The organism is Rhizobium sp. N621, assembly GCF_001664325.1.
Lineage (GTDB): Bacteria > Pseudomonadota > Alphaproteobacteria > Rhizobiales > Rhizobiaceae > Rhizobium > Rhizobium esperanzae.
On sequence record NZ_CP013497.1, the window covers coordinates 345499 to 403169 of the forward strand.

The 57671-nt window shown below is 57.5% G+C and carries 44 protein-coding genes and 15 pseudogenes (2 of these 59 only partly in view); 24 read left to right on the top strand and 35 right to left on the bottom strand.

Annotated elements, in window-relative coordinates; all coding sequences use genetic code 11:
* Window positions 1–387, bottom strand: the 5' portion of a protein-coding gene (locus AMK00_RS24190; protein WP_064812006.1) for a cytochrome P450. 894 nt of this gene lie to the left of the window's left edge; the window shows 387 of its 1281 coding nt (coding positions 1–387); it begins with the start codon at window positions 385–387; its stop codon lies beyond the left edge, outside the window.
* A gap of 68 nt (window positions 388–455) precedes the next feature.
* Window positions 456–635, bottom strand: a complete 180-nt coding sequence (locus tag AMK00_RS24195; protein ID WP_008536508.1) for a cytochrome P450 — start codon at window positions 633–635, stop codon at window positions 456–458.
* A gap of 1225 nt (window positions 636–1860) precedes the next feature.
* Between AMK00_RS24195 and AMK00_RS24205 the strand changes: the two are divergent.
* The 6 genes and pseudogenes from AMK00_RS24205 to AMK00_RS33280 form a co-directional block, all read left to right on the top strand.
* Window positions 1861–3048 (top strand): annotated as a pseudogene (locus AMK00_RS24205) (IS3 family transposase).
* Between the two features lie 1423 nt (window positions 3049–4471).
* Complete coding sequence (locus AMK00_RS24210; RefSeq protein WP_064812007.1) at window positions 4472–4909, top strand: DUF3846 domain-containing protein; 438 nt, start codon at window positions 4472–4474, stop codon at window positions 4907–4909.
* Window positions 4910–5426: 517 nt separating this feature from the next.
* Window positions 5427–6137: a nitrogen fixation protein NifQ gene (locus AMK00_RS24220; RefSeq protein WP_009996802.1), complete on the top strand. Its 711-nt coding sequence runs from the start codon at window positions 5427–5429 to the stop codon at window positions 6135–6137.
* An 885-nt stretch (window positions 6138–7022) separates the two neighbouring features.
* Window positions 7023–7916, top strand: coding sequence for a nitrogenase iron protein (gene nifH, locus AMK00_RS24225; protein WP_040111861.1), 894 nt, complete (start codon window positions 7023–7025; stop codon window positions 7914–7916).
* Between the two features lie 107 nt (window positions 7917–8023).
* Window positions 8024–8221, top strand: a pseudogene (locus AMK00_RS24230) (nitrogenase); the annotation flags it as partial.
* Window positions 8222–8261: 40 nt separating this feature from the next.
* A pseudogene (locus AMK00_RS33280) lies at window positions 8262–8525 on the top strand (coproporphyrinogen III oxidase); the annotation flags it as partial.
* A gap of 11 nt (window positions 8526–8536) precedes the next feature.
* Here AMK00_RS33280 and AMK00_RS24235 read toward each other — a convergent pair.
* A pseudogene (locus AMK00_RS24235) lies at window positions 8537–9129 on the bottom strand (IS5 family transposase); the annotation flags it as partial.
* Between AMK00_RS24235 and AMK00_RS24245 the strand changes: the two are divergent.
* On the top strand, window positions 9019–10263 hold the full coding sequence (locus AMK00_RS24245; RefSeq protein ID WP_237350515.1) for a radical SAM protein: 1245 nt from the start codon (window positions 9019–9021) through the stop codon (window positions 10261–10263). The pseudogene AMK00_RS24235 and the gene AMK00_RS24245 sit on opposite strands and share 111 nt — an antisense overlap.
* Window positions 10264–10736: 473 nt before the next feature.
* Window positions 10737–11686: pseudogene (locus tag AMK00_RS24250) on the top strand (IS481 family transposase).
* 132 nt (window positions 11687–11818) lie between these two features.
* Here AMK00_RS24250 and AMK00_RS24255 read toward each other — a convergent pair.
* The gene (locus AMK00_RS24255) at window positions 11819–12358 is read right to left on the bottom strand and encodes a hypothetical protein (RefSeq protein ID WP_040111865.1); all 540 of its coding nucleotides are present in this window, start codon (window positions 12356–12358) and stop codon (window positions 11819–11821) included.
* A gap of 129 nt (window positions 12359–12487) precedes the next feature.
* A complete protein-coding gene (locus AMK00_RS24260) occupies window positions 12488–13162 on the bottom strand; it encodes a transcriptional regulator (RefSeq protein WP_040111950.1) in 675 nt (224 codons plus the stop codon).
* A gap of 1257 nt (window positions 13163–14419) precedes the next feature.
* Between AMK00_RS24260 and AMK00_RS31425 the strand changes: the two are divergent.
* From AMK00_RS31425 to nodD1, 6 genes and pseudogenes are all read left to right on the top strand, one after another.
* Window positions 14420–14969: pseudogene (locus AMK00_RS31425) on the top strand (carbamoyltransferase C-terminal domain-containing protein); the annotation flags it as partial.
* 401 nt (window positions 14970–15370) lie between these two features.
* Entirely contained in the window at window positions 15371–15817 is a 447-nt protein-coding gene (locus AMK00_RS24265) for an FkbM family methyltransferase (RefSeq protein ID WP_269465932.1), read from the top strand.
* A gap of 75 nt (window positions 15818–15892) precedes the next feature.
* A pseudogene (locus AMK00_RS24270) lies at window positions 15893–16181 on the top strand (transposase); the annotation flags it as partial.
* Window positions 16168–16712: pseudogene (gene istB / locus AMK00_RS24275) on the top strand (IS21-like element helper ATPase IstB); the annotation flags it as partial. The pseudogenes AMK00_RS24270 and istB, both read left to right, overlap by 14 nt.
* Window positions 16713–17252: 540 nt before the next feature.
* Entirely contained in the window at window positions 17253–17585 is a 333-nt protein-coding gene (nolE, locus tag AMK00_RS24280) for a nodulation protein NolE (RefSeq protein WP_009988764.1), read from the top strand.
* Window positions 17586–17751: 166 nt separating this feature from the next.
* The gene (gene nodD1, locus AMK00_RS24285; RefSeq protein WP_040111866.1) at window positions 17752–18696 is read left to right on the top strand and encodes a transcriptional regulator NodD1; all 945 of its coding nucleotides are present in this window, start codon (window positions 17752–17754) and stop codon (window positions 18694–18696) included.
* 349 nt (window positions 18697–19045) lie between these two features.
* Here the strand turns inward: nodD1 and AMK00_RS24290 are convergent, their stop codons facing one another.
* From AMK00_RS24290 to AMK00_RS24325, 7 genes and pseudogenes are all read right to left on the bottom strand, one after another.
* Entirely contained in the window at window positions 19046–19462 is a 417-nt protein-coding gene (locus tag AMK00_RS24290) for a cupin domain-containing protein (RefSeq protein ID WP_064812008.1), read from the bottom strand.
* Window positions 19463–19666: 204 nt separating this feature from the next.
* Window positions 19667–20455: an ABC transporter permease gene (locus AMK00_RS24295; RefSeq protein ID WP_009998866.1), complete on the bottom strand. Its 789-nt coding sequence runs from the start codon at window positions 20453–20455 to the stop codon at window positions 19667–19669.
* 3 nt (window positions 20456–20458) lie between these two features.
* Window positions 20459–21409 (bottom strand): nodulation factor ABC transporter ATP-binding protein NodI, encoded by a 951-nt coding sequence (gene nodI, locus AMK00_RS24300; protein WP_080515691.1) that lies wholly within the window; start codon window positions 21407–21409, stop codon window positions 20459–20461.
* Between the two features lie 325 nt (window positions 21410–21734).
* Complete coding sequence (nodS, locus tag AMK00_RS24305; RefSeq protein ID WP_064812009.1) at window positions 21735–22352, bottom strand: nodulation methyltransferase NodS; 618 nt, start codon at window positions 22350–22352, stop codon at window positions 21735–21737.
* A 15-nt stretch (window positions 22353–22367) separates the two neighbouring features.
* Window positions 22368–23699 carry a chitooligosaccharide synthase NodC gene (gene nodC, locus AMK00_RS24310; RefSeq protein ID WP_064812010.1) on the bottom strand — a complete coding sequence of 444 codons (1332 nt, stop codon included), beginning with the start codon at window positions 23697–23699 and terminating at the stop codon, window positions 22368–22370.
* 7 nt (window positions 23700–23706) lie between these two features.
* Window positions 23707–24366 (bottom strand): chitooligosaccharide deacetylase NodB, encoded by a 660-nt coding sequence (gene nodB / locus AMK00_RS24315; RefSeq protein WP_040111870.1) that lies wholly within the window; start codon window positions 24364–24366, stop codon window positions 23707–23709.
* Window positions 24367–25171: 805 nt separating this feature from the next.
* Window positions 25172–25707, bottom strand: a pseudogene (locus tag AMK00_RS24325) (IS5 family transposase); the annotation flags it as partial.
* 446 nt (window positions 25708–26153) lie between these two features.
* Between AMK00_RS24325 and AMK00_RS31430 the strand changes: the two are divergent.
* Both AMK00_RS31430 and AMK00_RS33755 read left to right on the top strand, forming a co-directional pair.
* A pseudogene (locus AMK00_RS31430) lies at window positions 26154–26809 on the top strand (nodulation protein NodZ); the annotation flags it as partial.
* A gap of 154 nt (window positions 26810–26963) precedes the next feature.
* Window positions 26964–27125 carry a nodulation protein NodZ gene (locus AMK00_RS33755; RefSeq protein ID WP_406869907.1) on the top strand — a complete coding sequence of 54 codons (162 nt, stop codon included), beginning with the start codon at window positions 26964–26966 and terminating at the stop codon, window positions 27123–27125.
* Between the two features lie 140 nt (window positions 27126–27265).
* On the opposite strand, the pseudogene AMK00_RS31435 reads toward AMK00_RS33755, so the two are convergent.
* A pseudogene (locus AMK00_RS31435) lies at window positions 27266–28210 on the bottom strand (IS630 family transposase).
* Between the two features lie 118 nt (window positions 28211–28328).
* Here AMK00_RS31435 and AMK00_RS24345 point away from each other — a divergent pair.
* Window positions 28329–28646 carry a hypothetical protein gene (locus AMK00_RS24345; protein ID WP_018247218.1) on the top strand — a complete coding sequence of 106 codons (318 nt, stop codon included), beginning with the start codon at window positions 28329–28331 and terminating at the stop codon, window positions 28644–28646.
* Between the two features lie 214 nt (window positions 28647–28860).
* Window positions 28861–29064, top strand: coding sequence for a hypothetical protein (locus tag AMK00_RS24350; RefSeq protein ID WP_004674430.1), 204 nt, complete (start codon window positions 28861–28863; stop codon window positions 29062–29064).
* A 274-nt stretch (window positions 29065–29338) separates the two neighbouring features.
* Here the strand turns inward: AMK00_RS24350 and AMK00_RS24355 are convergent, their stop codons facing one another.
* The 10 genes from AMK00_RS24355 to ccoN form a co-directional block, all read right to left on the bottom strand.
* Entirely contained in the window at window positions 29339–30004 is a 666-nt protein-coding gene (locus AMK00_RS24355) for a Crp/Fnr family transcriptional regulator (protein ID WP_004674428.1), read from the bottom strand.
* 31 nt (window positions 30005–30035) lie between these two features.
* Entirely contained in the window at window positions 30036–30194 is a 159-nt protein-coding gene (ccoS, locus tag AMK00_RS24360) for a cbb3-type cytochrome oxidase assembly protein CcoS (RefSeq protein WP_004674425.1), read from the bottom strand.
* Entirely contained in the window at window positions 30191–32473 is a 2283-nt protein-coding gene (locus AMK00_RS24365; protein WP_064812011.1) for a cation-translocating P-type ATPase, read from the bottom strand. The genes ccoS and AMK00_RS24365 overlap by 4 nt, the downstream gene beginning before the upstream one ends.
* Window positions 32470–32955 (bottom strand): FixH family protein, encoded by a 486-nt coding sequence (locus tag AMK00_RS24370; protein ID WP_004674419.1) that lies wholly within the window; start codon window positions 32953–32955, stop codon window positions 32470–32472. The genes AMK00_RS24365 and AMK00_RS24370 overlap by 4 nt, the downstream gene beginning before the upstream one ends.
* The gene (ccoG, locus tag AMK00_RS24375) at window positions 32952–34526 is read right to left on the bottom strand and encodes a cytochrome c oxidase accessory protein CcoG (protein ID WP_004674417.1); all 1575 of its coding nucleotides are present in this window, start codon (window positions 34524–34526) and stop codon (window positions 32952–32954) included. Before ccoG ends, AMK00_RS24370 begins: the two co-directional genes overlap by 4 nt.
* Before the next feature lie 167 nt (window positions 34527–34693).
* Complete coding sequence (locus AMK00_RS24380; RefSeq protein ID WP_004674416.1) at window positions 34694–34879, bottom strand: hypothetical protein; 186 nt, start codon at window positions 34877–34879, stop codon at window positions 34694–34696.
* 11 nt (window positions 34880–34890) lie between these two features.
* Window positions 34891–35754 carry a cytochrome-c oxidase, cbb3-type subunit III gene (gene ccoP / locus AMK00_RS24385; protein WP_004674413.1) on the bottom strand — a complete coding sequence of 288 codons (864 nt, stop codon included), beginning with the start codon at window positions 35752–35754 and terminating at the stop codon, window positions 34891–34893.
* 1 nt (window position 35755) lies between these two features.
* A complete protein-coding gene (locus tag AMK00_RS24390; RefSeq protein WP_004674411.1) occupies window positions 35756–35908 on the bottom strand; it encodes a cbb3-type cytochrome c oxidase subunit 3 in 153 nt (50 codons plus the stop codon).
* An 8-nt stretch (window positions 35909–35916) separates the two neighbouring features.
* Window positions 35917–36651, bottom strand: a complete 735-nt coding sequence (ccoO, locus tag AMK00_RS24395) for a cytochrome-c oxidase, cbb3-type subunit II (protein ID WP_004674404.1) — start codon at window positions 36649–36651, stop codon at window positions 35917–35919.
* A gap of 8 nt (window positions 36652–36659) precedes the next feature.
* Entirely contained in the window at window positions 36660–38282 is a 1623-nt protein-coding gene (gene ccoN, locus AMK00_RS24400) for a cytochrome-c oxidase, cbb3-type subunit I (protein WP_004674403.1), read from the bottom strand.
* A gap of 241 nt (window positions 38283–38523) precedes the next feature.
* On the opposite strand from ccoN, the pseudogene AMK00_RS32725 reads away from it, so the two are divergent.
* Window positions 38524–39241 (top strand): annotated as a pseudogene (locus tag AMK00_RS32725) (cyclic nucleotide-binding domain-containing protein); the annotation flags it as partial.
* Between the two features lie 306 nt (window positions 39242–39547).
* Window positions 39548–39991 (top strand): pseudoazurin, encoded by a 444-nt coding sequence (locus tag AMK00_RS24410; RefSeq protein ID WP_004674399.1) that lies wholly within the window; start codon window positions 39548–39550, stop codon window positions 39989–39991.
* A 965-nt stretch (window positions 39992–40956) separates the two neighbouring features.
* On the opposite strand, the gene hemN is transcribed toward AMK00_RS24410, so the two are convergent.
* Window positions 40957–42309 (bottom strand): oxygen-independent coproporphyrinogen III oxidase, encoded by a 1353-nt coding sequence (hemN, locus tag AMK00_RS24415; protein WP_008536465.1) that lies wholly within the window; start codon window positions 42307–42309, stop codon window positions 40957–40959.
* 478 nt (window positions 42310–42787) lie between these two features.
* On the opposite strand from hemN, the gene AMK00_RS24420 reads away from it, so the two are divergent.
* Window positions 42788–43018, top strand: coding sequence for an NAD(P) transhydrogenase subunit alpha (locus AMK00_RS24420; protein ID WP_225880318.1), 231 nt, complete (start codon window positions 42788–42790; stop codon window positions 43016–43018).
* A gap of 13 nt (window positions 43019–43031) precedes the next feature.
* Here AMK00_RS24420 and AMK00_RS24425 read toward each other — a convergent pair whose 3' ends face one another.
* The 9 genes and pseudogenes from AMK00_RS24425 to AMK00_RS31465 all read right to left on the bottom strand — a co-directional run bounded on the left by AMK00_RS24425 (window position 43032) and on the right by AMK00_RS31465 (window position 51149).
* Window positions 43032–43487, bottom strand: coding sequence for a phasin (locus AMK00_RS24425; protein WP_010024976.1), 456 nt, complete (start codon window positions 43485–43487; stop codon window positions 43032–43034).
* An 874-nt stretch (window positions 43488–44361) separates the two neighbouring features.
* Window positions 44362–44679 (bottom strand): ferredoxin III, nif-specific, encoded by a 318-nt coding sequence (fdxB, locus tag AMK00_RS24430; protein ID WP_004677870.1) that lies wholly within the window; start codon window positions 44677–44679, stop codon window positions 44362–44364.
* The gene (locus tag AMK00_RS24435) at window positions 44676–44879 is read right to left on the bottom strand and encodes a CCE_0567 family metalloprotein (protein WP_009991124.1); all 204 of its coding nucleotides are present in this window, start codon (window positions 44877–44879) and stop codon (window positions 44676–44678) included. Before AMK00_RS24435 ends, fdxB begins: the two co-directional genes overlap by 4 nt.
* A gap of 24 nt (window positions 44880–44903) precedes the next feature.
* Complete coding sequence (locus AMK00_RS24440) at window positions 44904–45392, bottom strand: NifX-associated nitrogen fixation protein (protein WP_012489584.1); 489 nt, start codon at window positions 45390–45392, stop codon at window positions 44904–44906.
* A gap of 18 nt (window positions 45393–45410) precedes the next feature.
* Window positions 45411–45728 (bottom strand): annotated as a pseudogene (locus AMK00_RS24445) (nitrogenase component 1); the annotation flags it as partial.
* Between the two features lie 58 nt (window positions 45729–45786).
* Window positions 45787–47328 (bottom strand): nitrogenase molybdenum-iron protein subunit beta, encoded by a 1542-nt coding sequence (gene nifK / locus AMK00_RS24450; protein ID WP_012489545.1) that lies wholly within the window; start codon window positions 47326–47328, stop codon window positions 45787–45789.
* A gap of 123 nt (window positions 47329–47451) precedes the next feature.
* On the bottom strand, window positions 47452–48954 hold the full coding sequence (gene nifD, locus AMK00_RS24455; RefSeq protein WP_010023084.1) for a nitrogenase molybdenum-iron protein alpha chain: 1503 nt from the start codon (window positions 48952–48954) through the stop codon (window positions 47452–47454).
* Window positions 48955–49061: 107 nt separating this feature from the next.
* Window positions 49062–49955 (bottom strand): nitrogenase iron protein, encoded by an 894-nt coding sequence (gene nifH / locus AMK00_RS24460; protein WP_004675840.1) that lies wholly within the window; start codon window positions 49953–49955, stop codon window positions 49062–49064.
* 250 nt (window positions 49956–50205) lie between these two features.
* Window positions 50206–51149, bottom strand: a pseudogene (locus tag AMK00_RS31465) (IS630 family transposase).
* A 231-nt stretch (window positions 51150–51380) separates the two neighbouring features.
* Here AMK00_RS31465 and AMK00_RS32730 point away from each other — a divergent pair.
* Window positions 51381–51839: pseudogene (locus tag AMK00_RS32730) on the top strand (GDP-mannose 4,6-dehydratase).
* Window positions 51840–52249: 410 nt separating this feature from the next.
* Here the strand turns inward: AMK00_RS32730 and nodA are convergent.
* On the bottom strand, window positions 52250–52837 hold the full coding sequence (gene nodA / locus AMK00_RS24480) for a nodulation N-acyltransferase NodA (protein ID WP_004679687.1): 588 nt from the start codon (window positions 52835–52837) through the stop codon (window positions 52250–52252).
* A gap of 934 nt (window positions 52838–53771) precedes the next feature.
* On the opposite strand from nodA, the gene AMK00_RS24485 reads away from it, so the two are divergent.
* Window positions 53772–54686 carry a hypothetical protein gene (locus tag AMK00_RS24485; RefSeq protein WP_010034735.1) on the top strand — a complete coding sequence of 305 codons (915 nt, stop codon included), beginning with the start codon at window positions 53772–53774 and terminating at the stop codon, window positions 54684–54686.
* Window positions 54687–54987: 301 nt separating this feature from the next.
* Here AMK00_RS24485 and AMK00_RS24490 read toward each other — a convergent pair.
* A protein-coding gene (locus AMK00_RS24490; RefSeq protein ID WP_085994809.1) for an IS3-like element ISRel21 family transposase occupies window positions 54988–56090 on the bottom strand; the annotation gives its coding sequence in 2 pieces (ribosomal slippage) (window positions 54988–55829 and window positions 55829–56090; 1104 coding nt in all).
* Window positions 56091–56854: 764 nt separating this feature from the next.
* Between AMK00_RS24490 and AMK00_RS24500 the strand changes: the two genes are divergently transcribed.
* Window positions 56855–57671 carry the 5' portion of a lysine N(6)-hydroxylase/L-ornithine N(5)-oxygenase family protein gene (locus AMK00_RS24500; protein ID WP_010009012.1) on the top strand. 470 nt of this gene lie beyond the right edge of the window, so only the first 817 of its 1287 coding nucleotides appear in the window; it begins with the start codon at window positions 56855–56857; the stop codon falls past the right edge of the window.

Here is a 57671-nt window from a genome sequence, read left to right on the forward strand (position 1 = left end):
CTGAACCGCCAGCGTATCGAACAACTGCACGGTGATCGCCTCGACCTGCTGCGTAAGCAGCTTCACCCTGCTGTTGCTGAAGGCCGGCGCCACGATCGTGCGTAACCGAGCATGCTCGTCCCCTTCGTGCGAGACCAGCCATCCCGGCGAACCGAGAATGACCGAATCGGGGGTGAAATCCGCCGGAGGCATTCCCGCGGGCAGGAATGCCGCGTCAGACAGCACCGCCTTGGCCTCGTCATAGCCTGTCACCCACCAGCATTCGTGCCCGGACGGAAGGCGCACGCGGTGGATCGGACCTTTGGCGCGTAGCGCTAACATCTCGGGCGAGGGCTCGATGTGATCGACCCGCCACATCGGCAGCGTCGGCAAGGATTGTTCGGACATGGTGACGCTTCACTCTTTAAGCCCGGAAGGGGCGGAAGATGATGGGCAGACTGCGGGCAGCAAATGAGTTAAGGCAACGTGTAGACCACGCCCTCTGCGGCGATTGCCAGCGCCAGATCCTCCGGCCGCACGAACGGCGGGGGGAAGACACTTCCCAATTCCAGGCGCGCCAGCGCAGCGCCCAGGCACAGATGCGGCCCCTGGCCGAGCGGCAGGTGCGGGTTTTGCAGCCGGTTGAAATCGAACATGTCGGTATCGCCATAGGTCGGCCGACCGTAGGAATTGGCGCAGCAGGTTCGACCGCACCCGCCCACCGACCCGTCCGCAAACAGAACTTCCAGTCCAGTCCCACACCCCCGGCTTCCCGCCTGGCTCAAGGTCTGCCGCTTTGGCTGTACCGCTCGCGACGTGGGCGATTGTTGTGGGTCGCAAACGAAGAACTCTAGATCGCATCTAACACTCCTCACATTTTCCCGGCACACACAACCGAGCCACTATCATTGCCCAGCAAACCATCGGAACTCACGAGACGCGAACAGCGATGCGCCGCCCGAAGGCCATCGCGCTGCGATTGGCGACATACCGTGACCAGAGCAAATCGCGTGCCGAAGTGAATTCGTGGGTTCAGCAGGCATTTCGTAGCAGCGCGTAGTGTCAAGCTCCCGCCATTCAGTCTCAATGCCGACAACCGCGGAGTACATGTCTGACAAAAGACTGCTCTAACGCCGGTCTGCGTCCGATAGTCGGCGACCTGCATGGGATGCCCTCGCGGCGGGCTTTCGTGCAACAATCCGCGCCATCTTCGACGTCGAAGTTGCCCCGCGAGTTTTCGTCCGATGGGCGGGAACGTCGTCGACTGCGCCGAGGCCGCCGCGTTAAAAGCGCCGGCTCTGGGCAAATCAGACTGGACCCGCCTCGACCCTCCGGTAGTAAAGTTTGCGGAGCTTATTTCCGCCAAATGCAAGTTCTGAGCTTGTAGTCATCTCGTTGACGTTGTTCTTAATGTTTCCACCCCCGCGCTTACCGAGACGGTCGAGCTTCTCGATCGGCGTAGGTCGAAAAGGCAACGGGAAACGCTCAAATTTCGAAGCATGTTCTCTTCCGGAAACATGTCATCTAATCAGGAGCGGCGGTCGGCAACAGTCGCCTGAGTCGGAGGTGCTTTCTAAACCAGACGATGCCCAATCAAGAAGCCTCCTGCCGAAGATGAAGCAATCGGGAGACCAATGCAGCATCTCATGGACCGCCGCACCGTGGTGAAGAAAGCGGTCCTCGGTTGCTGGAGGTTGTTGAGTAGTTCCATGACATCGAATTGAGCTTTAGCCTGATGAATTGGGTCAATACCTACACCGCTAACTAAGGGGTGCGCCGTTTACGCCTTAGGTCAAGCTGGGGGACGTTGGACTGCTCTGACCTGCCCCTGCGAATTTCCTCCAGAATTGATTAGAGTCCGGCCCATCAAAGGACGGACGCATGAAGAAGCAGAGATTTACGGAAGGCAGATTATTGCGGTGCTGAAGGAGCAGGAGGCGGGCGCAAAGGTGGCCGACCTCTGCCGCAAGCACGGAATTTCAGAAGCAACGTTTTATAATTGGAAAGCCAAATACGGCGGTATGGAAGTCTCCGAGGCGAAACGGCTGAAGGCGCTTGAGGACGAGAACGCGAGACTGAAGAAGCTGCTCGCCGAGCAGATGTTGGACGCAGCAGCACTCCGCGAGCTTCTTTCAAAAAATGGTAGGGCCTGTCGCCAAGCGTGACGCCGTCACGCATCTGAAGACCGTCATGGGTCTTTCGGAACGGCGGGCCTGCCAGATCATATCCGCCGACTGCAAGACGATCCGCTATCAGTCGAACCGACCGCCGGAAACCGAGTTGCGAGCGAAGCTGCGCGACCTCGCCAATGAGCGGCGGCGTTTCGGCTACCGGCGGCTGTTCGTCCTGCTTCGGCGGGAGGGAGAACCGTCCGGGGTCAATCGCATCTATCGCCTTTATCGCGAGGAGGGTCTCTCTGTCCGCAAGCGCAACGCCAGACGCCGTGCTGTCGGCACGCGTGCTCCGATTCCGGTCGAAGCTAAGGCCAATGCCCGATGGTCGCTAGACTTCGTGCACGACCAGTTCGCTTGCGGAAGGAGGTTTCGCGTGCTCAACATCGTCGATGACGTGACGCACGAATGCCTGGCGGCGATCCCGGACACCTCGATCTCCGGTCGTCGTGTCGCTCGCGAACTGACGACCCTGATCGAACGACGCGGCAAGCCGGGGATGATCGTCTCCGACAACGGCACTGAACTCACCTCGAATGCGATCCTCGCGTGGTCGAAGGATCACAAAGTCGACTGGCACTACATCGCGCCGGGAAAGCCGATGCAGAACGGCTATGCCGAGAGCTTCAATGGTCGGATGCGCGACGAACTGCTCAACGAAAGCCTGTTCTTTGGCCTCAATCATGCCCGAAGCGCCATTGCCGAATGGGCGGACGATCACAATAATTTCCGGCCGCACTAATCGCTCGGATATCAGACCCCGGAAGATTATGCCGGGACCATCGCCGCAACCGGCTCCAACGCTGCGCAAGATGAAGGCTTCGCGTTTCCGCCGGTTGCTCACACCGCGCCACTTGACGTATTCAAAACCGCCGAGGCTCTAATCGCCGCCGGATGAAAATTCAGTGGCAGGTCAGCTCAGTTTCATCGCGATCATGTTTTTGTGGCTGGTTTGCCTGCCGAGTTCCTGAATGTATCGACCTGTCGCTCTCGCGCGTGGGCCGGAAGGACATAAATAGCAGGCTCAAGAAATAAACGACCTGAAGGAAAACCGAAGCCGCTAGTGTTACGGCGAACGCTTTGAAGATGGAAAGCGACGCGGCGTAGGCCGAAACAGCGCTGGTGCACGTGACCAGTAGCAGGATGCAAAAAAAAGTTCTAAAGGGCAAGGTCTTGCTCCCGTTCGTTCGTCCAATACTTGAACTGCGTCGACGCTGACGTTTCGCCCGATTCGTCCACGCTATGAACGTGCATGACTTCGCCGTGAGTGCCATAGGTTGCCAAAAGTTGGGTCAGCGCGAATACGCCAAAGTGACGACTTCTTCTTTCGCGGCTTCCGACTCGGCAAATCCTGTTCGCCAGACTCCGAAGGCCGCCGCCATAGCGAGCAACAAGGCGGCGCCAGTATCTCTCCGGGATACGCAATAAAATCTGCCGCTTCCTATCTATTGCATTTTTGTACGTTCTCCGCTGAGGTCGCGATCGGCTTGTTTGGTGAGACACCTTGGTCATGCACCAAGGTCGCTAATCAGGCAAAATAGATTGATTGGATGCCATCATCCGCGTTTTGAATAACGCTAAAAACGCGGCACCGAAAACGCCTGGGGACCGAGCGCGAACTCGCGACCGCGGCACTCAGCACACTTTAAGTCAGCCAACAGTGAGCGCGGCTGTTGCCCCGGTTGCGCTAGCCAAATGTCGTGATGCTCGGATGGAACTCGCCGATTGCAAATTTTCTTTCTGCTTTATACGTCGTAAGGGGTGCCTTTGACCTTGCCCCGTTGAAATAATCCATTTTGAAGTAAGCTCTGGCCCATTGAGAGGACCAGGGAATGAAGCGCAATCGTTTCACAGACGTACAGATCTCGTCAAACTTGGAACACGCACCCGTTTGCATAGTTTGCCCAAGGTCGGGATCCCGTTCCGCAAATTTGGGACAAATTCGAGCCATACGTGCGGCGACGCCGATGGCCGCCGCGTTCGATTGCTGAACCCGCTTAGTCGACTGCGCGGCTGCCGGTATGGTCTAACATCGTCGCGTTCATGTTTGGCCCGGAGTTGGTATGGGGGCTGGCCGGAATAAAAACACGCCCATTAAAATATCTCAATAGAATCAACTGGCTGGGCGACATCGGAGCGACGCGTCCGGAGCCTGGCTTGAATTGAACCGAACCGAATTGGCGCAGGACCATTTACACAGCACGCTGAAATCTGCATATTGCCGCGCGTTGTCGCTATCCCAAGTTGATGCACGAGTCGTTTTCGCTCCCGTCAAAAGCAGCTGGGCACGAGCTCTTTTCAAGAATTTAGAAGGCAAGGATATGGAAAATTTTGTGTATCTGTTGGAGCCGGAAAGTGCGATCTTTCGCGCCGCTGAGCTCCCTGATCGCAACAGCATTGCATCGATCGCCGGTTTAATTGGCAGTGATCTTATTCAGACGATCCGCTTCGACGACATGCACTCGCTATTTGTTGGCGAAGAAGCTTTGCGAGTTGGGTTAACCGCCTTTACGATCTTTGACGGGTACCCGATCCCTCTTGCCGGGCAGATAGCGCTTTTGGGAGGCGATGGTAGTAAACCTTATCGTTCGCCGTCAATAACGATGACGGAAGCCGCGCGACGTTTTGAATGTTGCCGGCCGGTGCTTGATCCTGTGTTTGTTCCGATGGACCGAGTGGCGAACAAGGGCCTCATCGTTGCGGGCGCACTGGAAGGCCTGCAAGTGCGTATTGATCGCCGCTCCCCGGTGCTCCTATGAGCGCAATGACGAATGATAGGATCCAGGAGAATGAACTCTATCGCGCCGATTCGCTGAGAGTCCGCGAGCGTGGCGACATGGGCTCGAGAAACGGAAAGCTGACGCCTCAAAGCGGCGTTTACTACGTTGCCGAAGGCCTCCCGTTCAACTGGACAAAGGTCAACACTGAAGGTCGGAAGACGTTCAGTGCCGGTCTCCAACTACTCTGAGGACTATCGAAGAGACATATGATAACTCTATCGGCGGCTAACACGTCGTTGCGCAGCAATTGATCTTTGATCTTCCCTCAGATTGCTACACTCAGACTGCTCGATCGGCGCCGCAGATTGAAAGCCTGCGTTTGTCCGTTTGGCGATAACTGGGAGGCGGGATCGCCTCCCCGCTGCACGGGCGATCGAGTGATTGAAAAGCCGGCTTCAACTGTCACTTGCTCAAGCTGGCACAACCTTTGAATGCTCGCCTTGCGGGGATCAAAGCAGCCAACTGAATTCGATTATTGGAGAAAGCGACGAAGCGCATGCCAAATGTGCATCACATCGGGGTCTCGACGGTGGCGGTGCCAGCTGCGGACGCCGCACGTCAAACCGGCATAGCCGTCGACCACTGCGACGATTGCCAAACACGCTATTTCAGCCGACCATGCCAGATGGGTCTCAAGTTATATTTTGATGACTATGTGCTCTTCCGCGTTTTTTCGCGCGCACTTGAAGAAATTGAGATGGGGATTGCCACCGCGACCGAGGCAACCGGCCTTTCGCTTAGGGAGCTGCGGGATATACCAGCCCGCAGTTTTCCGGCAAGGCTTATCCGCGCTTTTGCCCTGCAAGAGGCGAGTGATTGCATGCCTGATGCAGAGGAGCAACTGTTGCGCGATATGCTCCTAGGGCATGTGCGGCCAGGCGACCCTGAGGGCGTGCGTTTTGCTAAGATCATTGCGCGACGTTCCATGCGCGAAGACCACCTCTGGCGGGATCTCGGCTTGCTTGACAAAGCCGAACTTAGGAGATTGCTGTTCGCGCATTTTCCGGCGCTGGTGGCAGGCAACACCAACAACATGAGGTGGAAGAAGTATTTTTACCGCAAGATTTGCGAAGCTGAAGGCTTTTCCCTTTGTAGCGCTCCCAGCTGCAAGGAATGCGGCGATTTTAATGAATGCTTTCTCCCTGAGGAAAGCGGAAGTCTTTCTGGAGCGGCAGAGTTCGTCGGGCGCGAGATCTTGAAAACGTGAAGGCCACAGATGCAACCTGGCGGGCTTGTCCGGCGACGTTGAACCGATACGGGGGATTATTGCTCCCGATATTACGACTGTGCGGGCACGCGCAAATGCCACTTTCCTAAAGATGAGCGGTGATGTCGTCGTCGGATAATGATCATCGGTCAATTCTGATAGCACCTACTAAAATTGCCTTAAGCTCTTCGCCGTATTCGACTACGCGATCCACATTTGTCGGAGCTGAGCGTATGGCCGGAAAAAAGCGTCCGCGACTAGCGCTTTAACTTGATAGCTTGCTCACGATCTTTGCTGTAGCCTTCGAGCATTTCCTCAGAATCTGGCCCGCTGACGATCGAAACCGGCTCCGTTGTCAATCTCAGCCAATGGCGAAACAATCCGGGCCTGCAAGACTGCAGCTGCCAAGCTGTCGGCATTCCCCCTATTTGTTCATGGAGACAGCATAACAGCGAGTTTGTTGTAAGCGACAATCTCTACTGTGCCTTCATATGCGTTCTGCTGATCATCCGGCCTTGATTCGGACGCGTGGTGCGAGCCGATCGGCCGTCAAGACGGTACCGATCTGCTTGGCTCTACGACTTGCCACACTACTTCTGTCCCTCGCCTGAGATGTAAGGATACGGACGAGATTTGTTGATCTTTGACGCAAGCGATTTCCAACCGACAAGACCTCGCAGCCGCTTCGTCCAGTTTGGCGGTTTCGAGACAAGAGTTTGTCGATCCCGCCTTCGAAAGTTTGGAACTAAATAGCTGAAGATCAGCAAAACAGCTGTTTTATATGCTGCTGCCCACATGGCACGGGTTTTGAAGATTGCCATGCGAGGCGGCGCGAGCTGCCTGCCTTTTACTCAGCGATGGATGGAACGAAAGAAGGAAGGCGATATGGTAGATTTGCGTCAAATCGCATTTTACGGCAAAGGGGGGATCGGCAAGTCCACCACCTCCCAAAATACGCTCGCAGCGCTTGTCGACCTCGGGCAGAAGATCCTGATCGTCGGATGCGACCCGAAAGCCGACTCCACCCGGCTGATCCTGAACGCCAAAGCACAGGACACGGTTCTTCATCTGGCGGCGCAGGAAGGTTCGGTGGAAGACCTTGAGCTCGAGGACGTGCTCAAGGCCGGCTACAAAGGCATCAAGTGCGTGGAGTCCGGCGGTCCGGAACCGGGCGTCGGCTGCGCCGGGCGCGGCGTCATCACCTCGATCAATTTCCTCGAAGAGAACGGTGCTTATGACGATGTCGACTACGTCTCCTATGACGTGCTCGGCGATGTGGTGTGCGGTGGCTTCGCGATGCCGATCCGTGAGAACAAGGCCCAGGAGATCTACATCGTGATGTCCGGCGAGATGATGGCGCTCTATGCCGCCAACAACATCGCCAAGGGCATCCTGAAATATGCCCATTCCGGCGGCGTGCGGCTCGGCGGCCTGATCTGTAACGAGCGCCAGACGGACCGCGAGCTCGACCTCTCCGAGGCGCTGGCTGCCAGGCTCAATTCCAAGCTCATCCACTTTGTGCCGCGTGACAACATCGTCCAGCACGCCGAGCTCAGGAAGATGACGGTGATCCAGTACGCGCCGGACTCCAAGCAGGCCGGGGAATATCGGGCGCTAGCCGAGAAGATCCATGCCAATTCGGGCCAAGGGACCATTCCGACCCCGATTACCATGGAAGAGCTCGAAGACATGCTGCTCGACTTCGGCATCATGAAGAGCGACGAGCAGATGCTGGCCGAATTACAGGCCAAGGAGTCAGCGGTGGTTGCGGCTCAATAACTGCCGCTGTCGACAGGACGCGCTGGCCCTTGAGCCAGCGCGTCCTTCCACGAAAGACGCTTCGGCGACGACGACCTAACCCGAACCTTGAAAGGGGGCAGGGGCCCATGAGCCTTGATTACGAGAATGACAGCGTTTTGCATGAAAAGCTCATTGCGGAAGTGTTAGCGCAATATCCAGACAAGGCGGCGAAGCGCCGCAAGAAGCACCTCAGCGTCGCAACGAGCCGCGACGAGCCTGGCGATGAGCCGAAGGCCCTTTCCGAATGCGACGTCAAATCGAACATCAAGTCCATTCCGGGCGTGGCACATGCCCAATAGGACCCAGCTTTCGAGGGAAAAAAACGTGTCAAATATTGAATGTGAACGTGACACGGACTGCAGGCGAAAGTCTTTGCGTGCACCGTCGTCGATTTTCGTTCCGAACACAAATAGCGGGGCGCAGTTGCCTTGGTATACTATCTACCCAACAATACAGGAGTTTTCTCCAGAAATCGGCGCCCACACATATGAGCAATGGCTGAGAAGCCAGGGAACTGATGACGCTGTCTCGCTCTATCTCCACATTCCATTCTGCCGCTCGATGTGCTGGTATTGTGGTTTTCCGACTAGGGCGTAGACTCATAACGATCTGATCCAGATGCGTGCTGCTGCCAGCTTGATTGCGGCGAGAAAGTTGCGCGGGTCTTTGTCGTATCTGGTTGCAATGCCCCGGAACTGTTTGAGTTTGTTGAAGAACCGTTCGATCAAGTTGCGTTGGCGATAGACCCATGCACTGAAGGGGAAGCTGGCCTTGCGATTACGTTTTGCCGGAATGTTGGCCCAGGCCCGTTTTTCCTTGGCCAAGTCTCGCAAGGCGTTGGTGTCGTAGGCGCGGTCAGCAAGGAGGATCGCGCCTTCTCGCATGTCCTGCAGCATCGGCTCTGCCATCCGGTTGTCGTGGGCTTGCCCCGCTGGCAGATCGAGGCTGATCGGCCTGCCGTCTGCGTCGACGACCGCGTGGATTTTCGTCGTTAGGCCGCCGCGGGAACGTCCCATGCAGCCATCGTCTCGATCCCCCTTTTTCCCGTGGCCGCATGCTGATGAACGCGGACACAGGAACTATCGATCATAACGATGTCGCCGTCGAAGGCCTTTGCGATCTCGCGCAAGACATGATCCCAAACACCCGCTTTTCTCCATCGCACAAAACGGTTGTAGCAGGTGGTATAAGGCCTAGCATCACTCGTCGGGACACTTTGATAACCGATTATCTGGCAATGCTGCGCGAGGAAATCCGCCTGGTCGCCGAGCAAGTGCCGCAGGCACTCTCCGTGGGTGACGTGCACTTTGGCGGCGGATCCCCGACCATTATGCCATCGGCAGACTTCCTGTCGCTAATGGAACTCCTGCGCGGCCGTTTTGCGCTTGAGCGAGGTGCAACCATTGCCATTGAGGTCGACCCGCGCACGTTCACCACCGATATGGCCGAAGCCCTAGAAAGAACCGGTGTGAATCGCGCAAGCGTCGGTGTGCAGAGCTTCGATCCCGTCGTACAAAAAGCGATCAACCGGATTCAGAGCGAGGCGCAAGTGATGACCGCCGTCGAAAACCTCCGCCTGTATGGGGTCAGGCGTATCAATTTCGACCTGATGTTCGGTTTGCCGAACCAAACCGTCCAGTCCTGTCTCGAGAGCGCTATGTTCGCTATTGCGATGCGTCCCGACCGCCTCGCGGTTTTCGGTTATTCCCACGTTCCATCTTTTCGAAAAAATCAGCGCTTGATTGACACAGCAGCACTGCCCGATATAGCCGCGCGAGCTGAGCAGGCCTCAGCCATGGCCGATACGTTAGTTGCAGCAGGCTATCTGCAAATTGGTCTCGACCATTTTGCTTTGTCGGATGACGAGCTTGCAATAGCACAGAGAGCTGGTCGTCTGCGCCGAAATTCGCTTGGTTACTCTGCCGAAACCTGCCCAACTGTCATCGGTTTGAGCGCGTCCGCCATTGGTCGTTGCGGCGACGGTTACGTTCAAAACGATCTCACGCAAAGCTGTTATAACCGACACATAGCATCCGGCCGCTTGGCGATCTCAAGGGGCTACCGTTTAACTACCGAGGATCGCGTAAGAGCTGCAATCATCGAACAGCTCATGTGCTACTTGGAGGCGGACATATCAACAATCAGTACGGCTCAGGGATTTGATCAGACCCATCTAGTGAGTTCAGCTAAGCAGCTAGAGATTCTGGCTGAGGATGGGATCGTTGAGTTTGACAACGGTTTAGTCCGTGTGCGGCACGAACGTCGCTCTGCCCTTCGCCATGTCGCTGCCGCGTTCGATGCTTATCTTGGCCGCCAGCCGATCTAGACTGGCAAACGGAGGGCCTTGAAGTGGTCACATAATCGAGCTCGAGTTCGTCGAGAGGTTAGGCAGGAGGCAAGCTCCCAATTGCTCGATTTTAAATCGATCGCTGAATTCGCAGTCCATGGCATGTGTCGGTCTCGATCGCGTCACAGTTCAGCTCTCGCCACTGGCAAAGAAATCCGCCGTCAATATCGTGAAAGGTCTGGCGCAGCACGGCTTCACCGGCTCGGTTGCGCGCGCCAACTTGAAGCAGCGACACCTTCGTTCAAAACCGACCAGACGCCCGGACAGTTCAGCTTGACGCCACCAATGCGGCTTCGATTGCGCAGGCGGCGGAGACGCGCATCCAGGAAACCTGCGGCAGGCTCGATGTTCACGGTGGCGATCGAGCGCGGTTAATTGCCTAGAACATGGCCTAGGTGTTTAGTCCCGGCATTTGATGGGGCAATATTTTCTTTGGCATGGAGGGAAGCACTATGGGCCAGGTTCTACACGGGAGCGCCACGACGACAGAGGCAATCCGTCGAGCAATACAAAATAGTGAGGAGAGCCTGGGAACGCTTTCGAAGCGATACGGGATCAACCAGAAAACCGTAGCGAAATGGAAGAAACGGACATCGTTGGTCGATCTTCCCACAGGCCCGAAGGACCCGCACTCGACGACCCTTTCCCTCGAAGAAGAGGCCGTTATCGTCGCCTTCCGCCGGCATACGTTGCTACCGCTCGATGATTGCCTCTACGCTCTTCAGCCGACCATCTCACATCTGACGCGTTCGTCGTTACACAGGTGTTTGCAGCGCCACGGCATTTCACGTCTGCCGGAGGTCGGAGGCGACAGGGAACCGAAGAAGAAGTTCAAAACTTATCCGATCGGCTATTTCCACATCGATATTGCCGAGGTGCAGACGGCCGAGGGCAAGCTCTATCTCTTTGTCGCATTTGACCGAACATCCAAGTTCGCGTTCGCAGAACTCTACACCAAAGCCGGCAAGATGAATGCCGCCCAGTTCTTACGCAATCTGATCGCGGCAGTGCCCTACACCATTCACACCGTTTTGACCGACAATGGCATTCAGTTCACTAACCGAGCTTGTGATCGAAATGCCTTCCAGCACATCTTCGATTGGGTCTGCGACGATCACAGCATCGAGCATCGCCTGACAAAGGTGAGCATCCCTGGACCAACGGACAGGTCGAGCGGATGAACCGAACGATCAAGGAGGCGACCGTCAAGCGCTTCCACTACGACGATCATGCGCAATTAAAAAAACATCTGGCCGACTTTATCGACGCCTACAATTTCGGGCGCCGGCTCAAGACGCTAAAGGGCCTCACGCCCTACGAGTTCATCTGCAAACAATGGACTTTGGAGCCAGATCGATTCATCATCGATCCCATCCATCAAATGCCGGGACTAAACACCTAAACACTCTTGTCGTCGATCTCGACGAAATGGGGCCGTGTTCGGAACCCAATTATTTGTCCTTGCCGTACACAGGTGATGCTGCCGCTGGCTCCACGACATGCCCGGGGCGACAGGTTGTTGCACTGCGACAGGTCACCGTTCAAACCGCTCCAGCATTGTTCTCAACTGCGCGTTTTGCAGCCTTAGCTTTCTGGCTAACTGCCCCCTGAGCACCCTGATGTCTTCGTCGAGGCTCATCTGGTCCGCAGTGTGAATTGCCGGGGCAGCGTTTGCAATCGCGGCTGATGCCTTCTTACGCGGGGCGACCTCGAGAGTTCGCTCAAGCCTCGTAGCATCGTGCCCAGCGGCGATGTCGGTACCAAGCCCGCCGAATGGAGGTGGATCGGCCGCCTCAACGTTTTTGGCATCTTGGCCGTCGACCTGATCGTGGCCACCGATTCCGACTTCTTTAGAAACAACAAACTCGGTGGAAATTGCAGGAGAATGGCCGTGACGGGGAAGCCCCTCGCTTGCCGGTCGAACGGCGCTTATCAGGCTCTTCTCGGCAGGCGTTTCGGTCGGACCGGCAATGGCCAATGTGTCCGGCGTAACCTTCTGGTCCGAGCCGTTTTCTCGCTTTTGTTCGCGGCCCGGTGAGATCAGTCGGGCAAGAAGTTTCCAGGGAGACGCCATCTATCTGACCTCGCGTTTTATCCCGCAAGCAGGCAGTGAGTTTGGGGTCCGGCAACAGCATTCACCGTTGCCGAATTGTTTGTCTCGATAAGAATGTAGATACGGTCGCTTATTGACCGGCCGCTTATATCATTCGAGCTTGAGCCGTTTGCGCAGATCTTCATTTTCAGCGCGAAGTTTTTCAGCAAGAAGCTTGCGCAGCCGCTGATTTTCCTCTTCCAACTGCAAAAGGTCTGCCATTTCATCGCTCGCCGTCATCGGGGCAGCCGGCGCTGCCTGCACAGCCTTTGGAGCACGGCGCACAGGTGCGCGTTTGGCCCTCGCCGTGGCTTCGATAGCCTTTGTCTTGCGCCCTCTCCTCTTCACACCACCGTCCCCGGCCAGCGCACCTGCCGGCTCTGCCGTAGCGTCAGCTAACGCGGTCTCGAGTGCCGCGACTTTTTTGGCGCGCGGTTTGCGCTGTTTCTTCGGCGCATTAGGCGTTTCGACAACGGTCTGTCCATCGACCTTGGTTGTCGTATTAGTCTCGTCGGCCATGCTCATCTCCTGTATATCTGATGCAGTTGTCGACGGCCCGATGGGCGCTGTCAACAACTGCTCGGCCTGATCTTGTTCCGGCAAAGACATTTCGCTGTCGGGTTTGCCACTCTGAGAGCTACCTGACAGAAAAGGCAATGCCTCTTCCTCTAGATCGCGCGCGACTGACTTTAGATCCACATTGCCCCAGATCGAGTTCGATCTGGCATCAAGTTTTCGCCTGCCGTTCTTGTACTCGACGGCAAAACTGCGTTGCACTTTTTTCAATATAAGAGGCCTTGGAGAATCCACGGGGTGGCTGATGTTATGCTGGAACAGCACGAATAGCGCCTACTGGACTACCAGTCTATACCCACGGTCTAGCCTGAGGCCAATTTTTTAGCGCTGCGCTATTTTTTTGGAGTTACCGCGGCCTCTGCCGATTTATCGTCCCGATCCCTAAAGTGGTGAAGGAGCCGCGCACCAACCCAGGCTTCTCCTTCGTCGGCTGGCGCTTCAACGACCAGATGCTGCGCACTTACGCCGGGGGAAAATGTAGAAGCGCTTGGCCCACGTTTCGCGGCACTCGCAGCGCCAGTGCTGATTAAGACCGAACGCAGTTTCCTTGCAGCTAGCGCCGCCATTAGGCTCATCAATGTGCCGAGACGAACATGCGGCTTGGCTTTGTCGGCTGAAACAGGAGTAGCGAAGGAGTGTTGCTTTTACGACAAGACTGCCTTGCACACGGCCGCCATTGAGAGAAGGGTGGGGTCGCCGCTCGCTTCACTGCTGAGTCACGCCATCGTTTTTATGAATGCATTCCATCCAAACAATCGATTTTACTGATCGAAACGGTTGCCCCTAGAAGACGCTGAAGAAGCGTTTTGTAAAAGCCATAATTCGGAGTTCTTAAAATGGGTCCTCGGGTGCCGTGGAGACTGTGCTGGGAAAACGAGATGAGGCAGTCGGTCTGCTGCCTGGTCTCGATCGTTATCTTGCACTCGACGTGATCGGGTAGAATCTTGGTCGTTGCTTCTCGACGTTTCAGTGGGCTCTCACGGGACGCACTTTTGCCCCGGTCGATGCCGCCTCCTATTCGTCTTCACCGCGCGCTGGTCATCTTTCTACTGCTTCCCCTTCTCGCGTTGTGCACATTGAGCGCAGATCGGTTCTCACGCTGTGGGCGCCGTTCGACGTGATTATCAATGGCGGTCCCACCGCGTGGAGCTGAGTTCGGTACTGGCGCATAGTGACGGAGGCCGGCGGCGGAACTCTGTGTGCTATGCCTCGGAGCAGGCGCACTCGCCGCTGCAAGGATACGGTGTGCGACCTTTGCAGCGACCACCAAACGTCGTTGTGGCTGTCGGGCGGAAAGATGAAGGACTGGGTAATGTGGATGCGTTACGCGGCGTTACTGCCGCAAATGCTTCGGTCTGGGTTTCTGTTAGCGCCGATTGTCGGCAATGTCACCGATCCGGTCACGATCTGATTTCAGCTTCGACCCGTGAGCTCTAGGTGCACTGTCAAGCGCCACCCTATGAAACTACGAAAGCCGGTGGCCAGGCCAGAGCGACCTACCTTTCGAAACGAACTGGAGAGCAACCCGGCGTTCCGATCTTGCTCAACACGTCGTTTAACAACAACGCCGAGCCGGTAGTGGATTCGGTTAGGGATGCCGTAACGACCTTTTTGACGACCGACCTGGATGCACTTGTGATCGGTCCATTTCTCGTCAAGAAGCGAATCTCAACGATGGAGGAGTGGAATAAACTAGCAGTTTCCTTGCCACCTTACGCAAGTCTCCATCAGGCGCGTGCATATTCCACCCTGGATCGGCAAGAGACTGTATGTGAGATCCGCACAGGCCCCTCCAGCCTGCAGGCCGTGAGTATTTCTAATTAGGATTGAGGGAGAAGCCCTGGTTGGCGACATTTTGGATGGAATCGCGCCGGTTTCAGGTAGTCGTGAGACTTTCCTAAATGAACTTCGGCAGATTTGGGAGCAGCGTTGCATATGCTTAAGCCCGGTACGTGGCCGCAAATCACAGGTATCCGTCCCCGCTGAGGCCTCGGTGACTAGTGGGCTTTCAGCATAGCTTGGAATCGCTTCGTTACGCCAAACAAACTCGCGAATAGCAAAGCCCGCGACCGACAATGCGCCGTGCCCACGTAATCGCACGGCGAAGCGTCAACAACCATGTCGAAAGAAGGGCCATATGGCTCGGTATTTCAGTGATATCCTACCCGAGCTCGTTCAGCAGGGCACTTCGAAAACTTAAGGAGACTGTGATGGATCCGGTGTGTGAGTTAAACGTACATCGACAGATCGTTTCGCTTCTCGATAAGCCTAACCCTGTAATCTTTGACATTGGGTGCAATGACGAAGCGATGCTCAACGCTTTCTGCGCCTTCTTCCGAGCGCCCAGCTCTATTGCTTTGAGCCAGACCCCAGAGCCGCTGCACGCTTCAAGGAAAAATGGGTTCTTATCGGGATCGGATGAGGCTATCCGAGGTTGCGATCAGCGACCGAAACGCGAGGATCGAGTTTCATCCCAGCAATGGCAATGACAGCGCTAAGGAATGGGATCTCTCGGGCTCGATACGCCGTCCCAAGAACCATCTTTCTGAGTACGAGTGGGTTCGGTTTGACCCTCCGATTTCGGTTGAGACTAGGAGGCTGGATGACTGGTGCAGCGAAGCTGGCCTAGAGAACATAGATCTCATCTGGATGGATGTGCAGGGAGCCGAGGCCGACGTTATTGCCGGTGGCAATCAGATCCTGATGAGAACGCGTTACATATATACTGAGTATAGTGATCATGAGCTCTATGAACGCCAGCTTCCCCTGCGCGCCATTCTTGAGCTCTTACCTTCCTTCCAGATGGTAGTTGAGTATCCCCGAGGAGTGGAGGGTGACGTTTTGCTTAAAAACACAAGCCTATAGCCGGTTCCCTTTTTAGGATTCAAGAACCGCGCCGAGTTTGCCGGAGGCTTTAACTCATGAGAGATTGGAGCCGATATGAGCAAGACAACGAACAAATTCTCGCCTGAAGTCCGTGAGCGTGCCATCCGCACGGTGCTGGATCACGAAGCCGAGCACCGCGCGGTGGGCTGCCGTTTCATCTATCGCGGCCAAGATCGGCTGCTCGCCGGCCACGCTGCACGAATGGGTGAAGAAGACCGAGGTCGATAGCGGTAAGCGAGCAGGCCGGCCGAACGATGTCGCCGAGAAGATGAAGGCTCTTGAGCGGGAGAACCGCGAGCTTCGTCAGGCCAACGAGATTCTGCGCAAAGCGTCGGCGTATTTTGCCCAGGCGGAACCTGCCACCGGGAAAGACGCTCGACAGCTTTGATTTTGATGCAGTATCTATGGTCTCCAAGGCCCAGGTCATGGCCATTGCCGCTGGCGATAGCTGGCTCGCCAAAGGTGCCAATATCCTCATGTTCGGTCCGCCGGGCGGCGGAAAGAGCCATCTCGCCGCGGCCATCGGCCTCGCGCTAATCGAGAACGGTTGGCGGGTGCTGTTCACTCGCACGACCGACCTCGTCCAGAAACTGCAGGTCGCACGGCGTGAACTCCAGCTCGAATCCGCCGTCGCAAAGCTCGACAAGTTCGATCTGCTTATCCTCGACGACCTGGCCTACGTCACTAGGACCAGGCCGAAACCCGCGTGCTCTTCGAACTCATCTCCGCAAGATATGAGCGGCGCTCCATCATCATCACCGCCAATCAGCCCTTTGGAGAATGGAACCGCGTCTTTCCGGACCCGGCCATGACGCTTGCCGCGGTGGACCGACTTGTTCATCACGCTACGATCTTCGAAATGAACGTCGAAAGCTAACGGCGACGTTCCGCGATGGAGGCCAAACGTGGTCGACCCAGCCGGCTTGCGGCCATACCTCTATCTCATTGCAAAACGACGACACTGAAACGTCAGGAATTCGGTCTTCTCCATACAAGGCAGCCGATCGAACAAAATGTCGTAGCCTGACGGGAGACGCGGGGGTGTCCCTCCCGCATGCGGCGCCCTTTGCTATCCCGGATGAAGGGGATGGCGGCAACGACATGCGCAAGCCCACTGAGGATAGAAGGACTGGGTGAAAACGCGCCCCTGAAAACAGTGGGGTTGGCGACACTTGTTGGTTCGGGCAGGCAAGACATCGTCTGCATGCATCAAATGGATGACTCGCATTTAAACAATAGATTTCACCAATTTTCGCGGATGCTCCATAGACGGCCGTCTCCACTCCACCGGGTATGATCCGTTGAAAGGCTCTCAACCAATCCAACAACGCCTATAGCCCCGAAGCACTGGCGGCGGAATGGCATCAATCCTACCTGGTATCGCCTGGCCTTAGTCGAAGAAAGGAAACGTCTCATGAAGGTTATTGGTTACTACGTCATCGTTGCAGCGTTGCTCGCATTGACATTGCGGGCCGGGCCGTCACTTGCAGCAGATGATCGTAACCAAGATTGCGGCCCGGCGACAAGTGACCCCCGCGCAAACCTGAATGGTGCTGACAAAGCCCATTCAGCGGAGCACACTCAAGACTTCAATTGCCAAGATACTCCTGCCGAAGAAGGTGAGTGCTACGAGTGCGTCTTACCCCCCGAAGTACATATTCAAGGCGCCGAAGTGATCGACGTCGCAGACCGAAACCTTTATCCGCGGAAAACACTGCTACTCGCCAGATTGATCAGGCACCACTGAATCGTGTCGGTTGAAGGTAGCAGTAAGACCATCAAAGCCACGGCGGCTGGAACATCGATACTTTCTCAATTTTAGGCGACCCTTTGCTTGCTGGTCTCTCGTGGCGCCGCACCGCGAGACCAAGCCTTTTCACCTTTTATCTCGCCACCTCGCTACGGATGAAGACATGCGGTTCAAGGGCCTTGATCTGAATCTCCTCGTCGCACTCGACGCCCTGATGACCGAGCGTAATCTCACGGCGGCAGCGCGCAGCATCAACTTGAGCCAACCGGCCATGAGCGCGGCGGTCGGCAGGTTACGCACCTATTTTAATGACGACCTTTTTACCATGGTCGGTCGCGAACTCGTTCCAACCCCGCGTGCGGAGCGGCTCGCGCCTTCGGTCCGCGAGGCTCTGCTTCACATCCAGGTCTCGATCATATCCTGGGATCCGTTTTGCCCTGCTCAATCGGATCGCTGCTTCAGGGTCATTCTTTCCGATTACGCCGCATTGGTTTTTTTTGAAAAGGTCGTGACGCGTGTCGCCCGAGAAGCGCCCGCCGTCAGCTTCGAGTTGCTGCCGATCGCCGATAACTACGATGATTACTTGCGGCGCGGTGACGCCGATTTTCTCATCTTTCCGGAATTGCTCATGTCGCGCGCACATCCTAAGGTGGCGTTATTCGAGGAGACCCTCGTGTGCGTGGGCTGCCACTCGAACAAGCTACTCTCGGAGCAACTTACACTCGAGAGGTATATGTCGATGGGACACGTTGTGGTGAAGTTTGGGAACGCTAGGACGGCTTCCATCGAGGAATGGTGTTTGCTTGGGCATGGGCTTAAGAGACATGTCGAAGTAGTCGTGCAGGGCTTCAGCATGGTTCCGTTCATGCTTTCAGGGACCGAGCGCATAGCGACAATGCCCTTACGCCTGGTCAAGCAGCTCGAAAAGACAATACCCCTACGGATCGCCGACCTTCCGATACCGTTGCCCGCATTCACACAAGCCCTCCAATGGCCCGCGCTTCACAATAGTGATCAAGCAAGCCTCTGGATGCGGGACGTGCTATGTCAGGAAGCATCCCGCATGCCCTCGCCCCATGAGGTAATGAGACGTCTCAGGATTTCCTAGCATTCTTTCGTGGTTTTGTCGTTCGGCGTGATTCATGGCGTCGGAATGAGGAGCCTCTTTGAGACGCCGCCGCTACAGTCTCACGGATGATCGATCCTGTCGCCGCTGGCCCAACAGCCGCGCTGACTGACGACCAAGTATGGAGGAACTGGACAGATGCTCTCCTACGCCCGCCGTTCAACCGACCAATGAAACAACCTCCTCGACAGTTTGTCGACGACGCAAGTCGAAGGTTCACGCAGCTCCAATCGACATTAGCAAGGAGCGGCAAACCAACCCCTAATATGGGACGGGTTCACCACATCCGAGCCGTGGCGCCAGATTGCCCTCCGGTGATACCTCAACGTCTTTATTTTTGCGGCAGAACATTCTCACTGCCCTTTTCCACCTGATCGATCACGAGCAGCTTTACCGGCTCGGTGCCGTTGTTCGCCCCTTTATGCCATATCCCCCAGGACTCGACAATAAAATCCCCTGCCGTGAAAATGCTTTCTGTCCCAGTTTCTGTATTGGTGACCGTGATCTCCCCGGAAAGCACATAGCCATAGCGCTGATAGCGATGCTGATGAATTGGCAACGTCGCACCGGGCGCAATCTCATAAATCGAAGCGATGACCTCGACATCCTTCCGTGGAACGATGATGGGCTGACCGGCAATCGTACGATCGGTCCTTAGGATAAGCGTAGCCGCGACCGCTTTGTTTTCGAACGCGTTCGCGGGACACGCCAGAGCAAAGAGCGCCGTAGCGATTGAGATGACCTTCATTTGCTTTTCTCCTGATACACGCCGGATCTTCCTGAAGGGTGTTTGCTTCCGAGTTCGGCCAGTTGCAGAGCGAAAAACCTGCATCGTCTCACCGGCGCCGACACGGGTTCATTTGTTCCGGACTATGATGATTTCTTCAGAGCTCTGCGGGTCTTTTCAAGATACTGCATCGCAATACCCCTCATGGCGCGGTGGCGAGTAGCGTCAAGACATCAGGCGCCGACGCAACAGCGCTGCCGACAGGAAGAACGGCAAAATCGCGTAGATGCAAAGCGCGCCTATATGCAGGCCCATGCTGCCCGCGGGGCGCCCAAGCATTGCCGGGCGTATGAGGTCGATCGCATGCGCTAGAGGCAAGAACTGCGCTACCTGCTGAAAGGCCTGGGGCAGTTGCGCGATTGGAAACACCGCGCCGCACAAGAACAGCATTGGTGTCAGGACGAGCGTCTGGTAAAAAATGAAATACTCGTAACTGGGCGCAAGCGCCGTGACTACCATCGCAAGGCTCGCGAATGCAAATCCAGTGAGCATGATAACTGGCAGCACATAGACGACTGATGGCCACGTCGCATAGCCTAGCACGGTGGCGACGATTATGATTCCCGTACCGGCAAGAAATGCCTTGCTCGCTGCCCATGCCAACTCACCCAGGATGATGTCCCCAAGTGTCATTTGTGTGTAGAGCATGGCTTCCCAGGTGCGTTGGGCGTGCATTCGCGTAAAGGCCGCGTAAATCGTCTCGAACGTCGCAGAGGTCATCGCGCTTGTCGCCACCATGCCGCCCGCCAAGAACGCAACGTAGGTTGTGCCGTCAACGCGACCCACAATAATTCCGAGGCCAAGGCCGAGGCCAAAAAGGTAGATCATAGGATCGGCCAGACTTCCAACAATTGACGCAAGTGCTACTTTCTTCCATGCCAGATAGTTGCGTCGCCATATCGCAATCCAGTTAAAAGCGTTGGCGGGCAGAGCCGCGGCACAACCTTCACCCATCGTTCACTTCTCCATCTCGCGCCCGGTCAACCGCAAAAACACATCCTCAAGATTCGGCGGACGCTGCAGAATGCGCAAGCCCGCGCGCTCCCGCAACCGCACACGCACCTGCTCCGGGTCGGACACATAGCAAAAAAGGGTCTCGCCGCTAATTTCGACGCGATCGGCATATGGCCCGACCAGCGATTCCAATTCATGCGGATCGCCGCCGTAGATCTCAATGACTTCGCACCCGATCAGTTCATCGATCAGGTCATGCGGACGCCCTTCGGCAATGCTGCGACCTCTTTCGAGTACGCAGAGTCGATCGCATAACCGTTCGGCCTCTTCCATGAAATGGGTGGTCAAGATGATCGTTTTGCCGCGCGTAAGCAGGGAACGCAGGCGCTCCCAGATCAGGTGGCGCGCGTGCGGGTCGAGACCGGTGGTCGGCTCGTCCATGACAAGTAGCTGCGGGTCATTGATCAACGCACGCGCTAGCGTCAGGCGCCGCTTCATGCCGCCTGAAAGTTCAGATACACGCGCATTCACCTTGCTCTCTAGGCGTGCAAACTCAAGGAGCGACGGCATGACCGCCTCGACTTTGCGTGTATTCATGCCGAAGTAGCGGCCGTAGACCAGCAGATTCTCGCGCACAGTGAATTCAGGCTCAAGGTTGTCGAATTGCGGCACCACGCCGATACCCTTTCGCGCCAAGCGAGCCTGGGCAGGCACCGGCACGCCGAGCACAGTAATCTTCCCCGCATCAGGGGCTGTCATGCCAAGGATCATGCGTGCGATCGTGCTCTTGCCCGCGCCGTTCGGTCCAAGCAGCCCGAAGCATTGCCCCGGGGAAACGCGGAACGATAGCGCGTTGACCACGGCCTTGTCGCCATATGTCTTGCTTACGTCGAAAAAATCTATTGCGGACATGAACATGCGCTCATCTGACCGTCGGGCGCCGTTGACTGGCATTTCTTCGGTTGGTTGTGTTCTTCCTGGTCCATCGCACCGTATGTGTTCATTGCGTCTCCATTAAAGGGCTGGCAGCAGCATCCGGGAAAACGCCTCGTCCGTGGTAATTGGCACTCGTGTTGCAGAGCAGCCGAATGTCCCGAGCTTGTTACATTCGAAGAGTAGCTCGGCGACTTCACGGAGAGAGTGCCTGGGATGGTCTGCAATTGTGCAGATTCATCGAGATGGACAACAGCCGGAATTCTGTCCTGGCATCTCATCCGCGTCTTTTTATACCACAGACGCGCATAGTGTCTCCATGTCTGAACGTCGAGGGTTGGGGCCGTTAGGAGGCAGAAATTGGATTCCGGAAACAGGCGAGTAAGCAATCTTCGTTGACCGACCCACCCCGACACTCAAGCCGCTCTACCTCGAGCAAAGTTTCGTTCAGCATGCCGAGGACCGTCTCAGCACCAGCAACGTGGCCCCAGCGACGACAATTAGCGTCGCGCGCCGATCCGAAAACCAGATATCCATCTGGCGCAAGCATCCGCACTAAATTCCGAACAGCCCCTCTCATCTCGGCTATTCCTCCAATATAGTAGAGCACTTCCGCCACAACGATCAAATCAAACCTCTCGTCAGGTGAAAACTGTTGAACATCAGAGACTATCCAGCTGATGTGCGGAGAATCCCTCATGCGTCGACGCGATCTTTCTATAGCGTGAGGCACAACATCGATCACGGTGAGCCGTTTGCAGTGGGGGGCTAGCTGCACCGTAAATGCGCCGGCAGCGCATCCCACTTCGAGCGCATTTGAGATGGATCCCTGGGCAAGCGCCAAGCGGAGCATTTGCGTGTGACGCTCACGCTCGAATGGATTGGCGTCGAGTCCCCATGGATCGGGTGCAGCCAGTTCCCGATTCAGCAATTGATAATTGTCGCTCTGTGTCAACTCGTTCACCTCGGTAAATAGATCTTACTCGTCGCTGCACATGCAGTCAGACGTCGTTCGCCTGGCAGAATCGCGGGCGGGGTTGAGCCTTCGAGGCGCTGTCGCATGTCCAGAACATTCTGTAGTGCGCGCATCAGTCGCCGGATGTTGATTCGAGTTGCCAGCAGAGCTGCGCGACAGCCAGTCGCTATTGCTCAGCGTGCACAGCGCGTAGGCTTTCAAGGGCAGTAGCAGAAAAATATTGATGAATGCATGCAGAGAGAACCCGAGGAACCGTCGTTGGCGGGCCCGGAGCGCGACAACGCTGCAGTGGATCATCGTCATGGCCACGATCATCAGGGATGCCAACCAAGGCACGGTGCCCGTCAATGCAAGCTGTGCGAGCCCCGTCAGCACTGATAGTGCCAGAAGCAGCGGTCCGAGGTTCTGTCCGACAACGTCGAGCGTAAGGAAGCGATTGAGGTTGGGCAGCAGGCGCAGCCCAAGCAACGTGTCCCGGTACGTGCTCCGCGCCCAGCGTAGTTGTTGGCGCAGATACGGTCCTAGCTTGTTCGGAACGACTGTCGCTGCGATGGCGCTCGGCACGTACTCCGTTCGAAAGCCTGCCTTCAGCATGAGAATGGTGAGATGCCGATCCTCACCGAAATCGCTTGGCTTTCCCCGAAAATACTGTGATTCGTACTGGTCAAGCAGCGAAGCGAGCGCAGAGCGACGGTAGATAGCACATGGACCGCAGCAGCACATAACGGCTCCGAAGCGAGCTTGTGCCGCACGCTCCTCGTTGCAAGCCAGCCAGTACTCCATATCGATCAAACGGGTCAGCCAACTATCGTTTCGGTTGCGGGCCGTCAACTGTCCCATGGCCGCGCCGACAGCCGGATCTTGCATTTTAGGCACGAGCTTCCTGATGACGTCAGATGCGAGGATCGTGTCGGAGTCGACGTTTAACACCATATCTCCAGCAGAGCGGCGTATCGCGGCGATCTGTGCCTTCCGTTTACCGACATTCTGGGGAAGCAGGAGAATATTGAATCTGGGGTCTCTTGCGAAGGCCTCGTGCACAGGTCGCAAAGCCTCGCGATTTTCGGAACCGTCATCAACTAGGTAAACCTGCAGCCTTCCCCCGTATTCCTGACCCGCAATAGAAGCCAGGCACTCCGAAAGCGTGCGGGGATCCTCGTTGAAGCTTGGCACGATGACATCTACGCTGGGCAGCTCGTCAAAGCCGGCCAAGCCCTGGGACGCCAATGAAACATCGGTCGGCAGAGAATAAACGGCCTGCATGCTTTTATAAGCAGTCGAGAGAAGTGCATAAAGCGAGACGGCTACAGTGCTGGTTGTGTCAAGCATATCCATCGGATCTTCAGAACTCCCGAGTAAGCGAGCGGAATACAAAGCCGCGATCATGTAAAGCTGGAATTATCCTAGATAACGCCATAATAGTCTGGTGGCGCAGACTGCGGTCAGTTCCTTGCTGCATTTCACTGGAGGGACAACCGTCGTGCAAGAGCACGATTGACCCCGGTCGGACAGACTGCAGCACATCATTGACAATGGCGTCGGCCCCGGGAAGAGACCAGTCTCGTGGATCTACCGACCAGTGCACGGCAGTGAGTTCCGCATTCGCCGAAGCCTTGAGTACTTCTTCGGTCCAGATGCCGTAAGGAGCCCGGATGTGCCGCACCACCGCCTGAGGCGACGCCATTTTTATGGCTCTGTTTGTCTCGAGTATCTGACGTTGCACCTCGTCGGGTTCGCAGTCAGACAGGTCTGGATGCGTCATTGTGTGGTTGGCGACTTCATGCCCCTCTGCAATCATTCGCTGGACCAATTTCGATTGATCGGCCAGAAACTCGCCGATGACGAAGAATGTTGCCGGCACCCGGTGTTCAGCCAGAATATCAAGAATCTCCGGTGTACAAAATGGATGCGGACCGTCGTCGAACGTCAAATAAACGCTGTGACGACCAGTGCCGTCATCGCGCTCACCGTGCACTTCGCACGAGCAATCGAGTTGCGTCATTGCTCTCGTCCTTTCCGGTAAATTATCTTGGTGGGCCATTCGGAGACCGGCCGCCCAAAGGGTAGGATGATGACGCCGCGCGTGGACGCAGGTCAAAACGCGCGCGTGGCAGCGTGTAGCGTAGGCCGTTTCCCAAAATAGCGGTCACCAGGCCGCCTCGTCTGAATTGTCAATACCGCGGCTCGTTGCGGACTGTACCGAGTGCGATTGGTGGTGAACCCCCGAGCTGTCGACGATTGCAAGGTGATGCAATGGGCTGATCGACCGCTTATGCAAGCATTACATTCCAAAGCCACACATTTGATCCCTCTACACCACTGGCGCGCCATCGACAACTTGATTTCCGTCAAGATGCTCGTCTAATGGATCACGCCATTTAATTCGTAAAATCGATTGTTTGGATGATACCCATTCACGGCATAGATAAAATTCGAGCTCCACGGTTCCTGCTAACGGACCGAGCCTGTTGTCGTGACTGGCGGGGGACTTGCGTCGTCGTTCCCTGGAAGAACTTATCATGGCTCGGCATTGGCGGCTTTCTAACCTACTCTGGGTAAAGCTCTGGAGCAGATTGAAACCTTCCGGAAGCCTGAAAGCGCCGGATAGAATCGCTCGGCTATGGCTGTCAAACGACTCGAGGAACTAGTCCCACTTGCCGAATTGAAGAACTGACCCCATCGGTTTGTGCTTCGTTAGATCCGAGCACTGGCCCCAATCTTCCGCAGATTGCCGGAGCGTCGCTTTTGGCTAAGCCGATAACTGCCGCCCGGATGGTGACCACCGTCGAGAGGTGAAAGCAGGCGTCTCGCAAGGCGTTGGTGTCGTAGGCGCGGTCAGCAAGGAGGATCGCGCCTTCTCGCATGTCCTGCAGCATCGGCTCTGCCATCCGGTTGTCGTGGGCTTGCCCCGCTGTCAGATCAAGGCTGATCGGCCTGCCGTCTGCGTCGACGACCGCGTGGATTTTCGTCGTTAGGCCGCCGCGGGAACGTCCCATGCAGCCATCGTCTCGATCCCCCTTTTTCCCGTGGCCGCATGCTGATGAACGCGGACACAGGAACTATCGATCATAACGATGTCGCCGTCGAAGGCCTTTGCGATCTCGCGCAAGACATGATCCCAAACACCCGCTTTTCTCCATCGCACAAAACGGTTGTAGCAGGTGGTATAAGGCCCATATCGTTCCGGCACGTCTGCCCAAGGCGAGCCTGTGCGGAACCGCCACAAAATGCCGTTGATCACTCGCCGGTCATCGACCCGCGGCACGCCGCGAACCTTGTTGGGCAACAAGGGCTGAATAATCGCCCACTCGAAATCAGTCAGGTCGAAACGACGGCGAGTCACGCAAGGCCTCCAAATCAAAGCCTCATTGAATCATCACCCATCCGGTTAGAAAACCCCGTTTATGAGTTTGCAGCCTAGATCGGCGCCATCCTCGATGAATCGGCGAAGCGCGCCAACATGAGCCGTACCGCAACATACGTCACAGCCAATTTGCGCGGAAGCTCCGGCCTCTCGCTCCGACCCAAGTGCGATGCCGATGGGTTGGATCGGGTGCGAGATAAACGACTGAACGATGACGGAGCGATATGCGGCGACTTCACCGCCCGGACTGAAAAGGCGTATGGCGCCGCAACTTCCAGTCTGGCGGAAAATCGTAAATCTGTGAGACGAAGGGTCATGCATAAAAATTGGCGAGAATCACGATCGCTGATGCAGGTCCGGGAATTGATATGCAGAATTTCAGCAGAATTTAAGCCGATGCGCTTTTCCAGAACAAGGCAACGAACATGCTCGCTGGCGACCTGAAGAGGGATCGGTATGTTGTTTCTCGACGGCGGACTGGTTTCGGTGATTGTCTCTGTTCGCTGGCGGCAGCTTGGCGCTATGCACAGCGAACGGGGCGGACGCTGGCCATCGATTGGCGTGGCTCCTGCTATCTCAATCAACCCTTCACCAACGCTTTTACGGTGTTCTTCGAGCCGATTCAAGATATTGCTGGCGTACGGGTTATTTGCGATGACCAGATCACCAGTTCTCATTTCCGGGACCGTTCTTCCCATCATGGTGGAACAAGCCCTCAATCGAGAGCGTTTACCGCCCCGATGAACAAATTTTCCGGGAACGTGAACCGAGCTTCTTTAAGCCCAGGACGATACTGATGCCAACACGGTAGTTTGTGATGCCTATGTGGCGGTGCGACCAAGCTGCCGAACGCCAGATATTTCAGAGCCTCAACCTTAGACCGGAAATTCCGGCTCGTATTCACGCCATCGATCAGGAGCACTTCAAGGGGCGCAGTATCATCGGTGTGCACGTACGGCACGGCAATGGCGAAGATATAATGGACCATGCGCCCTACTGGGCCGATCCGGAGTTGGCCTTACGCCAGGTGTGCACTGCCATCGAGAAGGCCAAAGCGCTACCGCATCGACGCCCTGTGATGGTTTTCTTGTGTACGGACAGCGCGCAGGTACGGGACCATTTACTCGGTGTGTTTCCCGATCAATCACTATCCCGAAATGCTTCCAGGCGGGCCAGGCCGGCCATTACACAGTGCATCGCTCGGAGTGGACGGCGGTATCTCTGCTCTTACAGAGATGTACCTTCTCGCCCGATGCGATACGGTAATTCGCTTTCCGCCGGCCAGCGCCTTCACGCGCTATGCCCGTCTCTTCGTGCCACGTGTTATTGAGTTTGACTTGAAAGATCCGACTCGCTTGATCTTGACTGATGAATCGTCCGAGCATGAGCCGGCTTGATGAACCGGCACTCCGCTGAACAAATTCTCGGCGCCCTCGCAGGATTGAGGAGAGGTGTTCACTGGATCGCGATGTGGGCGCAGCACGCGACGAGACAAGGCGGGGGCGCATCCTCTCCTAGCGTCTAGAGCAAATCCTGTTCAATCCGGATCATATCCAGCAGCCTTGAAGCAATTGGCGCATTCTGCGGGGGTGAAGCGGGGTATCAGGGCGCCAACTGCATCCCAGAGGGCGTCAATCTTTCGCTCTGCCCGACCTCGCAGCATCGCCTTCAGTTTGGAGAAGGCGTTCTCGATCGGATTGAAGTCTGGGCTGTAAGGGGGCAGGAACATGAGCGTGGCGCCGACACGTTCGATGGCGTCGCGTACACCCGCTGTCTTGTGAGCCGGTAGGTTGTCCATGACCACCACGTCGCCGATCTCCAGGGTAGGCCCCAATACCTGTTCGACGTAAGCCAGGAAGACAATTACCGTTCATGGCGCCATCGTAGACAAACGGCGCGGTCATCCCAGTGAGGCGCAACGCTCCGGTAAAGGTCGTTGTTTTCCAATGGCCATGTGGCACGCCAGCTCGGCAACGCTCACCTCGAAGTGCACGTCCGCGTAGCCGTGCCATCTTGGTCGAAAGGCCGGTTTCGTCGATGAAGATCAGCTTTTCTGGATCGAGATCCAGTTGGCCGTCGAACCAGACACGCCGGCGCTTTAGGACATCCGGCCGGTCCTGCTCCAGTGCGTGGGCGGTCTTTTTTCAAAGGTCCATCCGCGGCCTCGAAGCCAAGCGCCAAGTGCGCTGCGGCTGATCTTCACCTGCCGCTCGACGGACAAGCGCTCAACCATCTCATCGAGCGTCACATCCCTACGCTCGTTGATCAACGCGACAACGAATTCCTCGTGTGCATCCACTGCCGAAGGTCGTCTCCAGCCCTGTGGCCGAGCAGTTAACTCACCCTCTTTCGCTCTTGCAAACCAGCGGATCGCCGTCGAAATCCCAACTCCGAAACGAGCCGCAGCCTGTCGAGCCGACATGCCGGCCGCAGACGCTTTCAAAACCCGTATTCGAAGATCATCGCTCAGTGCTTGTCCCATCATCCACCTCTTCTCTGTGGATGTTTGAATCAGCATCGATGGACGCCGTCACATCACAATCGATTCATCGATCGCAGGACTTGCTCTAGCGCGTCCAAAGGCTTGCTGGATCATTGTTGTGAAGGGTAGCTATTGGGCGCCTTCGGTGAGTGGAAACGGCACCGCGCGCTCGACCCGCATCATTGGCATAGCAAGCTCGCACGTCGGCGATTCCGATGGGACGAGGACGTTCGCGCGCCACAGCCTCGTCGGCGCCTTAGCCGACGCCCTGCCTGATGCGAGGGCGTTCGTCGGGCTTGGTCGACAGATTGCCATCAAGCTGATGTTCGTGCTCTATGCGGTCGTGGGCGTGGCCGGAGCCGTTCTTTATTCCCGCATCCCGACACGTCTGGCAAACCGCTCGACCACAGAAGCCGCCGCCGCGCTAGGTCCTTAGCGCGCATCGTCCTTGCAACTCGCAACTCCCTCAGCCTCGACGCATTCGCAGGCGTGATAACGCCGGCTGCGAAAGACAGAAGATGCACTGTTGTAGTCTCCGGCTCCCGCCGCTGCTTGCATGACGGCTTGCGCCAGTCGTTGACAAAACTCAATTGGCCAGCCACCATTCCCGTTGCCCGGCCATTTGTAATGAGTAAGTCTGAGGTGGTGCCATGCCTCGCATGATCAGGTTCATGCTCACGCGTTTGGCGACGGGGTTCGCAATTGGATCCGCCGTGGGCTTCTTCGTTTGGCAAAATGGATTTGCCGCGGCAGGCACGGTTGAGAGTTATCTCGCGCAGGGCCTGTTCATCTACCTCTTCGCAAGCACCATCAGCATGGGTTATCTCGCGACGGCCCTGCTCCTCGAAGAATAACGCCGGACGCTCTCCGTCGCATGTTGGTGCTCGTTGCGAACGTTCGTCTGCACTTCCCTATTAAGCCCGCCAGTCCGACGGTATCCGCATGTGTCGTCAGCGCCACCGTTGATGCGGACAAGGCCTGAAGCAAGCGATGAAAACAGTCGAGATGACAAGAACAATCCCGATGAGCATGACGTCCTGGTACATTTTGCGCCTGGCCATAACGGAGCAAGCGATCGCCACATTGACGGCGGTCGAATTCCGGCGCGGTTATCGCCCTACCCCGAGGTCAGCACGCCTTCCGCAGCAGGTCGACGCTGTCGACCACGACGACCCTGCCTCTGACTTCGACCCCTGCAGGACCGAGGGCAGCGAAAGCCCGCGAAAGGGCTTCGGGCGCAACCCCCAGTTTGCCGGCCAGAATTCTCTTCCGGTAAGGCAGGCGAAAGGTGGCCTGCGATGCTGAGGCCGGGCAGCGGCTGACGAGGTAATTCGCAACACGCTGTGCAGCCGTGTGCAGCCGGTCTCCCGCTATGCAATCCATGGCACCGAGCAGATGCCGGGCCATGATGCGCATCACGTTGCGACGCATGACGGGGTCCCGGTCGGCAAGCGCCCGCAACTCCACAAGGTCGAACAACGCGACCTCTGCGCCGTCGGCGGACCATGCGCTGTAGGTGTAGGAGCCGCCTCCCGACAGGAGATATTCGCCGAACGTCTCGCCCGGTTCGCAGATGCAGATATCTGCCTGGCGCCCCGCGGATTCCGACTTCGAAAGTCGCACGAAGCCGCGCATCACGCAATAGACGAACGACGCCTGCTGGCCCTCGGCGATAATCCGCTCGTCCGGTGCGAAGATCTGGAACTGAGCCGTGTCGGCCAGTTCTTCTATCCTTGCTTTGTCCAGGCCGTGAAACAGGTCAGATCGCAAAAGTATGGGATGTCTCGATAGCATCGATCTTCCTTTCGTTTCGGCCGTGAGCGGTTCAAGGTCTTTTGCAATCGGTTTCGTCCTCGACGAGGATTCGCCAAGCTGCTCCTTCAAGGTCGTCGTACTGGCGGCTCGTCAGCGACCAGAGGAACGCCAGGAGACCCATTCCCCCCATCAGCAGTGCGATCGGCATCAGATAGATCAGCATGTTCATGTGGTTTCAACTTCCGCACGTCCGCCGGCAAGCGGCTCGCTCCGTAGGCCGGGGCGCCTGCCGAAGGCATTTAATCGCAGCGCATTCGTCACGACGATGATCGACGAAGTCGACATGGCCACCGCCGCTATCAGCGGCGTTGCCAGGCCGGCGATTGCGATCGGTACCGCAAGCACGTTGTAACCGATGGCGAGAGCAAAGTTCTGTCGAATGAGGCTGGCGGATCTTCGCGCAACGGCGATTGCCTCAGGAACGGCATCGAGACGATCGTTGAAGAAGATAAGGTCGGCAGCTTGCCTGCCGACGTCGGATGCGGTTGCGGGCGCCATCGAGACCTGCGCGGCGGCCAGCGCCGGTGCGTCGTTGATCCCGTCGCCGACCATGAGCACACGATAGCCCTCGGCGCCCAGCCTCTGGAGTTCCTCGACCTTCTGTTTCGGCGCCAGGTCGCCCAGAGCTTTGCCGATACCGAGAGCCCGCGCTGTGTTGTCGACGACGGCCTGCCTGTCGCCGGATACTATCAGCGTTTCGATACCGGCTGCAGCGAGCTGGCGGAAAGCCTCGGCGGCGCCCGGACGAAGCGTGTCGTCAAACAGGAAACGGGCGAGATCGACGCCGTTTTTCGACAGGACCACCTCCGAAAACGGAGTATCGCCCGCGGGCGTGAGCCCGGTTCCGCAGGCAAAGGCCCGGTTGCCGAGCCGATAGAAGTCCGCTCCTTTCCAGGCTTCCAGCCCCCCGCCGGCGATTTCCGTGACCCTGTCGAAGGCGAAGGGGTAAGAGATGTCTATGTCCCGCACCAGACCCTGGGAAAGCGGATGCCGTGAATGCGCCGCCATTGCGCAAACGATGGCGCTATTGCCCGCGATCGCGTCGCTTCGGACGAGGCGGGGCCGGCCCATCGTCAGGGTGCCGGTCTTGTCGAAGGCCACCATGTCCGCGTCGGCCAGTCTTTCGAGCGCCGAACCGTCCTTCACCACGATGCCCCTGCGGAAAAGTTCGCCGGCGGCGACCACCTGGACCACCGGTACAGCAAGGCCCAATGCGCAGGGGCATGTGATGATCAGCACCGCGACCGCGACCAGCATGGCCTGTTTCCAATCGCCCCCAAGCAAGCCCCAGGCGAGAAAGGAGGCCAGCGCCAACAGGTGCACGGCGGGAGAATAAAGTGCTGCGGCGCGATCGGCGACCCGGCGATAACGAGCCCTGCCGCCCTCGGCCGCTTCCATCAGGCCGATGATCTCGGAAAGAAGCGAATCCCTTGCCACTTTGGTCGCCCGCAGGACGAGCGAACCGGTCAGGTTCATCGCACCCGAATTCAGCGCGCTGCCTGCGGCGACGGCGACCGTGCTGCTTTCACCGGTGACGATGGAGAGGTCAACATCGCTCTCGCCGCTGACGATCATGCCATCGACGGGAATGCGTCGGCCGGCGGCAATCGCGATGTTATCCCCGACGGCGATCTCTTCGACCGGGATGTAGTGCCGCGACCCGTCCGGCATCATCAGCTGCGCCCCGCGCGGCGCCAGTCTGGCAAGCCCGTTGATCGCGGCGCGGGCTTTTTCCCGCATTACATGATCGAGGGTTCTGCCGATCAGCAGGAAGAACAGCAGAGACACCGACGCGTCGAACCAGGCATGTTCGCCATGGTGCATGGTTTCCCATAGGGAGACCGCATAGGACAGCGTCACTGCAAGCGAGATCGGAACATCCATGTTGGTGCGCCTACGCTTGAGCCCGCTCCAGGCCGATTTGAAGAAGAAGCGTCCACCATAAATCAGCGCCGGCGCCGCGATCATCGCCGAGATCCAGTGAAACATGTCGCGCGTGGCCGCATCGGCGCCCGACCATACCGACACCGAGAGCATCATGATGTTGGCGGCCGCAAAGCCGGAAACTCCAATCGCCAGCAGTAGCTGGTTCCGGATCCTGTCGGTTTCGGGTGCTGTCGACGTGATGAGATGGGCGCGGTATCCGGCCAAGGTGATCGCGGCGAGGATTTCGGAGGGATCGGTCGCCTTCGCCTCGATCTCTTCCTGATAGACGCAGGTGACACGCCGGGCGGTGAGATTGACCCGGGCTTTCCTGATGAACGCAAGCGCCGACAGCGCTTTTTCGAGGGTCAATATGCAGCCGCCACAGTGGACGTCGGGTACGCTGAGGTCGATCTGGCGTAACCCTGCCCCGAGCGGGTGGCTTGCAAGGCATACCTCCTCGGCGCTGGCGGATGTCGCGCTGAGGCCGAGAACGCTTTCCGCATCCATCGAGCAGCAGGTCATTGGCGGAACTCCGCGGTGTCGAAGCGTTTGGCCTCATGCATGACGACCGCCCCGTTCATTCTCGATATGGCCTCGACGATCCAGTCGCCGGCGACAACCTGGTGATCGGCTTCGAACCGCCCTTCGCCCGTCTTCCGGAGCGTCACGCGGAAATCCTCATGATCGCCGACGGGCCGTTTGAAGTTCAGCGTGACATCATCGATGATCGCAGGCGTGCCGGCCTTGTCGTGGATGTCGTAACGGATTTGGATGCCCTTAACGACGAGCGCGCCCTCGACGCCGGAGGCGGCCATTGCCTTCATCGCTGCCGCCCTGGTGTTGAATTCCTGGCTGGCCACATAGGTGTTTTCCACGACGATGCCACTCCAGCTGGACGCAGCATAGAAGGCCATGGTGGCGTTTACGGCGATCACTACGGCGAAGAATGCCGAGGTGGCAAGCAGCACGTGCAAGCCGGTAAAGCCCTGAGTAGAAGTCTTCATTTCACGTCTCCCGGCGCGTTGAACGCGGCGCGATAGCTCGCCCGGTCGGCTTGACCTGCGTCTTGACCTATATCTTCGATGACGAAGAGGAATTCGTTGATCTCTGCCCCGTCTGGGGCGCGCGTGACGAAGACCTTGAGCGTCGTGGCCGCGTCGGGTTCGACGTGAGCGGTGAAGCTGCGGGCATCCTGCCTGCCGAACTCGGGAATGCGCATTGTGCCCCCCTCCAGCCCGACGAGGGTGATGGTCACGTCCCGCGGCTTCGGCACCATGTTGAGGACATGCAGCGTGTAGCCGTTTCGGATGGAGCCGTCGCTTTCCAGAACATATTGAGGGTTCCGGTCGTGGATAACGTTGAGCCTGAGCCGATCGCGTAAGGCGAGATGGACGACCATGGCGACGCCGATCGATGCCCAGACGACACCGTAGAAGACAATTCTTCGGCGGAAGATGATGCGCCAGTCGAAATTCCGGACAGCTGGCATGAAGCTTCCGTCGTCGTTTCGGACATTGGAGGGCTGGATGGCTGTCCGTCCTCCGTCAGTAGCAAGCGACATGTTGCTCGAATATTCCTTGAGCGTCGCATAGGCGATCAGGCCGTGTGGCTTCCCGAGCTTGTCCATGACGCCGCCACAGGCGTCGATGCAGAGGGCGCATGTGATGCATTCCATCTGCTGGCCGTCGCGGATGTCGATCCCCATCGGGCAGACGGCGACGCAGGCATTGCAGTCCACGCAATCGCCCACCGGCAGACCCTGAGCCTTCTTGCCATGGCGCGACCGCTGCTCGCCCCGCCAGTCGTTGTAGGTGACAACAAGCGAATTCTCATCCAGCATCGCGCCCTGAATGCGCGGCCACGGACACATATAGGTGCATGTCTGTTCGCGCATGAGGCCGCCAAGCACATAGGTCGTCGCGGTCAGGGTGGCGATCGTGGCATACGCAGCGGCAGGAGCGCTGCCGTCAAACAGTGAAGCCGCCAGGCTCGGCGCGTCGGCAAAATAGAAGATCCATGCTCCGCCCGTGGCGACGGCGATCAGCAACCAGATCGCGTGCTTGATCACCCGCTTCCTGAGCTTGTCGAAAGTGAAGGGGTCGGCATCGAGCTTCATCCGAGCGTTTCGGTCGCCTTCGACGGCGCGTTCGACGACGATAAAGAGATCGACCCAGACGGTCTGCGGACAGGCATAGCCACACCAGGCGCGGCCGACAGCGGCGGTGAGGAGAAAGAGGCCGAAGCCCGCCATGACGAGCAGGCCCGCCACATAGTAGAATTCCTGCGGCCAGATCTCGATGAAGAAAAAGAAGAAGCGCCGCGAGGCGAGGTCGACGAGGATTGCCTGATTGGGCGCATAGGGACCGCGGTCCCAGCGAATCCACGGCGCGAGGTAATATGTGCCAAGCGTGAGCAGCATCAAGACCCATTTGAACCGGCGAAAGGGCCCTTCGGCTCGTTTCGGAAAGATCTTCTTGCGCGGCGCATAGAGAGACTGGCGGTTGCGCCGGGCGTTGACGGGTTCGACGCGAACGTGGTCAATGTCATTTAGATTAGGGCGGGTATAGAGATTCATAGGACCTGTCCGATTTTCACCACTCTTTTCCCAGCCGTGGCGGATCCGTTCCTTGATGCAGATCAAGAACGACCGTGCAGAAGCGAAAAGGCCACGCCCCAGAGTAAGGGCGTGGCCGGAGGACAGCGGCGGAGAAACCGCTGGGACGTCCTCCACAGGAGCTGAAACTATCGGCTCGTCTGCTTGTGGTCTTTGAGGCAGATCAAACTCACCATCGAATTGCCGATTTTTGCCGGGTCGTCCTGCTCCGAAGACGCAGGCATCTGTTGGGCGCGGGCTGAGACACGCGATCGGATAACAGCACGCGGCGCGCCGTAGAGAGGGAGGATCGGATTGCGGTCGTGGGCTGTCATGTCTTTTCTCCTTACGTGCCGCCGCCGAGCGCATGAACGAAAATAGTAAGCTCGTTTACCGTTGTGTCCCCCAGGCGCGCTGCCCAGGCAGGCATTACGCCATGTTTGGGAGAGGCAACCTGACGAAGGATGGCGTCTTCACCCCGCGACTTCAGCCAGATTGCGTCGGCGAGATCCGGCGCACCCATTTCCACCTTTCCTTTGGCGTCCTCGCCGTGACATGGGGCGCAATTGTCGAAGAAAACCTGTTTTCCGGCCGCCGCCAGACCGACATCCGAGGGCGTATTGGTCAGCCCCCAGACAAAGGCGGCGACCTGCTTCATCTGGATGGGCTCCAGAACACCGGCAAAGGGCGGCATTTCGGAGGAATGGCTATCCGTATCGCCGTCGAAGCGGATGCCATGAGAGATCGTGGCCTGGATGGCATTCAGATCCCCGCCCCACAGCCAGTCGTCGTCGTTGAGATTCGGAAACCCCGGACCGCCGCTCGCTCCCGATCCATGGCAGGGCGCGCAGTTCACCTTGAAAGCGGATGCGCCGCCAGCGATCGCGAATTTACGAAGAGCAGGATCCGCGTCGATCTCCTCCACTGTCTTGGCAGCGATCAGGTCATGGAACTCCGTCTGCGATGACTTAGCGAGATTGAGGTCCTGCTGCAGCTCGGCGCGCGTTGAATAACCGAGATAGCCGTTAGTGGCGGAAGTGATCATCGGGATGGCCGGGTAAGCGATGGCGTAGCCGATCGCCCAGAGGATCGTCACGTAGAAGGTCCAGATCCACCAGCGCGGCATGGGATTGTTGAGCTCTTGGATGCCGTCCCATTCATGACCCGTCGTTTCGACGCCGCTCAGTTCATCGATATGCTTTTGCGACATCTCAATCGTCCTTCAAGGGAATATCGGCGGCATCTTTGGCCGTCTGCTTGCTACCTGGGCGAAGGGTGAGCATGACCGCGCCGACGAAGAATGCGGCCATTGCCAGGAGGCCCCAGCTGTCGGAGAAGTGTCTCATTGCAGTGTAAGTTTCCATGGATCACCTCACCGGTAGCCGGTCGCGTCGTCATAGGTCGAGAAATTAACCAGCGTTCCGAGCATCTGCAGGTAGGACACCAGCGCGTCCATCTCGGTCAGCCGGGTTGGATCGCCGTCGAGATCGCCGACATTCGCATTTGGGTAGCGCTTGAGTAGAGCCGCCGTGTCCGCGTTCGGATCGGCCTGGGCTCTCATGTCGGCCTCGGCATTCGCCAGCATGTCGTCGCTGTAAGGCACGCCCACGTCCTCATTGGCCTTGAGGTCCTCTCCGATACTCCTGACCGTCACCTCCTTCTCTTCGAGGAAGGCGTAGCTCGGCATGATTGATTCCGGCACCACGGCCCGCGGATTTGCGAGATGCTGGACGTGCCATTCGTTCGAGTAACGCCCCCCGACGCGGGCCAGATCGGGCCCTGTCCGCTTGGATCCCCATTGGAACGGGTGGTCGTACATCGATTCCGCGGCGAGCGAATAATGGCCGTAACGTTCGACCTCATCACGGAACGGCCGGATCATCTGGCTGTGGCAGAGATAGCAGCCTTCACGGATGTAGATGTTCCGTCCGGCGAGCTCTAGCGGCGTGTAGGGCCGCATGCCTTCCACTTTTTCGATCGTGTTCTGCAGGTAGAACAGCGGTGCGATTTCAACGATGCCGCCAATGCTGACGACCAGCAGCGAGCCGACCAGAAGAAGCGTCGCGTTCTTCTCGAGGGTCTTATGTTTATCAAGTAACGATGCCATGTCTCACCTCACTCGGCAGGCTGTGCCTGGGGCACCAAACTGGTCGGGATTGGCGCTTCGTCGCGCAGGTGGCCGCGGATCGTCATGAACACGTTCCAGGCCATGACGAGGCCACCCGCTAGGTAGAGTGCTCCGCCGACGGCACGCAGCACGTAATAGGGGATCATCGCCGCGACCGTTTCAGCGAAGGAATAGACGAGGAAGCCCTGGGAATTGTATTCTCGCCACATCAGCCCCTGCTGGATGCCCGCGACCCAGAGCACCGCGGCGTAGATCACGATCCCGAGCGTCGCGAGCCAGAAGTGCCAGTTGACCATCCGCAGGCTGTAGAGGCGCTCGCGCCCCCACAGTTTCGGCGTCAGGTAGTATATCGCCCCGAAGGTGATCATACCCACCCAGCCAAGTGCTCCGGAATGCACGTGACCGATCGTCCATTCGGTATAGTGGCTGAGCGAATTGACCGCCTTTATCGACATCATCGGGCCTTCGAAGGTCGACATCCCATAAAATGCGATGGCGACGATCATCATCCGGATGATCGGGTCGGTGCGAATTTTGTCCCAGGCGCCCGAAAGGGTCATCAAACCGTTGATCATGCCGCCCCAGGAGGGCATCCAGAGCATGACGGAGAAGACCATTCCGAGCGTCTGCGCCCAGTCAGGCAGCGCCGTGTAATGCAGATGATGCGGGCCGGCCCAGATATACATGAAGATCAGGGCCCAGAAGTGGATGATCGACAGCCGGTAGGAATAAACCGGCCGGTTGGCCTGCTTCGGCACAAAATAGTACATCATCCCCAGGAAGCCGGCGGTGAGGAAGAAGCCGACGGCGTTGTGGCCGTACCACCATTGGGTGAGTGCATCCTGGACGCCGGAGAAGAGAGAATAGCTCTTGGAGCCGAGGAACGACGCCGGAACAGCGAGGTTGTTGACCACATGCAGCATCGCAATGGTGACTATGAAGCTGAGATAGAACCAGTTTGCCACGTAGATATGCGGCTCTTTGCGCTTCAGGATCGTTCCGAGATAGACGGCCAGATAGGCGACCCAGACGATGGTAAGCCACAGGTCGACGTACCATTCGGGCTCGGCATATTCGCGCGACTGATTGATGCCGATCACGTAGCCGGTCGCAGCCATCACGATGAACAGCTGGTAGCCCCAGAAGACGAACCAGGCGAGTGTTCCTCCGAAGAGACGCGCGCGACAGGTGCGTTGCACCACATAGAAGGATGTCATGATCAGCGCGTTGCCGCCGAAGGCGAAGATCACCGCCGATGTGTGAACCGGCCGCAATCTTCCGAAATTCCAATAGGGCGCGATGTTGAGGTCGGGAAAGGCGAGCTGCAGCGCGATGATCACGCCGACGAGGAAGCCGACGACGCCCCAGAACACCGTAGCGATCAGGCCGTAGCGGATTACCTCGTCGCAATAGCCCGTAAGCTCTGTTTTGCGCTGTTGGCCCGTCGGCGAAAACTCTGCGTTTCTGACAAGCAGCAGCGTTCCCGCAACCAGGCAGAGGCAAAGTATACCCATATGGACTGCAAACAGATGATCGTGCGCGAATGCGGCCGCGAGCAGCGCCAGAAACGCTGCGACCGCGATCACCATCGTTTCTGTCGTGTAATTCATGATGTCGTCTCCAGTGCGCAGACGACCGCCTCGCGGCCGGCTTTCTCGGATTTCGAGGCAGGACTGTCACGAAGACGGGAACGGCTCCTTGATCTACATCAACAAGCGGACTGGAAGCGGTGGACGAACCGACGTTGTTACACTCTGTTGCAAACTTCCCCCTTTGGCACCGCCCGCTTACTCCCGTGTGACGCAGCTGCTTTCTACCGCACCCACTGCCACAAGGGGCGATGAAGATGCTGTGCAGAACAACCACGCGTTCGACAATGGCGCGAAGGGGCGCGAAGCCATACATGCCGGCCAATCCCTCTCTTCGCTGTTCGTAGGCTCGGCGGCCGAGGCCGTCGCAGCCGGTAAGGCGATTTGGTGGGAGGGTGATAAGCAACCATCTTGTCCAGGTGGAAGAAGGTGTCGTGCGCCTGCTTCGTATCATCGGCGAAAGATCGTCGGGTGATAATCGCTCTTCAATTCGCCGGCGATCTCAACGGCGCGTCGCTGCAAAACGATTTCCTATTTACGGCTGAGGCCGTCACGAAATGCAAGATCCGCCGGATATCGCACATGAGTTTCCACGGGGAAGTCGCTCGGTCTAATGCGCTCGCTCGACCTAGCTCTCGTTGCTCTGGCAGGAGGCGGCCGCTTCGCATGAACAGATGGTGCTGTTGCCGAAGAAGAACGCCGAGGAGCGCCCCTGCAGCTTCATCGTGAAGCTTGCATTCCGGCGCAACCCGCGTCCGCCAAGGTCCGTTGCGCGTTTCCATGAATCGTCAAGACATTGCGGATCATCTCGGCCTGACCATTGAGACCCTGGCCCACACCGTTACGAAACTTGCGTCGCGCAACATCGTTATTCCCGAGGGCAGGCACGACCTGCGGAACGTCAATCTTGCCCGCTGGTACGGTTATCGGGCGACACTGATGATTTTTCCGAGGATTTCTGTCAGAGGGTAAACCTCAACACACGCGACAAGCCGCGGGATCGACATTCATGCCCTCCGCGAACTTCTCGACGCGATATGAGCTCAGTCACGGCAATCCTAAGCTGTTCAGCAGCGCCGACGTTCGCCGAGCGTGCTTGTCCTTCGGTGATTCCTACATCGCTTGCAGGCTGCCATGTCCCTCGCAAGGGCGCTGGGCAAGCAGGCAAAAATTGGGACCTTCTGCCTTTTTTCCCCGAATTTGACGGGCGTCAAAGAGCCCAATTCCGGCATCTGCTAAGACACATTCATGAGGCTGATTGGGTCTCGCAGAAAAGGAGCTTGCAAATGCGGTTAAAATTCGGTCTGATCGCTGCAGCGGCAGCCTTGATTGTTTCGGCAGCGCCGTTGATGGCGGCCGACCACCAGGTTCGGATGCTCAACAAAGGCACGGAAGGCGCGATGGTGTTCGAGCCTGGCTTCCTGAAGATCGCCCCCGGCGACACCGTCACCTTCATCCCCACCGACAAGGGCCACAACGTCGAAACCTTCAAAGGCCTCATTCCGGATGGCGTTGCCGACTTCAAGTCAAAGCCGAATGAGCTATATCGCGCGAAATTCGATGTTCCAGGCGTCTATGTCCTGAAATGCACCCCACATTCCGGCATGGGCATGGTTGCCCTGATCCAGGTGGGTGACAGTCCGCCCAATCTCGAAGCGATCAAGACTGCAAAGGTGCCGAACATGGTGCGCAAGCGGCTCGATGCCGACCTCACAAACATCACCCAGTGAGACACAGCAGGTGCGGATGACCGCGCAGCCCATGACGATGGCTTTCGTGGCAGCTGTTTGCCTCGCCAGGAGCAGCTGATGCTCAGTGAGCATCGAGCAGAGCCAGGCGCTGTCAGGCAAGACGTCCAAGGCAGTGGTCGGACACGGTTGTCGGCAAAGCCGATGCCGAAACCTGGTGGGACCGTCGAGAAAGTGAATGTGGCCTGTGAAAAGAGCTATGATCTGCACGGCAGACCTGTGAAGGAACGCGTGGGCAAGATCACTAGCCCGGCGGCAATCTCGCTGACGACGAATATAACGAGGTCGTTTTTTTGCGCGGCAGTCGCGAAGGAGATGCCAGCCAAAACCCGTGGTCTCGTTCTGGTTACCCAAGAATTGCACGGAAGGCGCCGTCGAACGTTTGATCGAAATCCCCGCGGCAGGCAAGTCCTACAACTAGGAGACCCCTGCCTCGTCCTTCGACGTGCTCGAACAACCGCGTTCGTGAGAGGGCGAGAGCCGTCGATCATGTGGCGCTCGGTAGCTCACCTCGCGAAAAGGCTCCTTCAGGCGCCTGCGCGGCCGCCATAATCGCGATGGGCACAACTCTGCGGACCGGCGCTTGCCCACGCCACCTTAAAGGTTCGACGTCAGTCGCCAACGATACCCTGGGCCGGGGCCTGCCGAGATCGAGCTGTATTTGAATGAGCCGAAAAGCTCGACGATAACGACCTCGACGTCCAGGCGGTGATACGGGCGCCCATCTACTTGTGACAGGGCGGCCCGATGACCGTATTTGTGAGTGCGCCCGCCCTGCTTCACACGAACTTGCGACGTCGATCCTCCTCGACGTGCCGTTGTCGACGGGACTCCTGGGAAGATAACTGCAGGGTCCTCGATCGAGAAACGGGAACTCGATGTCTTCTCGCGCGGCCTTTGATGCGTTTCGTGTCGCCGGAACCGATGCACACTTCCGGCGACAAGTACTAGGCTGCCTTGCTGTGCGTGTGCCCGTGCGAGCTAAAATAGGCGTCGAATGCCGCCGCGACTGCACGGACCATGAAGCGCGCCTCCTCGCATACGACAATCCGCTCACCGCTGATCGTCACGACGCCGTCGGCCATGAGCTCGCCGAGACGGTCGTTGCGCTCGACAAGGAAGCCGGTGTCGAAACCCGATCCGCTGCTCAACTGGCCGAGATCGGCTTCGAAATCGCACATCAGCCTCTCGATGACCCTCGCCCGAAGCTTGTCCTCCTCGCTGAGAAGATATCCCTTGGCGGTCGGCAGCACCCCGAAGGCAATTCGCTCGGCATAGAGGCCGAGAGGCACGTGGTTCTGCATATAGCCGGCCGGCAGCCGCCCGATCGCAGATGCGCCGAGGCCGATCAGGCTATCGCAATCATCCGTGGTATAGCCCTGGAAGTTTCTCCTCAGCGTTCTGTTGCGCGCGGCGAGCGCCAACTGATCGTTCGGCAGTGCAAAATGATCGAGCCCAATGCGCAGATATCCGGCCTTCTGGAGCTCCTCGGCGATCACTTCCGCCTGCTCGTTCCGCTGTTTTGCGTCCGGCAGCGATGCTTCGTCGATCAGGCGCTGATGTTTCTTAAAAGCGGGTATGTGAGCGTAACCGAAAACGGCGAAACGTTCGGGACGCAGTTCTGCAGCCAGCCGGACCGTCTCGATGCAAGATTGGACAGTCTGTTTCGGAAGGCCATAAATTAGGTCGAAGTTGATGCTGCTGACGCCTGCTGAGCGCAACCCGGCGACCGCCCTTTCCGTCTGCTCAAAGGATTGCAGCCGCTTGATACCGGCCTGCACGATCGGATCGTAGCTCTGGACGCCGAGGCTTGCGCGGTCGACGCCGTTTTCGGCGAGCGCATCGATCATGGGGGCGACCAATGTGCGAGGGTCGATCTCGACTGCGACGCCGGCTTTCGCTTCAAACGTGAAGGCACTCCTGAGCTTTGCCATTAGAGCCGAAAATTCCTGCGGCTTCATGACCGACGGCGTGCCGCCGCCGAAATGCACGTACTTGACGGGCACGTCGTTTCCGGCCGCAAAAGAGACGAGCTCGATCTCTTCCTTCATCACGTCGAGATAGTCGGCGACCGGAGCGTCTTGCCGGGTGATGGTCGTGTGGCAGCCGCAGTACCAGCATATCGAACGGCAGAACGGGACGTGGAGATAAACCGAAACCGGGCCAGCCGCGGCGATATGGGCGAGATTGCCGGCATATTCATCCGGCCCCACGGCTGCAGAAAAAGCCGCCGCCGTCGGGTAACTCGTATAACGCGGAACCCGCGCATCGCCGTATTTGGCGATCAGATCATCAGACATTTTCGCATCCCTTTTCAAAACAGGATGCTTTATGACCTCCGGCCGCGCCGGCTTCCTTGTCCCAAATCAATGATGACGTCTCAGGCCAGAATCAGCCGGATCTTTGTCCGCTGTGAAAGTCAGCACTTTCGAACCCGCCTAACATCTCGTTCTGACATGGGTCGAGCCGCGGTCCCGGCTGTTCGAAGAGACGTGCCACAAGGAAATGAGCAAGAATGACTGATACGCAAAACGGGTGAAACAAATTGGTGTCCGCGTGCTGTCGCCGGTCGAGCCATCCCACGGTTTCGGCTCGCTCCATGCGCTGGCCCCCGGCGATAGTTTGTTGATCGCCAGTGGAACTGGTGCCGGCCTAACGGCGGGAATCTCGAGCGAAGCCTACCGAAACGCGGAAGTCGTGGTCGTTTTCCAATTCCACAGGCCCTCGCCGCGGCCGCCGACGTGATCGTCAAGGTGCGCCTCGATCAATGAGGTCGCCCTGCTGTCGCCTGAAAAGACGCTAATCGCTTTCTTCTATCCCGCAGCCAACAATGAGTTGCTCAAGCGGGCTCTGCATTCGGGCGCGAATATAAGCGCCATAGACATGGTCCCGCGCATCAGCCGTGCACAGAAGATGAATGGGAAAGATCGGGGTTACCGGGCGGTCATCGAAGCGAGTGCGAACTTCAGGTGTTTCTTCACCGGGCAGATCACCGCGCGGTATTTCTAGGGTCTCCTCAGTTTTACGTCGCCTTGAGGTCCGTCAGCACCTTGTCAAAAGCATCCTTGACCGGCTTTGAGATTTCCTCCACCGCCCTGCTTGAGAGCACCCGGACTTCCTTGGCGTGCTGCAAACTTGTCTCAACGCGCTTGCGGAAAAAGGTCGACTGCTGTTCGAGGATCTGCGACGGCGAATTCGCGCCCAGCAAAGCTTGCAAATGTGAGAAGCTGGCCTCGGCGTCGGCCTGCAGTGCAGCGATCGTCTTCCACCACAATTCGTTGCCGAATAGACTTGTCGTTTCGAGGATCGGAGGCAGCATTTTCTGTGTCGCTTCAGCGCCGGACGCAAATTTCAAAAAAGCCTCTGTCACCTTCTTGTTCCCCTTTTCAACAGATGCGCCGAACTGATCTGGCACCTTGAGCGACGATGACCCCGGGTTTTCGATCGTTTCAAAGGATCTTTCGGAAATCTTGGTCATTGCATTTTCCTTCTCTTTGAGTTGGTTGCAAGCTGTGACATCGGGATTGACCCTTCCGCCGGCGGATGCATGGCCGCTTGGTAGAACGCGGATCCGATGACGAACGGTCAGGTGGCCTCCGTTCCGTTCGTTTCATGAACCGGCATAATGCAGACTGCTTTCTGCCGCTTGTAACCAGGGATCAGCAAACACCATGCCAACTGCTCCGACGCGCCAAGAAGATCATTTTCTTTTATCAATGGGCGGGTTGAGGGCAGGTTGATGTGTATTTGACGGAGAGACCGGCGAACAAAACGTTCCAATCACGACAAACCTGACAAAAGTGGCGGATGCCCGACATTTGCGAGAAATGTCGACGGTTGCGCTGGGGACAAGGGAATTAGCATGTAATTCAACCGCGCTCAGGATCGTCCTGTGTCGGATCGTATTGAGCCTGCGGGGTGGAAAGTGGCGTTGCGGTCCTCGCCGCAAGTGCCTCCGTCAGCTGCGCACTGGTGCTTACCTTGACGGTCAGCTTGCGCGAGACATTGCGTGCAATTGCAGTGCCTTCTTTGCACCGGCCGCCATTGATTAGAACCGCCGCATCCGCGGATCAGGCATGGGACACGAACGGCACGATCTGTGGCGATCCAATCGCGGGGCATCTGCCTTGGCAACCGGATAAGTTCATCGCCGAGGGCGACGAGACAGCGATCGCCACTTCGCGCTTTTAAAAAAGTCCTATTGAAAGAAGCGACGAACTAGCCACCATCGCAGCGCTAACTTTGTGGATGGAATGCCACACGAAGTAACTACGTTCGTTCGTTTGCGCAGACGACGAGCAGCAGGAGACAACAAACGATCTGAAGGTAACAGCGTTGACTTGTTCGCGAGATCACGCAGTAACCTTGTCTGCCGCGACATGGGTCTGACAGTTCTTCGGGCAGACGCGCGCGCAGGCGCCGCAACCAATGCAGCGGCCGGCCTCATCGACAACCATGATCATACGATTGAGCTCGCCATCGAAGTCTTCCTCCTCGTCGTCGCAGATGCCGAGGATTTCACCCGCTTCACCGACGCCATAGAGGTGCATGACTTCGCGAGAGCAGGCTTTGAAGCATCGGCCACAGCCGATGCAGGTTGTAGCATCGATGCAGGTCAGGTACTCCGGCACCCAGCTGGAGCCGTCGCGCGTGACGAAAGGGCCAGTCATCGTGAATTCTCCAATGCAGCGAGCTCTTCCTTCGCAGCGTTCAACTCGGCGAAGGCGTCGAACGTCTCTCCTGCAATGGTCTTGATTCTAGCCCAATTAATCGGAAGGTCCTCGGCAAGATCGTGCAACTCCATCTTCGCAGCGGCGGCGCGGGACTGCAGCTTGCGGACCTTCTTCAGCTGCTCCACAATGTCTGACATGATCTCTTTCCTCGAAAATTGATTTCATGATGCCCGCGCCACGTCGGGATAGGTTTCGATAACTTCAATAGCGTCATCGACCATTTTCGTGCCGGTCTCGGCGAGCTTGCCTAGCGTCTCAAAGCCGAACCGGTGGACATCGCGCAGGGTCTTCGACAGAACGACCAACCGTCCAGTCGTGAAAAGCAAGCGGCCGAAGCCCTCATGGCCGATCGTCATGATCGGCGATGCCAACAGGCCTGTGCACTCTTCGATCACAAGCCCCACGCAACTGTAAAAATTCTGTAGCCTCCACAGCACATCAGGATCGGGATCGCCTATGATCGGGATCTTACGGCGCTGCTCCTTGGTGAGGATGAAGTCGGCCAGCAGGTCAGCGTCCGATTTGCCTTCCCACGCCCCATGGGCATCCTGAGCGCGGATGAGCCTTATGAGGCATCTGAGAAAAGGGGTGGCGAGATCCCCATCCTCGTTGACAGCAGGGCCATCCGTACTTCCTGTCAATGTACCCATGTCCTAGTCCTCCTCATCGAAAGGCTTCTTTTCGGTGGCGCCTGCTTCGGTCAGCGCCGTGAAGCTCGTGCGCCAGAGCGTTGGACCTGAAGAAGCCGATCCTCGGTTGTCCCAGGAATTGCCCTCACAGCCGAGAGGCCCATGGATCAGGTGCGCGACGTCGGTGATCGGCTGCAGCACGATCTTGGCGCCATCGAAAGCGCATCCGCCGGCTGCCGCCCCGGGGATCAGCGGCTTCGAACAGCCGTTTTTGCGCGCCTTGGAATCCTTGCTGCGGTTCTTCTCGCAGGCAGGCTCGTCGAAGACATCCTGGACTTTAGCATTGAGCAAGGGCATTGCGGTCTCCAAGTTCAGATGAAGGCGGGCCGGCCTCACAAGGCCGACCGCCGCGCTCCTAGCGGGTCAGGTCGTACGAATAGTCCGTCACACCCGGCTCGCTCGTCTCGCGATCGAGCTTGTCGAAGATCTTGTCGAGGATCGTCGTCAGGACGCGCAGGCCGCCCTGGTAGCCCATGAGCGGGAAACGGTGGTGATGGTGCCGGTCGAATATCGGAAAGGTCAGCCGGATCAATGGGGTGCCGGTGTCGCGCTCGAGATACTTGCCATAGGAATTGCCGATCATAAGATCAACCGGCTCGGTAAAGAGCAGCGAGCGCAACGCCCACAGGTCCTTGCCCGCCCAGACCTGGGCATCCTGGCCGAAGGGCGAGGATGCGAGCAACGCCTTCATCTCGGCTTCCCAGGCCGGCGTGCCGTTGGTAGCAAGGCAGTGGGTCGGCTCACCGCCGGTTTCCAAGACGAACCGGGCAACGGCGTAGACGAAGTCAGGATCGCCGTAGATCGCGTATTTCTTCCCGTGCAGCCAGGCCTGACTATCTGCCATAGCGTCGACGAGACGGCCGCGTTCCAGGCCGATTGCCGGAGGAATTTCCTTGCCGGTAATCTCCGAGACCTTCATCAGGAATTCGTCGGTCGCCTGGACACCCAGCGGATAATGGAACGAGGCCGTAGCCTGACCGACCTCCTTGCAATATTCCAGCGTCTTGCGCGTGTTATAGTGCTGCAGCGACAGGGTCGCTTCGGCATTCAACGCCGTTTTCAAGTCCTCGATCTTCGTGCCGCCGTCATACATGCGGTACGTACCGTCAGACGGCGTGTCGAACTGGTCGGAGGCATCCTGGATGAAGATGTAGGATACGCCCATCATGTCGAGCAGGCGCTTCAGTTCGCGGTTGTTGCCGACGCAGAAGCCGTCGAAGCCGGGAATGATGTTGATGGCTTGAGCAACCTCCTTCCGCTCGTTGCCTTTCCAGAAGTTCTCCAGAATGCCCTTGATCATGCCGTCATAGCCATCGACGTGGCTGCCGACGAAGGCAGGCGTGTGGGCGAAAGGAACATCGAAGTCGTGCGGGACCGACCCTTCGTTCTTTGCGTTTTCGATGAAGCCGTGGAGGTCGTCTCCAATGACTTCGGCCATGCAGGTGGTCGAGACGGCGATCATCTTCGGATCGTAGAGCTTGTATGTATTGGCGAGCCCGTCGACCATGTTCTTCAACCCGCCGAACACCGCCGCGTCCTCCGTCATCGAGGACGAGACCGCCGATGAAGGCTCCTTGAAGTGACGCGACAGATGCGAACGGTAATAGGCGACGCAGCCCTGGCTGCCATGGACGAAGGACATCGTTTGCTCAAAGCCTGCGGCTGCGAAGACGGCACCGAGCGGCTGGCAGGCTTTGGCCGGGTTCACGACCAGGGCTTCGCGGCCCAGGTTCTTTTCGCGATACTCCCAGGTCTTCGTGAAGTCGTTTTGATCGGCAACGACCTGATCCGGGTGGGGGCATTCGAAATTGGCTTTCTTCTCGGCGAGCATCTGCCTGTATTCCGGCTCGCGGAACAGGGGAGCATGGTCGAGAACTTTTTCCGCCGACTGCGGCATAGTAAGCACCTTTCTTTTCATCGCGCCGCACCGGTGGCGGCAATGGGATGTCATCTGTCACGAGTGCGGATCAAGTCCGATGGGAAGAGCCTGGCCTGCCCCTTCCCAAGACAGGCCAGGCTCTCATTCGGCCGCAACCGCCTCAGCTGGCGCGGCCTCTTTTTTCCAGGGGACGTCGTAGAGATCCCACACCGGATTATTGATGGCCAGATCCATGTCGCGGGCGAATATGGCGAAGCCGTCATAGCCGTGATACGGGCCGGAATAATCCCAGGAGTGCATCTGGCGGAAGGGGATGCCCATCTTCTGCACCGGATACTTCTCTTTAATACCGGACCCAACAAGGTCGGGGCGGATGCCTTCGATGAACTTTTCCAGCTCGTAACCGGTCACGTCGTCATAGATCAGCGTACCCTTGTTCACATAATGGCCGGTGCGCTGATAGTCGTCGTTGTGGGCGAACTCGTAGCCGGTGCCGACGATCCGCATGCCGAGGTCCTCATAGGCCGTGATGACGTGGCGAGGACGCAGGCCGCCGACATAGAGCATCACCGTCTTGCCTTCGAGGCGCGGCCGGTACTTATCGACGACAGCATCGACCAGGGGCCGGTACTTGGTGATGACAGCCTCGGTCTTGTCGACGATTTCCGGACCGAAGTGCTTGGCTATTTCGCGCAGGGAGGTTTCGATCTGGGACGGACCAAAGAAATTGTATTCCATCCACGGGATGCCGTATTTTTCCTCCATGTGCCGACAGATGTAGTTCATCGAGCGGTAGCAGTGGATGAGGTTCAGCTTGGCCTTTGGCGCGCGCTCGACCTCAGCGAGCGTGGCATCACCCGACCAGTTGCCGACCACGCGCAGCCCCACCTCCTCCAATAGAATGCGCGTAGCCCACGCGTCGCCACCGATATTGTAGTCGCCGACGACGTTGACATCGTAAGGGCCGGTCTCAAACTCGACTTCGTTCTTGTCGAAAACCCAGTCACGGATGGCGTCGTTGGCGATGTGGTGGCCGAGCGATTGCGAGACGCCGCGGAAGCCCTCGCAGCGCACCGGCACGATCGTCTTTTCGTGCTCCTTGGCCTTCTTGCGCGACACCGCCTCAATGTCGTCGCCAATCAGCCCGATCGGGCATTCCGACTGCACGCTGATGCCGTTGTTGAGGGGGAAAAGCTCCTCGATCTCGTCGATGACCTGTTCAAGCTTCTTGTCGCCGCCGAACACGATGTCCTTTTCCTGGAAGTCTGAGGTGAACTGCAGCGTCACGAACGTGTCGATGCCCGTCAGGCCGACGTAGTAGTTGCGGCGTTGCGACCAGGAATAATGACCGCAACCGACCGGCCCGTGCGAGATGTGGACCATGTCCTTGACCGGCCCCCATACCACGCCTTTGGAACCGGCATAGGCGCAGCCGCGGATCGTCATCACGCCCGGAATGGACTTGATGTTCGATTTGACGTCGCATTCGGAAAGGGCCTTCGGCTCATCGCCAGGCTCGTCGCCGCTCGTTGCGACGCTGAGGTGCTTCTTGCGGCGCTTCGCCGCCTTGTCTGGATATTGCGCTAATACTTCCGCAATGAGCTGTTCATGCAAAACGCTGTCATTCTCGTAATCAAGGCTCATGGGCCCCTGCCCCCTTTCAAGGTTCGGGTTAGGTCGTCGTCGCCGAAGCGGCTTTCTTGGAAGGACGCGCTGGCGCAAGGGCCAGCGCGTCCTGTCGACAGCGGCAGTTATTGAGCCGCAACCACCGCTGACTCCTTGGCCTGTAGTTCGGCCAGCATCTGCTCGTCGCTCTTCATGATGCCGAAGTCGAGCAGCATGTCTTCGAGCTCTTCCATGGTAATCGGGGTCGGAATGGTCCCTTGGCCCGAATTGGCATGGATCTTCTCGGCTAGCGCCCGATATTCCCCGGCCTGCTTGGAGTCCGGCGCGTACTGGATCACCGTCATCTTCCTGAGCTCGGCGTGCTGGACGATGTTGTCACGCGGCACAAAGTGGATGAGCTTGGAATTGAGCCTGGCAGCCAGCGCCTCGGAGAGGTCGAGCTCGCGGTCCGTCTGGCGCTCGTTACAGATCAGGCCGCCGAGCCGCACGCCGCCGGAATGGGCATATTTCAGGATGCCCTTGGCGATGTTGTTGGCGGCATAGAGCGCCATCATCTCGCCGGACATCACGATGTAGATCTCCTGGGCCTTGTTCTCACGGATCGGCATCGCGAAGCCACCGCACACCACATCGCCGAGCACGTCATAGGAGACGTAGTCGACATCGTCATAAGCACCGTTCTCTTCGAGGAAATTGATCGAGGTGATGACGCCGCGCCCGGCGCAGCCGACGCCCGGTTCCGGACCGCCGGACTCCACGCACTTGATGCCTTTGTAGCCGGCCTTGAGCACGTCCTCGAGCTCAAGGTCTTCCACCGAACCTTCCTGCGCCGCCAGATGAAGAACCGTGTCCTGTGCTTTGGCGTTCAGGATCAGCCGGGTGGAGTCGGCTTTCGGGTCGCATCCGACGATCAGGATCTTCTGCCCGAGGTCGACAAGCGCTGCGAGCGTATTTTGGGAGGTGGTGGACTTGCCGATCCCCCCTTTGCCGTAAAATGCGATTTGACGCAAATCTGACATATCGCCTTCCTTCTTTCGTTCCATCCATCGCTGAGTAAAAGGCAGGCAGCTCGCGCCGCCTCGCATGGCAATCTTCAAAACCCGTGCCATGTGGGCCGATCGAGCCAAAGGAAAGATCTTTTTGTTGGGTTTCAGAAAGTTACTCCGAACCACCACAGGAAACTGCCAAACAAACCTAATGTCGCCGATCAGACAAAGCCGACAGACGGTGTCGTGATGGCATCACTTGCACCGCTAGAGCAAATCCTGCTCAATCTGGGTCATATCCAGCGGCCTTAAGGTAGTTTGCGCATTCTGCCGCAGTGAAGCGAGGTATCAAGGCCCCGACCGCATCCCATAGAGCATCGATCTTTCGCTCGGCTCGGCCTCGCAACATGGCTTTCAGCTTCGAGAATGCGTTCTCGATTGGATTGAAGTCCGGACTATAGGGCGGCAGGAACATGAGCTTGGCGCCGGCACGTTCGATGGCATCGCGGACACCGGCTATCTTGTGTGCAGGCAGGTTATCCATAATGACGACGTCGCCGATCTCCAGGGGCGGCACCAGCACCTGTTCGACATACGCAAGGAAGACGTTGCCGTTCATCGCGCCATCGTAGACGAATGGGGCGGTCATTCCGCTGAGGCGCAACGCACCGGTGAAAGTCGTTGTTTTCCAATGGCCGTGCGGCACGCCGGCACGGCAAACGCTCACCTCGCAATGCACGTCCGCGCAGACGTGACATCTTGGTCGAGAGGCCGGTTTCGTCGATGAAGATCAGTTTCTCCGGATCGAGGTCCAATTGACCATCGAACCAGGCGCGCCGGCGCTTCAGGACGTCCGGTCGGTCCTGCTCCAGTGCGTGTGCGGTCTTTTTTTAAAGGTCCACCCACGGCCTCGAAGCCAGGCGCCAAGTGCGCTGCGGCTGATCTTCACCTGCCGCTCGACGGACAAGCGCTCAACCATCTCATCGAGCGTCACATCCCTACGCTCGTTGATCAACGCGACAACGAATTCCTCGTGTGCATCCACTGCCGAAGGTCGTCTCCAGCTCTGTGGCAGAGCAGTTAACTCACCCTCTTTCGCTCTTCAATCCAGCGGATCGCCGTCGAAATCCCAACTCCGAAACGAGCCGCAGCCTGTCGAGCCGACATGCCCGCCGCAGACGCTTTCAAAACCCGTATTAGGAGATCATCGCTCAGGGCCTGTCCCATCATCCACCTCTCCGCTGTGGATGTTGAATCAGCTTCGGTCGCTCTCGTCACCTCACAATCGATTCATCAATCGCAGGACATGTCTAGGTCGACCGCGCGCCAGCGCGACCGCGACCATCAGCAGGACAAAGAGCTTTGAAAACAGGAGACAATCGCACATCCCTGTAGCCAAGAGAGAAATGGCGTATCGCACGGGAGACGCTGCGAGCGCCCAGGTGATAGAGCTTCGCCTTGTGGCTGAACAAGCCAACTTCGATCGCGCAGGCCCGCCGCGCCCGACAGCTGGCCAAAAACAGCGCCAGGAGCTACGACTGGGGCCACGCACGTGAGTATGTCGAGGGCATGTCGCGCATGCTGCAGCAGGACAAACCGGATGGCCACGTCTTGGCGACCGGCGAGACGACGAGTGTCGGCCAATTTCTCGAGCGGGCTTTTGCCGACGTGAACATTACTTTGGAATGGAAGGCGTCCGGCGTCGACTGGCTACGACTCCGCGTCCGGTGCCTGCCTTGTTGAAGTCGATCCTCGATACCTCCGCCCGACGGAAGTTGATCTTCTGCCGGTGATCCGACCAAGGCCCGCCAGAAGCTGGGCTGGCAACACAAGGCCCCGGTTCAGGAGCTCGTCGCCGAGATGGTGCGCGAGGATGTCAAGCACTGGAAGGCCCTGAACAGCCGGGAAGAGCTCTGAGTGTACGACTTGTCCAACAAGAAGATCTGGGTTGTCGGCCATCGCAGTATGGTCGGCAGTGCGCTTGTGCGCAGGCTCCGATGCCGTGCTCTGCGGCAGTGGCGTCAGTTAGCGGGTCGAACGAGGAGCGCGGATCGTGAACCCGCGAGCGCGCAAAAATACGGCATTAGCCGATGATGTTCATACTTCCACCAGGTGCCCGGATTGCGGTACCGAGGCTTCGGGGCATATGTTCCTGATGGTCCTGCTTGTCTCGAATATCTCACGCTTGACGTCTAAGCGTTCGCAGATCGAAAGGTGCGGGATGTGTCATCGTGTGGGTCGGTCCGTCATCGAGGGTTAAATAGACGCACCGATCACTGGGCCGCCACCGTCTCTTCGGATAACTTCAGCTATGGGACCATGCTCTTTCATAGCTCAGGGCCATTCCGCTCGATCAAGGTCCCCGATGGCCAATCACTCATTGAGCATCCTATTGGGAATACTACCAAAATTACGTTTTCACAGCGCGTCGGCGGGAGGTTGAGATAAACATCGGCAAGGGTGGATCGCACGCGTACCCCTTCCAAAACCGTCGCAAGACCATTTCGGCAGAGCCTGAGAACAAGGTTGCGCAACGCCTGCCGAACACCGCCGAACGCAAACCGAACGCCAAGTTGCTGCAGCACTGGGTAAACAATGCGCATCGAATTAATGCCGTACCCCTCAAGATCTGGACGCACGCCCCACAATCCAAGCTCGCATACGAGTAGATCGACCTCGCCAACCCGAACGAAACGACGCAACAACCCCATGTGAGCGGCCACACCGTGCGCATCATAGCCTATTACGCGAAGCTCGGGCCTAGCTCCTGACCAACTACGAGCACCTTCGAATGGAAGGGCGTTGTAAGCTCCAGTTGGCCCATAGGTCTTCCGAAAGAAATCTGCGAGCTCCGTGTGGTCAGAGAGCTCCAACTCGTTTTCCCAGCACACTTTCCACCGCACCTGAGGGCTCATACCTAAACCTCCACTTAATACTCTGTCCAGGCGTCGACAGAGCAACTACTTGATACGCACTCGTTGGGGCGCTTCTAATGGCACTGGTATAAGCTGGTGAAATCATTTGTTTGGATGGAACTCATCCGTCCAATGGATGCGTTCCAATCAATCGGCCTGCCATCGGCTGCCGACGCCAGATGAAGCGGCTGCTCCAACTTCTTCGTGAACATGCCGCCTTGTCCATCATGCTGGATCATCTTGATCAGGCATCCAGGACATTGAACTGAAAAGTTGACCATGACTGAGAGGCTCGCTACTCAGGCAGAAGCAAGCCAAAGACGTTTTCGGCGATAATCAGGCAAATTGTCGAGATCACATTAGAACCCTCGGCGGAACCGGGCTGGTCTATCCCGGCGTCGAAAGTCGTCGAACGACCCGACCTGGCGGAGGGGTTTTTTCGGAATGTTCGGTTTGCGACAGTCTGATTCCACACAAAATGGGACGCGGCGATAGGCAGCAGCATTCTCCTGTTGAATCTGAAAGGGGTTCCCCTCGCAAAACGCCCTGGTTCGCTTTGGCTATCGCAGCCCATGGACCGGCACGCTGGGTATCGGCGAAGATTGCCAGAGGACATACTTGCCTGGCGATCCCGACCTCGGGAGAAGATGATGGGTACAGGAATGGATTCCTAGATCAGTGCGTTTCCGGTGCAAGTTTTAGGACCCCGGACACAGCAAACGCCTCCCAGGACTGGCGAGGCGGCCGCGAGATCGCAATTTTCTCCTAGATAACGGTATGAGGTGATCGTCATACCCTGGTCACCGGATGCCGATCGTCACGCACATGGTCTGGTACAGAGCCGGCGGCGCCGATGAGCCCCCGAGGAAATACTTAGTGACTGGCACGGTTGTTGCGTCGTCTCACGAAAGACAGCCGTTAACGAGAGGTCACGATGATGGATGTATGCTCGATGGGGATGGTGTTGTGCGGTGGGTACCTTCTTGCTGCATCCGCAGGCAGACTCGGCGGCGCTGAGAATGTCTTATCTGACTCGCCTTTGTCCGCGGCTGATGTATCGAGTTTCGAGACTTTCATAGTTCGCAGCCCACCGACATCACTCAATCTGGATCCATTTTATGCCAAATATGCTGACGCAGCGGGCATACCTATTATTTCGTCAAACAAGGTTCCAGACACGGCACTATTGATCTCACGTGACATTGTCCTCTACATGTTGTCAGAACGCCGTGATGTCCGCGATGCTTTAATCCAGGCTGGAGCGCGGGTGGGCGTCATGGCAATTGACGAGACGACGACTGATATTCCCGAGCAGCGGGATTGGAAGAAGCCTCTTCCCGATGATCCACGTCTCACCCCTGACGAGCGGCGGGATTACGCCAACACGATCGGCAAGATGACTGCCCGAGACTACTGGGCACAAAGGGCGCGCGGCATGGGCGGGCTCTACACGACGGGAGCTGTGGAGAATTTGATGGGCGTGCCGGGCACGCGGTATTACGGCGGGAACATTCTTGTTCACGAATTCTCACATAATATTTTCAACGCGCTGCGCACGGTAGATCCTGATCTCGTTGCACGAGTTGAACGTGCCTATTCGCACGCCTACGAGAAAGGCCTCTGGGCGTGTTCCTATATGGAGAACAACGTCGATGAGTATTGGGCCGAGGGCACGCGATTTTGGTTCAATACGAACTTGGCTTACAGCCGAGGCAATCTCACCATTGCCACATCAGAAGATTTCGAGGCTCACGATCCAAGCCTCTATAATATCATGGCCGAAGTCTACCGCCATGACCACCACATTCTGGCGGATGTCTATTACCGGCATTCGGCGAAGTCGCAGTAATGTCCTTTGGTATTGACTGCCGGCCTCATGCTGCAATCCCGCTGGAGACCCGAACTATCGCTGATCGTCCGTAATTTGTCAGAGCCAGCCATAAATTTGAGTTTCCGTTCAATTGAAGCGCCCATGTTGTTCCCACGGGTGCATACCAAGTACTTCGTGGCCGCTGGAATTGGCTCCTTGTGCAACATCGAGACCAAATGACCTGCCACTGAATTTTCATCCGGCGGCGATTAGAGCCTCGGCGGTCTTTGAAACGCTCCCAAACGTTGGACCACCGGATGCTAGAGTTTTCCGGCTTCATTCAGGGAGGCGGGCTGGTTGCGCCTCCCGAATTCACCAACGAGATCGGCACCTTGTTGCCGATCGCACCATGAGGTCTTTCCTCATTGTAGTATCTACGCCAATCCTCCATCTTTTCGCGGGCATCCGCAAGGGTCAGGAACCAATGCTGGTTCAGGCATTCTGCACGGAAGCGGCCATTGAACGCTTCGATGAAAGCATTATCAGTCGGCTTGCCGGGGCGTGAGAAGTCCAACGTCACACCCTTGGAATAGGCCCACAGGTCCAAGTCGCGCGACACGAACTCGGTCCCTTGGTCGACACGGATCGTTTTCGGATAGCCGGCTTTTTGGCACACCCGTTCAAGGGTTTGCACAACGTCTTCGCCTCTATAGCTATGACGTGGATCAAGCACCGGCACGTAGCGCGAGAAGGTGTCGACCACCGTCAGCACGCGCAGTTTCTTACCCGTTGCGAGTTGGTCGTGAACGAAGTCCATCGCCCAGACGTCGTTGGGTCCGACGGCCATGTGCCGATCCTCGCGAAGCTTGGCTTTTACCCCCCGCTTCGGTGTCTTGTTCCGCAACTGTAGCCCCAAGTCCCTGTAAATGCGGTAGGTTCGCTTGATGTTGGTGCCCCAACCCTCGCGTTCCAACAGCACATGCACGCGGCGATAGCCGTACCGCACACGGATCTCGCAGATCTCGCGAATACGACGTTCCAGACCGGCCTGATCAGCACGGCGAGAGGTATAGTGGTGAGTTGATCGATCGAAGTTCAACGCTCCACAAGCACGTCGGATCGAGATCGCCCAATCGCAGCACATGCCTTTCACCATCTCCCGCTTCCGAGCAGGCCTTAGAGCTTTCGGCGGATGACATCCTGCAACATCTCGCGGTCCAGCGTCAGATCCGCGACGATCTTCTTCAGGCGCGAATTCTCGTCCTCGAGCTGTTTCAGCCTCTTCATCTCCGGTGGCAGCATGCCCGCGTATTTTTTCTTCCAGTTGAAATAAGTCGCCTGGCTGATCCCCGCCTTCCTGCAGATTTCAGCAACCGACACGCCTTCATCACCTTGCTTCAGAATGAACGCCTTCTGAGCGTCCGAAAACTGCGACGCTTTCATCGTCTTCTGGTCCCTTTCCCAGCCAGGAAAATGCACCGGAAAACTCTAACCAAAATTGGTCCAGTTTGAAGGGTTCAGATCAGCATCAGCCGCAACTTTCTACCAGCGCCGTCGCTTATCCGATCCGACGACCATGTCTATTTTGTGGGGGAGAACGGTGTTGCCGGTGGTCATGTTGGCGATCGGTGCTTGTACGTTCGCAGGCCTGTCCACGTTTCAAAGCATATATGCCGAAACGCGCGGACTCTCACCGAATGTCTTCTTTCTGACATTCACCGTCACGACTGTCACATTGCGATTCTCCGTCGCGGGTATGATCGGTAAGTTGCCGCTTGGGCGCCTAGCACTCACCCTCTTCGTGACGACACTGATTGGGATCGGACTTTTGGTTTTGAACCCGGGAAGCGAGCTGCTGTACGTCGTCGCCACCGTTCTCTTTGCGATAGGCTACGGTCTCACTTATTCGACCTTGAATGCGATGGTGGTGAACCTCGCTGGCGAACGTGGTCTGTCAATCTCAACGGCCTCCCAAGTCTTTACACTCGCTTATTTTCGTGGGTTCGTTCGAATTCCCGTATCTCGGTGGCACATTAATTGCTGTTTATGGCATCGACGTTGCCATGCTCGTGATGGCGGGTCTGGTCGCTCTCAACATCGCAATCGCCAGTCAGACATTGTGGAGGGCGGTGTAGGAGACAGACGTCCTTCGATAATGATTTCCGTATCGCTGCCCACGTGCCCGCCCAACCAAAGGAAGTGTGTTTATGCAAGTGCTGGATCTCATCGGTATAGGCATCGGACCCTTTAATCTTAGTCTTGCAGCACTCGCGTGTCCGACGCCGCTGCGCACTGCCTTTTTCGAAAAGGAAAGCGGCTTCGATTGGCATCCTGGGCTGCTGCTGCCCAACAGTCGCCTGCAGGTATCTCCGCTGAAGGACTGTGTGACACTTGCAGATCCGACCAGTCCGTTTTCGTTTCTCAACTACCTCGCGGTGCATGGACGGCTGTACAGCTTCGTAAACCGGTGCGACGCGACCACGTCGCGAAGAGAGTTCACACAGTATTTCCAATGGGTTGCGCATCAGTTGCCACAACTCCGGTTTGGGGAGGAGGTTACCGACGTAACCAGATTAGACGAGGGTTACCGCGTGACGACGACTCGAGATCACTACCATGCACGCTCAGTTGCGATTGGCGTCGGTGTCGTTGCAACAATTCCCGAATGCGCCAAACCTTGGCTGGGCGAGAAGGTCTACCATGTGGCGAGCTATCTGGATCGGCCACAAATCGACATCGGTGAACGCGTATTAGTCGTTGGTGGGGGGCAGAGCGGTGCGGAGGTTGTTGAACACCTATTGGGCAGTCCGGGTATCGGTAAAATTACATGGGTGACGTCACGCGGGAACCTGTTCACGAGGGATGACAGCTCTTTTATCAACGTGTCATACACGCCGTCTTACAGCCAGCGCTTTCATTCGCTGCCACTTAAAAAACGTCGCACTATTGTCGACGACGAAAAACTCACCAGTGACGGCATTTCAGCAGAATTGAGCAACCGCATTTACGAAACTATCTATCACC

What these genes read in the sequence shown, in the direction of transcription:
- AMK00_RS24295 (WP_009998866.1), bottom strand. Translation starts at nt 20,455, where the DNA reads ATGGGTGAAGGTTGTGCCGCGGCTCTGCCCGCCAACGCTTTTAACTGG.
- nifH (WP_040111861.1), top strand. Translation starts at nt 7,023, where the DNA reads ATGGTAGATTTGCGTCAAATCGCATTTTACGGCAAAGGGGGGATCGGC.
- AMK00_RS24370 (WP_004674419.1), bottom strand. Translation starts at nt 32,955, where the DNA reads ATGAAGACTTCTACTCAGGGCTTTACCGGCTTGCACGTGCTGCTTGCC.
- AMK00_RS24435 (WP_009991124.1), bottom strand. Translation starts at nt 44,879, where the DNA reads ATGTCAGACATTGTGGAGCAGCTGAAGAAGGTCCGCAAGCTGCAGTCC.
- AMK00_RS24220 (WP_009996802.1), top strand. Translation starts at nt 5,427, where the DNA reads ATGCCAAATGTGCATCACATCGGGGTCTCGACGGTGGCGGTGCCAGCT.
- AMK00_RS24410 (WP_004674399.1), top strand. Translation starts at nt 39,548, where the DNA reads ATGCGGTTAAAATTCGGTCTGATCGCTGCAGCGGCAGCCTTGATTGTT.
- ccoG (WP_004674417.1), bottom strand. Translation starts at nt 34,526, where the DNA reads ATGAATCTCTATACCCGCCCTAATCTAAATGACATTGACCACGTTCGC.
- AMK00_RS24365 (WP_064812011.1), bottom strand. Translation starts at nt 32,473, where the DNA reads ATGACCTGCTGCTCGATGGATGCGGAAAGCGTTCTCGGCCTCAGCGCG.
- AMK00_RS24440 (WP_012489584.1), bottom strand. Translation starts at nt 45,392, where the DNA reads ATGGGTACATTGACAGGAAGTACGGATGGCCCTGCTGTCAACGAGGAT.
- nifH (WP_004675840.1), bottom strand. Translation starts at nt 49,955, where the DNA reads ATGTCAGATTTGCGTCAAATCGCATTTTACGGCAAAGGGGGGATCGGC.
- nifK (WP_012489545.1), bottom strand. Translation starts at nt 47,328, where the DNA reads ATGCCGCAGTCGGCGGAAAAAGTTCTCGACCATGCTCCCCTGTTCCGC.
- nodD1 (WP_040111866.1), top strand. Translation starts at nt 17,752, where the DNA reads ATGCGGTTCAAGGGCCTTGATCTGAATCTCCTCGTCGCACTCGACGCC.
- ccoS (WP_004674425.1), bottom strand. Translation starts at nt 30,194, where the DNA reads ATGAACATGCTGATCTATCTGATGCCGATCGCACTGCTGATGGGGGGA.
- AMK00_RS24485 (WP_010034735.1), top strand. Translation starts at nt 53,772, where the DNA reads ATGATGGATGTATGCTCGATGGGGATGGTGTTGTGCGGTGGGTACCTT.
- nodI (WP_080515691.1), bottom strand. Translation starts at nt 21,409, where the DNA reads ATGCCAGTCAACGGCGCCCGACGGTCAGATGAGCGCATGTTCATGTCC.
- AMK00_RS24265 (WP_269465932.1), top strand. Translation starts at nt 15,371, where the DNA reads ATGAGGCTATCCGAGGTTGCGATCAGCGACCGAAACGCGAGGATCGAG.
- AMK00_RS24210 (WP_064812007.1), top strand. Translation starts at nt 4,472, where the DNA reads ATGGAAAATTTTGTGTATCTGTTGGAGCCGGAAAGTGCGATCTTTCGC.
- AMK00_RS24350 (WP_004674430.1), top strand. Translation starts at nt 28,861, where the DNA reads ATGCCTCGCATGATCAGGTTCATGCTCACGCGTTTGGCGACGGGGTTC.
- AMK00_RS24380 (WP_004674416.1), bottom strand. Translation starts at nt 34,879, where the DNA reads ATGACAGCCCACGACCGCAATCCGATCCTCCCTCTCTACGGCGCGCCG.
- nifD (WP_010023084.1), bottom strand. Translation starts at nt 48,954, where the DNA reads ATGAGCCTTGATTACGAGAATGACAGCGTTTTGCATGAACAGCTCATT.
- AMK00_RS24255 (WP_040111865.1), bottom strand. Translation starts at nt 12,358, where the DNA reads ATGGCGTCTCCCTGGAAACTTCTTGCCCGACTGATCTCACCGGGCCGC.
- ccoO (WP_004674404.1), bottom strand. Translation starts at nt 36,651, where the DNA reads ATGGCATCGTTACTTGATAAACATAAGACCCTCGAGAAGAACGCGACG.
- hemN (WP_008536465.1), bottom strand. Translation starts at nt 42,309, where the DNA reads ATGTCTGATGATCTGATCGCCAAATACGGCGATGCGCGGGTTCCGCGT.
- AMK00_RS24425 (WP_010024976.1), bottom strand. Translation starts at nt 43,487, where the DNA reads ATGACCAAGATTTCCGAAAGATCCTTTGAAACGATCGAAAACCCGGGG.
- AMK00_RS24195 (WP_008536508.1), bottom strand. Translation starts at nt 635, where the DNA reads ATGTTCGATTTCAACCGGCTGCAAAACCCGCACCTGCCGCTCGGCCAG.
- ccoP (WP_004674413.1), bottom strand. Translation starts at nt 35,754, where the DNA reads ATGTCGCAAAAGCATATCGATGAACTGAGCGGCGTCGAAACGACGGGT.
- AMK00_RS33755 (WP_406869907.1), top strand. Translation starts at nt 26,964, where the DNA reads ATGTACCTTCTCGCCCGATGCGATACGGTAATTCGCTTTCCGCCGGCC.
- AMK00_RS24390 (WP_004674411.1), bottom strand. Translation starts at nt 35,908, where the DNA reads ATGGAAACTTACACTGCAATGAGACACTTCTCCGACAGCTGGGGCCTC.
- AMK00_RS24290 (WP_064812008.1), bottom strand. Translation starts at nt 19,462, where the DNA reads ATGAAGGTCATCTCAATCGCTACGGCGCTCTTTGCTCTGGCGTGTCCC.
- fdxB (WP_004677870.1), bottom strand. Translation starts at nt 44,679, where the DNA reads ATGACTGGCCCTTTCGTCACGCGCGACGGCTCCAGCTGGGTGCCGGAG.
- ccoN (WP_004674403.1), bottom strand. Translation starts at nt 38,282, where the DNA reads ATGAATTACACGACAGAAACGATGGTGATCGCGGTCGCAGCGTTTCTG.
- nodC (WP_064812010.1), bottom strand. Translation starts at nt 23,699, where the DNA reads ATGGATATGCTTGACACAACCAGCACTGTAGCCGTCTCGCTTTATGCA.
- nolE (WP_009988764.1), top strand. Translation starts at nt 17,253, where the DNA reads ATGAAGGTTATTGGTTACTACGTCATCGTTGCAGCGTTGCTCGCATTG.
- nodA (WP_004679687.1), bottom strand. Translation starts at nt 52,837, where the DNA reads ATGAGCCCTCAGGTGCGGTGGAAAGTGTGCTGGGAAAACGAGTTGGAG.
- nodB (WP_040111870.1), bottom strand. Translation starts at nt 24,366, where the DNA reads ATGACGCAACTCGATTGCTCGTGCGAAGTGCACGGTGAGCGCGATGAC.
- AMK00_RS24355 (WP_004674428.1), bottom strand. Translation starts at nt 30,004, where the DNA reads ATGCTATCGAGACATCCCATACTTTTGCGATCTGACCTGTTTCACGGC.